A 57377-nucleotide genomic window follows, 5' to 3' on the forward strand; every position below is an offset into this window, starting at 1 on the left:
GTTTGATCAGCGCTTCGCGGTGTGCCTTGCGCTCGTCCGGCTGGCCCAGGCTGTTGATTTCCAGGCGCACATCGCGCACGCCCAGCAGCTGCCACAGGCTGTGTGCCAGCAGGATCAGTTCGGCATCGACATGGGCGCCGGAAAAGCCCAGCGCCTCGGCGCCCACCTGGTGGAACTGGCGATAGCGGCCACGCTGAGGACGCTCGTGGCGGAACATCGGGCCCATGTAGTAGAGGCGCTTGCCGCCTTCGTACAGCAGGTTGTGCTCGGCTACGGCGCGCACCACGCCGGCGGTATTTTCCGGGCGCAGTGTCAGCGCCTCGCCATTCAGGCGGTCTTCAAAGGAATACATTTCCTTCTCGACCACATCGGTCACTTCGCCCAGGCTGCGCACGAACAGGCCGGTCGGCTCGACGATGGGGGTGCGGATATTGCGATAGGCAAAGCGCGCCATGACCTCGCGCACCTGGCTCTCCAGCCATTCCCAGTGCGCGGAATGCGGCGGCAGGATGTCGTTCATGCCCTTGATCGCGGTAATTTTCTGTGCCATGAAATTGTTGTCGGATACTTGAAACACAAGGCCCGCCAGGCGGGCCAGGAAAGGCGTCAGGCAGGGTTGCCGTAACGCCGTTCGATATAGGAAGTCACCAGTTGCTGGAACTCGGTGGCGATGCCTTCGCCACGCAGCGTGAGGGCTTTTTCGCCATCGATGAATACCGGAGCGGCCGGCGCCTCACCAGTACCGGGCAGGCTGATGCCGATATCGGCATGTTTGCTTTCGCCCGGGCCGTTGACGATGCAGCCCATCACGGCCACTTTCATCGTTTCCACGCCGGGATACTGCTCACGCCAGACCGGCATCTGCGCACGCAGGAAGTCATCGATCTGCTTGGCCAGCTCCTGGAAGGTGCTGCTGGTGGTGCGGCCACAACCCGGACAGGCGGTGACGCTGGGCACAAAGGTGCGCAAGCCAAGCGACTGCAGGATCTCGGAAGCGATCACCACCTCCTGCGTACGCGGCTCGCCCGGCTGCGGGGTCAGCGACACGCGGATGGTGTCGCCAATGCCTTCCTGCAGCAGGATGGACAGCGCCGTGGCCGAGGCCACCGTGCCCTTCACGCCCATGCCGGCCTCGGTCAGGCCGAGGTGCAGCGGGTAGTCGCAACGCTGGCTCAGCGCGCGGTAGACGGCAATCAGGTCCTGCACGCCGCTGACCTTGCAGGACAGCAGGATCTGCGAACGCGCCATGCCCATTTCGGCGGCACGTTCGGCCGAGTTGATGGCCGAGGCCATCAGCGCCTCGTACATGACCTGCTGGCCACTCCAGGGCTCGGCACGCTGGCTGTTGAGGTCCATCATGTCGGCCAGCAGTTCCTGATCCAGGCTGCCCCAGTTGACGCCGATACGCACCGGCTTGTCCCAGCGCATGGCGGCCTCGATCATCTGGCCGAACTGGCGATCCTTCTTGTCGCCCTTGCCGACGTTGCCCGGGTTGATGCGGTACTTGGACAACGCCTGGGCGCAGTCCGGAAACTCGGTCAGCAGGCGGTGGCCGTTGTAGTGGAAGTCGCCGATCAACGGCACGTTCACCCCCATGCGGTCCAGCTGTTCACGCACGTAGGGCACGGCCTGGGCTGCCTCCGGGGTGTTGACGGTGATGCGCACGAGTTCGGAGCCAGCCTGCGCGAGCTCCTTGACCTGGATCGCGGTGCCGACGGCATCGACGGTATCGGTATTCGTCATCGACTGCACGCGCACTGGCGCGTCGCCGCCAATCGTCACCACATGGTCGCCATGGCGCACCTGCGCCTGCAGCGTGCGGGCACGCTGCGGTACGGATACCGGAACGGGAGTGGTCTGGGATTCCATCTGCGGACTCCTTACTGAATCTGGAAGCGCGCCACGCCGGTACGCGCCACACCGGCCAGATCAAATGTCTGGCCACGGTCCAGCAGCTGCTGGATGTTTTCGGCACGGCCGATCGTCACGCGGATCGGGTAGGTATCGACCGGTACGGTCTGCTCTTCACCGGCAGCCAGCGTGCGCTCGAATACGGTACGGTTGTTCTGGTTGCGGACCTGCACCCAGGTTTCACCGCTGGCGCGGAACACCAGGCCGGTGCTGCTGCTGACAACCGGAGCCGATGCCGCAGCGCTGGCCGGCGTCAGGGTGGTGCCAACGGCGGCGGCCGGCTGCAGAGTCGTGGCAGCCGGTGCTGCGGCAGATGCCGGAGCCAGCGTCGGAGCCGGCGCCAGAGTGGTGGCTGCTGCCGGAGCCGGAGCCAATTGGCCGACGGCTGCCGGAGCAGCTTCGGCCGCACTGGCCGGGGCGCTGGCCGCTTCGACACTGGTGCCCTCCCATTTGGCCGAGAAAGTCGGCAGCAGGAACAGCAGCACGGCACCAATCGCCAGCGCTGCCACGGCGGCTATCGCCCACAGCGGCAGGCCCATGCCCGCGCGCATGCCCGCGCCAAAGCGGGAATTGCTGATCGGGGCATTGATCGATTCGTCATCGGTGTGGATATGCGGCTTGTCGGACGGCATGCGTGCCAGTACCGGTTGCGCCTCCACGCCCAGGAATCGACAGATATTGGCCGCCAGCCCGCGCGCAAAGAACACACCCGGCATGTTGGACAGGTCATCGTTTTCCAGTTCCAGGATACGCTGCGGCGGCACCTTCATGGTCGTGGCCAGCACCTCCACTTCCACGCCGGCCTGTTCACGCGCGCTGCGCAGCATCTTGCCGGGGCTGAGGGTCTCATCCAGTCGGATCCGGGGCTTGTCTTCGGATCCGGTTGCAATGGACTCATTCTGTACGTCAGTCATTCCTGGGCTCTTGGGAGTTGGAGGTGGATGGGGTGGCTGCGCAATGCGCAAGTGCCTGTCGGGTACGGGCTTGCGCGCTTGGTGGCTGCAAGGCCAGGGCCGAGGCGAACAGGCGTCCGGCTTCGGCGCCCTGCTGCCGCTCGCACAGCAGCACGGCCAGGTTGTGCATGATGCCGGCATCCTGCGGCGCCAGCTGCAAGGCGTGGCGCAGGCTGCGCTCGGCCAGTTCGCCCTGGCCTTGCTGTTGCAGCGCCAAGCCCTGCAGGTGCCAGGCCTGCGGCTGGGCCGGATCGGCCTGCAGCACGGTATCGATTTCCTGGCGGGCAATATCGGGCTGGCCCTGTTCCAGATAGGCCGCAGCCAGCTGCAGATGCGCCTGCAGGCGCTGCGCCGGCGTGGCGGCAGCTTCCTGGAACATGGACGGCGGCGTGCTGCTACAGGCTGCCAGCAGCAGCGTCAGCATCAGGCCTGCCAGTGTCCTGAACAGGCCGGTTTCAGTCATCCTGAGCCCCCGGTGCCGGTGCCGCCTGGATATCGGCCATGCGCTGCAGCACGATGCGACGCTCCACGCGCGTGCGGTCCTGCACATCGCCGGCGAGCTGGCCGCAGGCGGCATCGATATCGTCACCGCGCGTCTTGCGCACCGTGGTGACAATGCCGGCGTCGTTCAGCATGCGGCCAAACTCCAGCACCACCGATTGCGGCGAGCGCTTCAGGCCAGATTCGGGGAAGGGATTGAATGGAATCAGGTTGAACTTGCACCAGGCACCCTTGCCCGATTTCCGTACCAGATCGATCAGCTGGCGCGCATGCTCGGGTTGGTCGTTGACGCCATCGAGCATGCAGTACTCAAAGGTGATGAAGTCGCGCGGGGCGAACTCCAGATAGTGCTGGCAGGACTGCATCAGCTCGGCCAGCGGGTATTTGCGGTTGAGCGGCACCAGGTGGTCGCGCAGCGCATCATTGGGCGCGTGCAGCGATACGGCCAGCGCCACTGGGCAATCCTGCGACAGGCGGTCCATCATGGACACCACGCCCGAGGTGGACACGGTGACGCGGCGGCGCGACAAGCCATAGCCGTGGTCATCGAGCATGGTGCGCAGCGCCGGCACCAGCGCCGAGTAGTTCTGCAGCGGCTCGCCCATGCCCATCATCACCACGTTGGAGATGACGCGCTCGTCGGTGTTCAGGTGCTTGCGCAGGAAATGTTCGGCAAACCACAGCTGTGCCGTGATTTCGCCGGTAGTGAGGTTGCGGCTGAATCCCTGGTGACCGGTGGAGCAGAAACGGCAGCCTACGGCACAGCCGGCCTGCGAGGAGATGCACAGCGTGCCACGATCGGTTTCGGGGATGAAGACGGTCTCGACGGCATTGCCGCCGCCAACGTCGAACAGCCACTTGATGGTGCCGTCCGCAGACATCTGCTGCGTCAGCACCTGCAAGGGGGTGATGGTGGCCTGTCCTGCCAGCTTTTCACGCAAGCTCTTGGCCAGGTCACTCATCAGGGAAAAGTCGGAGACACCCTTCTGGTGAATCCAGCGGAACAGCTGGGTTGCGCGGAAGCGCTTCTCGCCCAGCTGGCCGCACCACGCCACCAGGCCTTCCAGATCGAAGTCGAGCAGATTGGTGGTGGTCATGGCGATGTCCTCTCTCCGTGGATTAACGGGAGTAGACGTTCATGCCCGGGAAGAAGAAAGCCACTTCCACGGCAGCCGTTTCAGCAGCGTCAGAGCCGTGCACGGCGTTGGCGTCGATGCTGTCAGCGAAGTCGGCGCGGATGGTGCCCTTGTCGGCCTTCTTCGGGTCGGTAGCGCCCATCAGGTCACGGTTCTTCAGGATGGCGCCTTCGCCTTCCAGGCACTGCACCATCACGGGGCCGGAGATCATGAAATCGACCAGGTCCTTGAAGAAGGGACGCTCCTTGTGCACGGCGTAGAAAGCCTCGGCTTCGTTACGGGACAGGTGCATCATGCGGGCAGCGATGACCTTCAGGCCGGCAGCCTCGAAGCGGGCGTAGATCTGGCCGATCACGTTCTTGGCAACTGCGTCGGGCTTGATGATGGAGAGGGTGCGTTCGATAGCCATGTGTATTCCTGATAGTAGGGAGAATGAAATCCGGGGCGGCCGGGTTGGCCGGCAGGATGGATTGCGCAGTCAGCCCATGCGGCCAGCTGCACAACCCCGGGATTTTACCTGCTTGCCATGGCATTCGCGGGAACAGGCCATGGCAGCAGCGTCTTACTTGCGCCGGCGCGGCTTGCCGGACGGGCCATTGCCCTGCCCCATCCAGTTGGCCGGGGCACTGCGGCCACCGCCACCGGTCGGGCGCTTGGCGCGGGTTTCCGGCTTGCGACCATCCAGATAACCGAACGAGGTCTGCATCGGATCGGGCTGGCTGGAGGCGCGCGGCGCGGCACGACCCGGGCCGGACTTGGCGCGCTTGCTGGCGGCGGCACCCGGGCGGTCCGGGTTGCGGCGACGCACGCCCTGCTCCTGGCGGCGCAGCTGCTCCAGGTCCACGCTTTCCTTCAGGCCGACTTCGGCCATCAGGTTCTTCACCTCGCGCTCGGGCAGTTCCATCCAGACGCCACGGCGCAGGAAGCGCGGCAGGCTCATCATGCCGTAGCGGATGCGGATCAGGCGGCTGACAGCGTGGCCGACCGCCTCGAACATGCGGCGCACCTCGCGGTTGCGGCCTTCGGAAATCGTCACGCGGTACCAGCAGTTGGCACCTTCGCCACCGCCCTCCTCGATACTGCCGAACTGGGCCGGACCGTCATCAAGTTGCACACCGTCGAGCAGGCGCTGCTTTTCCTCGTCGGACAGGGCACCGAGCACGCGCACCGCGTACTCGCGCTGCAGGCCGAAGCGCGGGTGCATCAGCTGGTTGGCCAGCGCGCCGGAGTTGGTGATCAGCAACAAGCCTTCGGTGTTCAGGTCCAGACGGCCGACCGACTGCCACTTGCCCTGCGGCAGGCGCGGCAGCTTGCGGAACACGGTCGGGCGGTTCTGCGGGTCATCATGCGTGACCAGCTCGCCGACCGGCTTGTGGTAGGCGATCACGCGCGTCGGCGGCGGTGCAATGCGCAGGCGTACCGGCTTGCCGTTGATCTTGACCACGTCGCCAAACTGGATGCGTTGGCCGACGTGGGCCGGCTCGTTGTTCACCGAAATGCGGCCCTCGGTGATCATCTGCTCCATTTCCAGGCGTGATCCCAGGCCAGCCTGGGCCAGTACCTTGTGCAGCTTGGGTGCATCAGGCTGCGGCAGGAGCACGCGCTTGGCGGGCACCTCGGCGGCGTCAGCCGGCTCATCGCCGTCAAACTCGCCTGCGACTACCGCGGCAAACAGGTCCTCGTCCGGCACGATGGTGTCGTCTTCGACAGCCGGCGCCGGCTGGCGCGGGCGGCGTGGTGCCTCCGTCGCCGGCTTGCGTGGCGCGCGGCTGCGCGGCTGGCTGGCGGGCTTGCGGCTGCGCGGACGCGGCGTGCTGCTGCCTTCGTCAGACGGCTGCTGGTCGGAATCGTGATCAGGATGGGATGACATAGGAGTACCTGCAAGGTAGCCGGCGGCTGCGCCGGCAGGAAAACGTGTGAGCCGGCAGCGTGCCGGATCAGGAATGCGATGGGGTATCGTCGGTATCGGAAGTGTCAGCAGCGCCGGATGCCTCTCCCGAGGTGTCCGCAACCGCTGGTGCCGTGTTGGCAACACCCGTATTGTCCGCTTCTGTGGCCGCGGAATCAAGCGCCGGCTGCGGCGCGATGTCGAGTTCCGGCTGATCAGTGTCTGGCGCGCCCTCGTGCGCAGGTGGCGATTCCAGGCTGGCGAGCTGCTCCAGCAAGGCGTCCTGGTCAGCATCTTCAAGTACCGGCAGCTGATCCAGCGCCGACAGGCCGAGATCATCTAGGAACTGGCGCGTGGTCGCCAGCAACGCCGGACGGCCGATGGTGTCGCGATAGCCAATGGTCTCGATCCAGCCGCGGTCTTCCAGCTGCTTGATCAGCTGCGAGTTGACCGTGACGCCGCGGATGTCCTCGATATCGCCACGCGTAACCGGCTGGCGGTAAGCGATGATGGCCAGCGTTTCCAGCGTGGCGCGGGTGTAGCGCGGCGGTTTTTCCGGATGCAGCCGATCCAGGTAGTCACGCATCTCCGGCCGACTCTGGAAGCGCCAGCCGGTGGACACGCAGCACAGCTCCATGCCGCCCTGCTCCCAGCTCTGGCCAATCTCGTGCAGCAGCTGTCGAATCGTATCGGGCGCAATCGCATCGTCAAACAGCTGGCGCATGTCGCGCAGCGTCAGCGGCTGCTGGGCACACAGCAGCGCTGTTTCAAGAATGCGACGGGCCTGGAAAGCGTTCATGCCAACACACAAGGAATGGAAAAAATCATGCCAGCGCCTGCAATACCTGCTGCAGGTCCGCCGGCAAGGGCGCCTCGCATTGTATCGGTTGCTGCGTCAGCGGGTGCTGCAGCGACAGGCGGAAGGCGTGCAAGGCCTGACGCTGCAGCCCGGCAACCGGCTTGCCGCCATAGATGGCATCGGCCAGTAGCGGATGGCCCAGATGCTGCATGTGTACGCGGATCTGGTGCGTGCGGCCGGTATGCAGCGTAGCCTGCACATGGCAGACCGGCTGGCCATCCAGCGTACCCTGGCGCAACAGGCGGAAATCGGTACGCGCCGGCTTGCCAGCCTGATGCGCCAGATCCACCACCGCCATGCGCAGACGGTTGCGCGCATCGCGCCCGATGGCGGCATCGACCTCGGTCACGCCGCTGGTCGCCTCGCGCCAGACGCCGTGCGCCAGTGCCTGGTACTCGCGGTGCACCTCGCGTGCCGCAATCTGGCGCACCAGCCCGTCCATGGCGGCACGATCACGCGCCACCACCATCAGGCCGCTGGTATCCTTGTCCAGTCGATGCACGATGCCGGCGCGCGGCAGCATGCGCGATTCCGGGTAATGGTGCAGCAGCGCGTTCAGCAGCGTGCCGCTCCAGTTGCCAGCCGCCGGATGCACCACCAGTCCGGCCGGCTTGTGCACGATGGCCAAGTGCGCGTCTTCGTAGACGATGTCGAGCGGAATATCCTGCGGCACGAAGGCCTGCGATTGCGCTGTAGGACGCAGCTCCAGCTCCAGCCGGTCGCCCACACGCAATTTGGTCGCCGCCTTGGTGCAGGGCTGGCCGAGGCGCCGCAGCAGGCCCTGCTCGATCAGCTGCTGCAGGTAGCTGCGCGAAAACTCCGGCACCTGCTCGGCCAGATAGCGATCCAGCCGCATGCCGTTGCCGGCGATCTCCACCTGCAGCACACGCAGTTCGGCTTCGGCCTCGGTATCGGCCTGCGCTTCGTCTGCGCCTGGCTGCTCATCATCGTCTGTGGCTTGCACTTGCATTTCCTCACTGGTGGCCAAAGTCTGCTGGCTATAATCTTTGGCAATCTGACCCGACCGAAGAGTAGTCATCCATGCCTCAGCCGAATCGCAGCATTCTAATCTCCCGTTACCTCCGTCCCGTCCTGCTGGGCCTTGGCACGGCCACGCTGCTGGCTGCCTGCAAGACCCCGCCCACGGTGCAGGAGAAAACCGCCGACTGGAGCCCCAACCGCATCTACAGCGAAGCGCGTGACGAACGCCTGTCCGGTGGCTACGACCAGGCCATCCCGCTGTACGACGTACTGGAAGCACGTGCCCAGGGCACCCCGCTGGCTCAACAGGCCCAGCTGGAAAAAGCCTATGCCCAATACCAGAACGAAGACTACGTGGATGCCAACCTCACGCTGGACCGCTTCATCCAGATGCACCCGACCAGCCCGGCACTGGACTACGCCTATTACCTGAAGGGCCTGGTCAACTTCAACGAGCAATCCGGCTGGCTGGACTTCCTGAACGCGAATGACCTGTCCGAGCGCGACATGGCGGCCGCACGCGAATCGTTTGCCGCCTTCAAGGAGTTGACGACGCGCTTCCCCAACTCGCGCTACACGCCCGATGCCCGCGCGCGCATGACCTATATCGTCAACGCCATGGCCTCGTCCGAAGTCGCCATCGCCAACTACTACTTCAGCCGCGAAGCCTATGTGGCCGCCATCAACCGCGCCCAGTCCACGCTGACCAACTACCCTGGCACACCAGCCCAGGAACAGGCGCTCGGCATCATGGCGCAGTCCTACCATGCCATGGGCATGGAACAACCGCGTGACGATGCCCTGCGCGTGCTGAAGGAAAACTTCCCGCAGAGCCGTTATCTGGATGTGAACCACAAGGTCAAGGAAAAGCGCTCCTGGTTCCGCCTCTGGTAATCCAGCTGCACCTCACATCCCCATCAGGCCTGAATCATCAGGCCTGATGTGTTTTTGCCAGCTGCTGCAGCGCCTCGTCCAGCGCCGCCTCGTCCGGCAAGCGGCGCACATCGCCCAGCACGCGCAGCAGACGACTGCCGTAATTCTTCTGCAGCAGGCGCGAATCGCCGATGATCAGCACGCCCTGATCGGATTCGCTGCGGATCAGCCGGCCAGCACCCTGCTTCAGCATCACCGCTGTTTCGGGCAGGAAATACTCGCGGAAGGCATTGCCGCCCTCACGCTCCAGCCGTTGCGTACGCGCTTCCACCAGCGGATCCTGCGGCGGCGGGAACGGCAGCTTGTCGATCACCACGAGCTCCAGCGCATCACCTGGCACATCCACGCCTTCCCAGAACGAAGCCGATGCCACCAGGATGCAGCCCTGGCCGCGCTCGCCCTGACGGCCCTCGCGAAAGCGCGCAATCAGCCGCGCCTTGCTCGCCTCGCCCTGCATCAGCACCAGCAGGTCGCTCTCGTGTTGAAGCTGTTCGCGCAGGCGTTCAGCAATCGCACGCAGTCCGCGCAGCGTCGTCGTCAACACCAGCGTACGCCCGCCCAGCACGCGCGCCGATCGCGCCGCCAGATCCGCTACCGCATGCAGATGATCGATACCACCCGGCGGCGGGAAACTGCGCGGCACATAGACAGCGGCCTGTCGCGCGTAATCGAAAGGGCTCTCGACACGCAAGGTCGGCACCTCGTCCAACCCGCAAGGCCGGGTAAACCATTCGAGCCGGTCGTTTTCTCCCAGCGTCGCCGAGGTGAAAATCCATGAGCGTTTCGCTGGCGGCAGCGGTGATCCGACCACGCCCCACTCCGGCTCTGGCAAATCGTCCTCCCAGGGCATCTCGTCTTCGTCTTCCGGTGTCCAGTCCTGCGCTGCTGGCGCTGCCTGGGCCGGCGCCTGCTGCAGCAATTTTTCGCGTACCACCTTGGCGATATCCAGCGGCGATTCCACCAGCCGCAGCATGCCGGAAGCATCCACCCAGCGCACATGGCCTGCGCTGCACGAACGGCGGAACAGCTGCACCTTGTCCAGCAATTCGGTAGCACGCTGGCGCAGGCGGACAAAATCCGGTCCCAGCTCGGACATCATCTCCAGCGCTTCCGAGGCCTGTTGCAGGCGCTCCTGCAGCCCGCGCATCGTTCCCAGCCAGGCGTCCGGATCCAGGCCTTCGGGAATCTCGCCGGTCCAGCGCAGCCGCGTGCCGCTCGCATGGCGTCCACCGGCCAGCCGCCATTCGCGCACCGCCTGTTCCAGATCGCGTGACAGATCCTGCCAGGGTGCCAGTCCGCGCGCCAGCTGCATGCCAGTCGCCAGCATGTCGCGGTTGAAATCCAGCACATGGCTGGTCGACAGTTGCTGGCCCAGAAACTGCGTGCCAATATCGTTGAGTTGGTGCGCCTCGTCAAAAATCACCGTGTGCACGGTCGGCAGCAGTTCGGCCACGCCCGATTCACGCACCGCCATATCGGCAAAGAACAGGTGGTGGTTCACCACCACCACATCCGCCGCCATCGCCTCGCGCCGCGCCAGGTTGACGTGACAGTTCTTGCTGTGCGGGCACTGCTGGCCCAGGCAGTTGTCGCGCGTCGAGGTCACCAGCGGCAGCAGCTGCGAGCGCTCATCCACGCCTTCCAGCTCGCTCATGTCGCCGCTCAGCGTACGGCGCGCAAACTGTTCGATCCGGTGCATATCGGCCTGCAGTTCACGCAGGTGCACCACGGGATCCTGGCGCGCCAGTTCCAGCCGGTACAGGCAGAGATAGCTGCTGCGCCCCTTGAGCAAGGCCTTGCGCAGCGGCAAGCCGAGCAAACCGGTCAGATACGGCAGGTCACGCGTATAGAGCTGGTCCTGCAGGTTCTTGGTCGCGGTCGATACCAGTACGCGGTCACCGCTGAGCAGTGCCGGAATCAGGTAGGCGAAGGTCTTGCCGACCCCGGTACCCGCTTCCACCACCAGTGCCTCGCTGCGTGCAATCGCATCAGCCACGGCACAGGCCATTTCCAGTTGGCCGTCACGCTGGCGATAGGACGGGTTGTCGCGTGCCAGCGGCCCATAGGCCGACAGCATATGGGTGACCTGCTCGGCCAACTCGCTATGCAGCGGCTGGACGGCATCGGCATCAATCGGGGTACTGCGCATGAAGCCTACTGTACGTGAAAGTGTCAGCTGGCCTTGCCTGGCCATCGGCAAGCCCTATGGCTGCCTCAGGGACTGGGCGTGGCAGGCTTCGGGATCACGCTGACCGGCTGCTGCGGCGCATCGGCGGCCCAGGAAGGCAGACCGGGTCGGGCAGCCTGCGGTGCCGGGGCCGACTGCGCCGCTGCTTCACGCGCCTTGTCGGCCAGACGCAGCTGGCGGTCGATTTCCTTCAGGCGCCGGTCCTGGCGGTTCAGCTCGACCTCCTGCTTCTGCAGCACCAGATCCTGTGCCAGGAAGGCGCGACGCTCCTGCTTCAGGCAGGCATCGACCCAGAAGCGCTGGTAGCAGGCACGCTGGTCGCTTTCCCAGCCCTGGCGCAGCGTGGCACGCTGGCCTTCGACCTGCTGGCGCAGACGCGTGATGTCCTGCTGTGTCAGCTGCTGCCCCAGGAACGGCACCTCTTCTTTCGTAGGAGCCGGGTCAGGGATCTTCGGTGCCGTACAGGCGGCCAGCACGCTGGCGGCTGCAGCCAGCAGCACCAGACCAACCTGGCGACCGGAGGGAAGGACATGGTGGTGCAACTGCATCAGCTCGATCTCAGGTAATCGTGATGTCGACGCTACGGTGTTCCAGCGCCAGGTATTCAGCCGACTGCATTTCCTCGAGTCGCGAGGCAGTACGCACAAACTCGTGCGCCAGTGCGCCCTTGGTATACAGGCGCGCGGGTTCTACCGCCGCCGACACCATCAGCTTGACGCGACGGTCATACAGCACGTCGATCAGCAGCGTGAAACGACGCGCACTGGTGGACATGCTGGCGTCCATCTCGGGCACATTGGACAGCAGCACGGTATGGCACTGCGTGGCAATTTCCAGATAGTCGTTCTGCGAGCTGGCGGTACCGCACAGGTCCCGGAAATCGAACCAGATCACCGGACCGCGGCGGCGGCGCGCCTTGATCTTGCGCGATTTCAGCTCGAACACCGGCTCTTCGTCGTTGCCGGCACTCAGCTCGTCGAAAGCCTGGTGCATTTCGGCATCGGTATCGGGCGTGATCGGCGTCAGGTACAGGCGCAGCTTTTCCAGCGTTCGCTGGCGGTAATCGGTACCGTTGTCCACGCTCATCACTTCCAGACGCTCGTTCAGCAGCGCAATCGCCGGCAGAATGCGGTCGCGGTGCAGGCCGTTGGGGTACAGCTGGTCCGGACGGAAGTTGGAGGTGGTGACAAAGCCGACCTGGTTGTCGAACAGCGACTGCAGCATGCGGTGCAGCAGCATGGCGTCCGCCACGTCGTTGACGTGGAACTCGTCGAAACAGATCAGCTTGAAGCGCTTGGCCATGCGTTCGCCAAGCACATCAATCGGGTTTTCCGTGCCCTGCAGATTGGCCAGTTCACGGTGCACCTCGCGCATGAATTCGTGGAAGTGCAGGCGCGTCTTGCGCTTGATCGGCACGGCATCAAAAAAGCAGTCCATCAGGAAGCTCTTGCCGCGGCCAACCCCGCCGTACATGTAGACCCCTTTCGGGACCGGCAGGCGGTTGATGAATTTCTTCAGCGAACTGGAACGCTTGCGCTTGTAGTGTGACCACTCGACAGCGCAACGGTCCAGCTCCTGAATGGCCCGCAACTGGGCCGGGTCGCTCCGGAAACCCTTTTCTGCCAGTCGCTGCTGGTAGATCCGGGTCACCGGACCGGGAGTACTCGCCGATTCTGACATCAGAAGTTCAGGGTACGCTTGTCAACAGCCAGGGCGGCTTCCTTGGTGGATTCGCTCAGGCTCGGGTGCGCATGGCAGATACGCGCGATGTCTTCGCTGCTGGCGCGGAAGGCCATGGCCACGCAGGCTTCGGCGATCAGTTCGGAAGCCAGCGGGCCGACAATGTGCACGCCCAGGATTTCATCGGTCGTGGCATCGGCCAGGAACTTCACCATGCCGGTGGTGTCACCCAGCGCGCGTGCACGGCCGTTGGCCATGAACGGGAAGGTGCCAGCCTTGTAGGCCACACCCTGCTCCTTCAGCTGCTCTTCGGTACGACCGACCCAGGCGATTTCCGGGCTGGTGTAGATGACCCAGGGCACCAGTGCGAAGTCGACATGGCCATGCTGACCAGCGATGCGCTCGGCCACGGCCACGCCCTCTTCTTCAGCCTTGTGCGCCAGCATCGGGCCACGCACCACGTCACCCACCGCCCAGACGTTGGGCAGGTTGGTCTTGCAGTTGTCGTCCACGACGATACAGCCACGCTCATCCAGCTGCAGGCCCACCGCTTCGGCATTCAGGCCGTCGGTGTTCGGCACGCGGCCGATGGAGACGATCAGCTTGTCGGCATCCAGCTTCTGCTCTTCACCCTTGGCGTTGGTGTAGGCAATGCTCACGCCCTTCTTGCTGGTCTTGATGTCGCCGACCTTGACGCCGAGCTCGATCTTCAGGCCCTGCTTGTCAAACGCCTTCTTGGTTTCCTTGGCAATCTGCTGGTCCACCGCGCCCAGGAACGTGGGCAGGCCTTCCAGGATGGTGACATCGGCACCCAGACGGCGCCAGACAGAACCCATTTCCAGGCCGATCACGCCGGAGCCGATCACGGCCAGCTTCTTCGGCACGCCACCGATACGCAGTGCACCGTCGTTGGACAGCACGGTTTCTTCGTCAAACGCCACTTGCGGCAGCGCACGGGCGTTGGAACCGGTCGCCACGACCACGTGCTGGCCGGTGATGCTTTCAGTCTTGTCGCCGTTGGCCACCTGGATTTCGTAGCTGCCATCAGCGGCCTTGACGAAGGAGCCACGGCCATGGAAGAAGCTGACCTTGTTCTTCTTGAACAGGTACAGGATGCCATCGTTGTTCTGCTTCACGATGTCGTCCTTGCGGCCGATCATCTTGGCCACGTCCATCTTCACGTCCTTGGCGCTGATGCCGTGGTCGGCAAAGTGCAGGTTGGCGTGCTCGAAGTGCTCGGAGCTCTGCAGCAGTGCCTTGGAGGGAATGCAACCGACGTTGGTGCAGGTACCACCCGGTGCCGGGCCGCCCTTGCCGTTGGTCCAGGCATCGATACAGGCAACCTTCTTGCCCAGTTGTGCTGCACGGATGGCAGCGATATAGCCGCCGGGACCGGCGCCGATGACGATAACATCGAATTGAGTGCTCATGTTGATCTCCGTTTCACACTGCAGGCTCAGTGTGCAAGCTTGAGGGTGATGACGCCGCCGACAATCAGGGCTACGCCCACGAATCGCACCAGCGAGGCCGGATCGCCAAAAAACATCACCCCGATCAGAAAGGTGCCAGCGCCACCGATTCCGGTCCATACCGCATAGGCGGTACCGATCGGAATCTCGCGCTGTGCCATCCAGAGCAGGACACCGCTCAGTGCCATCGAAATAATGGCGCCGACGATGCCGCTGATCCGGTATTCGGCTTGTTGCGACAGCTTGAATCCGAGTGGCCAGCCGATCTCGAAGACACCGGCCAGCAGCAGGTAGACCCAGGCCATCGCAGACTATCTATCAGATGTCGAACAGCAGGCGGGCCGGATCTTCCAGCGCTTCCTTCATGGCGACCAGGCCCAGCACGGCTTCGCGGCCATCGATGATGCGGTGGTCGTAGGACATGGCCAGATAGTTCATCGGGCGCACCACGACCTGGCCGTTCTCGACCACGGCGCGATCCTTGGTGGCGTGCACGCCCAGGATGGCAGACTGCGGCGGGTTGATGATCGGGGTAGACATCATGGAGCCAAACACGCCACCGTTGGAGATGGAGAAGGTACCGCCGGTCAGCTCTTCAATGCCCAGCTTGCCGTCCTTGGCCTTGGCGCCGAATTCGGCGATCTTCTTCTCGATATCGGCAAAGTTCATCTGGTCCACGTCACGCAGGATCGGCACCACCAGACCACGCGGGCTGCTGACAGCGATACCGATGTCGAAGTAGCCGTGGTAGATGATGTCGTTGCCATCGACGCTGGCGTTCAGCACCGGGTACTTCTTCAGGGCATGCACGGCAGCCTTGACGAAGAAGCTCATGAAGCCCAGGCGGCAGCCATGCTCTTTCTCGAACTTTTCCTGGAAACGCTTGCGCATGTCCATCACCGGTGCCATGTTCACTTCGTTGAACGTGGTCAGGATGGCGTTGGTCTGCTGGGACTGCAGCAGGCGCTCGGCCACGCGGGCACGCAGGCGCGTCATCGGGACGCGCTGCTCGGGACGGGCGCCTTGCGGCACGGCAGCCACCGGTGCAGCCGGCTTGGCGGCAGTAGCGCCGGAAGCCACGGCACCCAGCACATCACCCTTGGTCACGCGGCCATCCTTGCCGGTACCAGCCACGGAGCCGGCAGCCAGGTTGTTGTCAGCCATCAGCTTGGCAGCAGCCGGCATGGCCACGCCAGCCATGCTGGCGCTAGCCGGAGCTGCGGCGGCGGCAGCAGGCGCTGCAGCGGCCGGGGCGGCTTCCGCAGCCGGAGCAGCGGCAGGTGCAGCAGCGCCAGCCACGGCTTCGGAATCGATGCGGGCGATCAGCTGCTCGGCAGTCACGGTAGCACCGTCCTGCTCAAGGATCTCGGTCAGCACGCCTGCAGAAGGAGCCGGCACTTCCAGCACCACCTTGTCGGTCTCGACTTCGATCAGGATTTCGTCCACGGCCACGGCTTCACCGGGCTTTTTCTTCCATTGCAGCAGGGTTGCCTCGGCAACGGATTCGGACAGTTGGGGGACTTTGACGTCTACGATTGCCATGATGTTCTTCTCTCAGTGTCTTGTCAGGGGGTAAAAAATACTTGTGACGGCCGATCAGCGCGTCAGCACGAAACCTTTCAGGCGGGTGAAGGCACCTTCGACCAGCGCCTTCTGCTGGTCCTGGTGCAGGTGTGCGTAACCCACCGCCGGAGAGGCAGAGGCGGCGCGACCGGAATAGCCCAGTTTCTGGCCCTGGGACATGTTCTCGAAGATCTGGTGCTGCACGAAGAACCAGGCGCCCTGGTTCTGCGGCTCGTCCTGGCACCACACCACATCGGAGACGTTCGGGTACTTCTTGAATTCGGCAGCCAGCGCCTTGTGCGGGAACGGGTACAGCTGCTCGATACGCATGATGACGACGTCGTCATCGCCACGCTCTTCGCGCTTCTTGACCAGGTCATAGTAGACCTTGCCGGAACACAGCACGATGCGCTTGACCTTCTCGGCCTTCTTGATCACGTCGGCGTTCTGCTCGGGGATCACGGTCTGGAAGCTGCCCTTGGTGAACTCGGACAGCGGCGAGGTGGCGTCCTTGTTGCGCAGCAGCGACTTGGGCGTCATGATGATCAGCGGCTTGCGCAGGTTGCGCACCATCTGGCGACGCAGCACGTGGAAGATCTGGCTGGCCGTGGTCGGCTGCACGATCTGCATGTTGACGTCGGCAGCCAGCTGCATGAAGCGCTCCAGACGCGCCGAGCTGTGCTCGGGGCCCTGGCCTTCGTAGCCGTGCGGCAGCATCAGGGTCAGGCCGTTCAGGCGGCCCCACTTCACTTCACCGGAGGCGATGAACTGGTCGATCACCACCTGGGCGCCGTTGGCGAAGTCGCCGAACTGGGCTTCCCAGATCACCAGGGAGTGCGGATCGTTGGAGGCGTAGCCATATTCGAAGCCCAGCACTGCCTCTTCGGACAGGATGGAGTCGATCACGACAAACGGTGCCTGCTTGTCAGAGATGTTCTGCAGCGGGATGTAGGTGCCTTCGTCGTACTTTTCGCGACGCTGGTCGTGCAGCACGGCGTGGCGGTGGGTAAAGGTACCACGGCCGCAGTCCTCACCGGACAGGCGCACCGGGAAACCGCTGGCCACCAGGGAACCAAACGCCATGTGCTCGCCCATGCCCCAGTCCACCGGGATGTCGCCACGGCCCATGGCAGCGCGGTCGTCCAGCACCTTCTTGACCAGGCTGTGCACGTTGAAGCCTTCGGGCACGGTGGTGATGCGCTCGGCAATGCGCTTCCACTCGGTCAGCGGGATGGCGGTGTCACCGGAGTCGGTCCACTTCTGGTTCAGGTAGGGAGACCAGTCGACGGCAAACTTGCTCTTGAAGTTGCTCAGCACCGGATCGACCGTGTGGCGGCCTTCGTCCATGGCGGCGCGGTAGGCCTTGACCATGTCGTCGCCCAGCGTGTCGCCCAGGCCCTGCGCCGCCAGCTTGTCGGCATACAGCTTGCGGGTGCCGGGGTGCTTGCTGATCTTGGTGTACATCAGCGGCTGGGTCAGCATGGGGGTGTCCTGCTCGTTGTGGCCCAGCTTGCGGAAGCAGACGATATCGATCACCACGTCCTTGTGGAATTCCTGGCGGTATTCCATGGCCCACTGCGTGCACAGTGCCACGGCTTCCGGATCGTCACCGTTCACGTGCAGCACCGGGGTAGCCATCATCTTGACGACGTCGGTACAGTACAGCGTGGAGCGGCTGTCACGTGGGTCGGAGGTGGTGAAACCGATCTGGTTGTTGATCACGATGTGCACGGTACCACCGGTATGGTAGCCACGCGTCTCGGCCAGCGCCAGGGTTTCCATGACCACGCCCTGACCGGCAAAGGCCGCGTCACCGTGCACCAGCACCGGCAGCACCTGCTGGCCATGCGGGTCATCGCGACGGTCCATGCGCGAACGCACGGAGCCTTCGACCACGGGGTTGACGATTTCCAGGTGGGACGGGTTGAACGCCAGGCTCAGGTGCACCGGACCACCTTCGGTGGAGATGTCGGAGCTGAAGCCCTGGTGGTATTTCACGTCACCGCTCGGCAGGTCTTCCGGAGCGGTGTGCTCGAATTCGGCGAACAGGTCACGCGGCATCTTGCCCAGCGTGTTGACCAGCACGTTCAGACGGCCGCGGTGGGCCATGCCGATGACGATTTCCTGGACGCCGATGGCACCCGCCTGGCGCACCACTTCATCCATGGAAACGATGAAGCTCTCGCCGCCTTCCAGCGAGAAACGCTTCTGGCCAACGTACTTGGTGTGCAGGAAACGCTCCAGGCCTTCGGCAGCCGTCAGGCGTTCGAGGATGCGCTTTTTCTGGTCGGCGTTGAACACCGGCTTGGCACGGGTGGCCTCGAGTTTCTGCTGCCACCACCGCTTCTCGGCGAATTCGTTGGTGTGCATGAATTCGACACCGATGGTGCTGCAGTAGGTTTCGCGCAGCGCATTCAGCAGCTCACGCAGCGGCATGCGCTCCTTGCCGAAGAAGGTGTTGCTGGTGTTGAAGACCGTCTCGAGGTCGGAGTCGGTGAAATCGTAGAACGCCAGATCCAGTTCGGGAATGTCGGGGCGTTCGCTGCGCTTGAGCGGATCCAGGTCGGCCCATCGGGCACCAGAGTTGCGGTAGGCGGCAATCAGCTGCTGGGCTGCAGTGCGCTTGCGACCGGTTTCGACGTCGGGATTGGCATACACCACCTGGGTGCCGCCCTGCTTCGCGCGTTCGGCGAAAGCAGCGATCACCGGCTGGTGCGGCACGTCACGTGCGTCGCTGCCATCGGCTGCAGGCTGGTGCTGCAGGTTGTCGAAATACTGGCGCCAGTCATCCGGCACGCTGCCGGGATTGGCCAGGTAGTTTTCGTACATCTCTTCGACATAGGGCACATCGCCGCCGAACAGATGGGTATTAGAGCTGTAGCTCTGGAAAATCGATGAATCGCTCATTTTTGCGCTTACCTCCACGCCCCTGCAGGGCGCATTAGCTGGTTAATTCAACCTTCCACGGTACGGCTGAACCGGATGGTGGACGCGGCCAGAAAACATGCGGACATGACAATGCCATGAAAGCTTTTTCTTTCCAGCCGGTATTGTGCCACCATTTGCCCGAAGAGTGTCTGCAACGTGTATTGGATACAGAGGTGAAAACGGCTTTCTGCCGGTTGACAGAAAGCCGTTTTGGATTGTTACTTGCCGGCGTCCACCATGCCCTTGATGTTGAGCAGGGAAGACGGATCGTCGATCGTGGTCAGGTCGCCAGGATCGCGGCCTTCGGCTACTGCCTGCAGCGCACGACGCAGCAGCTTGCCGCTACGCGTCTTGGGCAGCGCGGTCACGATCATGACGCGGGACGGACGGGCCACGGCTCCCAGGTCGCTGTCGACCTGGCGCATGATCTCCTGTTCCATCTTCTTCAGGCCTTCGGGGGTATCGAGGCCTTCGGAAGACTTGGTCGTGACGAAAGCCAGGGCGACCTGGCCCTTGACGTCATCGGCCACACCGACCACGGCGGTTTCGGCCACGTTCGGGTGGGCAGAAATGCTTTCCTCGATCTCGCGTGTGCCCAGGCGGTGGCCGGCCACGTTGATCACGTCGTCGGTACGACCCAGGATGAAGTAGTAGCCATCGGCATCGCGGCGCGCCCAGTCGTAGGTGCTGTAGACCCAGCGGCCTTCTCCGCTCGCGTCTTCCATCTTGTTCCAGTAGGTGCTGACGAAACGCTTGTCATCGCCCCAGACTGTCTGCAGGCAGCCCGGAGGCAGCGGACCTTCGGCCACCAGCACGCCCTTGGCATCACCACCTTCTACCGCCAGGCCGGTGCTTTCATCGACCAGACGCACGTTGTAGCCGTACATCGGGAAGCCGGGGCTGCCGAAGCGCGGCTGGTTCTTTTCCACGCCGTCAATGCCGTTGGCAATACCCAGGATCGGCCAGCCGGTTTCGGTCTGCCAGTAGTTGTCGATGATCGGCTTGCCATTGAGGCCATCGGAAATCCACTTGGCGGTGGGCTCGTCGAGCGGCTCGCCAGCCAGGAACAGCGCCTTCAGGCTGGACAGGTCATGCGCCGTCAGGTGCGCCGGATCCTGCTTCTTGAGCACGCGGATCGCGGTGGGCGCGCTGAACATGACGGTCACCTTGTACTTGGCGACCAGACGCCACCAGATGCCGCCATCCGGCTGGTGGTCAAAGCCCTGCGTCGGCAGGCCTTCGTACATGATGGTGGCCATGCCGCCGATCAGCGGGCCGTAGATGATGTAGCTGTGACCCACTACCCAGCCAATGTCTGAGGTGGAGAAGAAGGTTTCGCCGGGCGCACCGCCGTAGATGAAGGGAATGCTGGTGGCCAGCGCCACGGCGTAGCCACCGGTATCGCGCTGCACGCCCTTGGGCTTGCCGGTGGTGCCGCTAGTGTACAGGGTGTAGCTGGGGGTGGTGGCATCCAGCCAGACACAGGGCACCTGGGCATCCATGTGGCGTGCGCGCAGGTCGCCCCACAGCACGTCACGGCCTTCGACCAGGTTCATCGGCGTCAGGCCGCGATCGACCAGCAGCACGGCTGCCGGCTTGTGTGTGGCCAGGTGGATCGCCTCGTCGAGCAGCGGCTTGTAGGGCACCGGCTTGGCACCGCGCGAACCGCCATCGGCACTGATGATGACCTTGGGCTGGGCATCATCGATACGGGTGGACAGGGAGCCGGAAGCGAAGCCGCCGAACACCACCGAGTGGATGGCACCGATGCGGGTACAGGCCAGCATCGCGAAGCAGGCTTCGGCAATCATCGGCATGTAGATCAGCACGCGATCGCCCTGCTCCACGCCCAGTTCGAGCAGGCTGGCCGCCATGCGCTCGACTTCGCGCTGCAGCTCGGCAAAGCTGTAGGTTTTCTCGGTGTTGGTCTCGGTGGAGACCGCGATCAGGGCCGCATCATCCGGACGCTCCAGCGCATGGCGGTCCACGGCGTTGTAGCAGATGTTGGTGCGGCCACCAACGAACCAGCGGGCAAAAGGAGGATTGCTGTAATCGCAGATCTGCTGGGGAGGGGTTTCCCAGTGAATGCGCTTGGCCTGCTCCGCCCAGAAGGCATCGCGGTCCGTCAGGGACTGCTGATGAAACTCCGCATAGCTCTGCATGTGTGCTCCTTGTGTCTGTTATGTTTCCTGCCGCGGCAACGCGGCCAGTCCATAATTATCTGCCAAGAATCTGAGCAGAAATTTACATTTCCATAGGGATTGACACCAATCAGGCCGCCATCACTTGACCAGCGACAGGACCTCGCGGAAGGCCGGATTCTCGGCCGTACGCAGCCATTCGAAGGCGACCATTTCGGTGGTGACCAGTTCGGCGCCAGCGGTAGCCAGACGGTCAAAGCCGGCATCGCGGTTGCGTTCGGTGCGCGAGCTGCAGGCATCGGTCACGACCCAGACGTCAAAATCGTTTTCGAGCAGGCCGAGCGCCGTCTGCATCAGGCAGACATGGGCTTCACAGCCGGCGATCACGATGCTGTTGCGTTCAGGTGCAGAGGATGCCGCAATCGCCTTCTGCAGGTGCTTGGGCAGGCTGCGTGCATTGCCGGAAGGCTGGCGTGCCGGCGGACGCAATGCATCGGCCAGGCCATCATCACAGGCATTGAAGTACATCTTGGACAGGGTCTTGTCGCACAGCTCGCGCACCGCGGGGTGGTTGGGGCCGAGCTTGGCCGGATTCTCTTCGGTGCCCCAGGTCGGCACCTGCAGGATGCGGGCCACCTTGCCCAGCAGCACGGCATTGGCCAGTGCCTTGTCCGCTTCGTGGATAAAAGGCATGAGTTTTTCCTGGTAATCCACAAGTACCAGTTGGGATTCTTCTGCATTCATCAGCATGGGGTCGTGCTCCATTCATTTCTATATGGGGGATACCGCATTATGGAGCCGATTCCCCTGCCATCGGCACAGGGTTGGCCCCTGACACGGTCTGTCACGCGATCTGTCGTTATCGCAGCCCAAAACCCCGTTTTCTGACGTCAAACTTGCAAAAACAAGGGCTTGTCAGCTTTGCTTCAGGTTTCTTCCGAGTTTGGTAACAAAAAACATGCTGAAAATCGCAGTTACTCCTACAGACACGTCGGACATGGACTACAACTGGGCTAAACTCGCTACCCATGAAGAAATTGGCAATCACTTTCCTCCTGGGCCTCGGCAGCGTCGCTGCACAGGCAGCTCCGCAAGCGAGCGACATCGACACCTTCCTGAACGACCGCGCCAACATGGTGAACCAGTTCGGCCAGAACGTCCGCAATTCGGCCTCTGATCTGGTAACGACTGCCATGGGCTTTATCGGCGTGCCTTACCGTTACGGCGGCAATTCGGCTGAAACCGGTTTTGATTGCAGCGGTCTGGTGCGTGCCACCTACGAAAAGACTTTCGGCAAGGTGCTGCCGCGTCGTGCTGCCGACCAGGCTGCCGCCACGCAGGTCATCGCCAAGTCCGAGTTGCGTCCGGGCGACCTGGTGTTCTTCAACACCATGAAGCGCGCCTTCAGCCACGTCGGCATCTATGTCGGTGACGGCAAGTTCATCCACGCTCCGCGCTCCGGTGCACGCGTGCGTGTCGAAAACATGGACATCAACTACTGGAGCAGCCGCTTCAACGGTGCACGCCGCGTAGTGGACAGCAACGGTGCCAGCTTTGATGCCCAGGCAGCCATCCGGGTGGCGGAGAGCCTCAACTGATTCCCTCAGTACCCATGCAAAAAGCGACTTGATGCCAAGTCGCTTTTTTCTTGCCCGTTGTGCGAACAGGCTGCGGAACCCCTGACGGGATTCCGCGCCGGGCCTTACTTGCGCTTTTGAGGCGGCAAGTCGGTACAGCTGCCGTGGGCAGCCTCGGCAGCCATGCCGATGCTTTCGCCCAGCGTCGGGTGCGGGTGGATGGTCTTGCCGATATCCACGCTGTCGGCACCCATTTCGATCGCCAGCGCGATCTCGCCGATCATGTCACCGGCATGCGTGCCGACGATGCCACCACCCACGATGCGATGCGTTTCGGCATCGAACAGCAGCTTGGTGAAACCTTCGTCACGACCGTTGGCAATGGCGCGACCCGACGCTGACCAGGGGAACATGCCCTTGGTGACCTTGATGCCCTGCTCTTTCGCCTGGTCTTCGGTGAGGCCAACCCAGGCCACTTCGGGATCGGTATAGGCCACGCTCGGGATAACGCGGGCATCGAAAGCGGCCGCAGCCAGTTCCTTGTTGCCCTGCATTTCGCCAGCGATGACTTCGGCTGCCACATGCGCCTCGTGCACCGCCTTGTGTGCCAGCATGGGCTGGCCGACGACGTCGCCAATCGCGAAGATGTGCGGCACGTTGGTGCGCATCTGCACATCGACCGGGATAAAGCCGCGCTCGGTAACGCTGACGCCGGCCTTGTCGGCACCAATCTTGTTGCCGTTGGGTGAGCGGCCGACGGCCTGCAGCACCAGATCGTAGGTTTGCGGTGCCGGAGCGCCCTCGCCTTCGAACGTGACCTCGATGCCGGCTTCGGTCGCCCTGGCGCCGACGGTCTTGGTCTTGAGCATGATGTTGTCGAAACGCGGTGCGTTCATCTTCTGCCAGACCTTGACCAGATCACGGTCTGCGCCCTGCATCAGGCCATCCATCATCTCGACCACATCCAGGCGTGCGCCCAGCGTGCTGTAGACGGTACCCATTTCCAGGCCGATGATGCCACCACCCAGGATCAGCATGCGCTTGGGCACGTCCTTAAGCGCCAGCGCGCCGGTGCTGTCCACCACGCGCGGGTCATCCGGCATGAAGGGCAGGCGCACGGCCTGGCTGCCGGCGGCAATGATGCAGTGGCGGAAGGCAATCGTGCTGCGGTTGCCGGTCTTTTCCTGGCCAGTGCCGGAGGTTTCCTCGACCTGGATATGGTTGGCACTGACAAAGCTGCCGTAGCCGCGCAGCATGGTGACCTTGCGCATCTTGGCCATGGCGGCCAGGCCACCGGTCAGCTTGCCGATCACTTTTTCCTTGTGGCCACGCAGCTGATCGATATTCACCACCGGCTTGCCAAAGCTGATGCCGGCAGCCTCCAGGTGGCTGACTTCGTCCATCACGGCGGCGACGTGCAGCAGCGCCTTGGACGGGATGCAGCCTACGTTCAGGCAGACGCCGCCCAGCGTGGCGTAGCGCTCGACCACGGCCACTTTCAGGCCGAGGTCGGCGGCGCGGAAGGCAGCGCTGTAACCGCCCGGGCCACCGCCCAGCACCACCAGATCAAACTCCTGGTCAACCTGGCCGCTGTAACTGCTGGCGATCGGGGCCGGTGCTGCGGCCGCTGCCGGTGCGGCAGCGACTGGAGCCGCTGCTGCCGCAGGCGCTGCGGGCGTTTGGGCAGCCGGAGCCGCGGCAGAAGCATCGGCTTCCAGTGTCAGGATGACGGAGCCTTCGCTGACCTTGTCGCCCAGGTTGATGGCCAGGGACTTGACCACACCAGCATGGCTGGACGGGATTTCCATGGAGGCCTTGTCGCTTTCCACGGTGATCAGGCTCTGCTCTACCTTGACGGTATCGCCGGGCTTGACCAGCAGCTCGATCACGGCCACATCGCTGAAGTCGCCGATATCGGGAACCTTGACTTGGATTTCGCTCATCGTGCTGCCCTCTTACAGTGCCACGCGGCGGAAATCAGCCAGCAGCTGCGCCAGGTAGACGTTGAAACGGGTCGCCAGTGCGCCGTCGATCACGCGGTGGTCGGCGGTCAGCGACATCGGCAGCGTCAGGCGCGGCACGAACTGCTGGCCGTCCCAGACCGGCTTGAGGGTGCTCTTGTTCACACCCAGGATGGCCACTTCGGGCGCGTTCACGATCGGTGCGAAGTAGGTACCGCCGATGCCGCCCAGGCTGGAGATGGTGAAGCAGGCGCCCTGCATGTCAGCCGGGCCGAGCTTGCCGTCACGTGCCTTCTTCGCCAGTTCACCCGATTCCTGGGCGATCTCGAATACGGACTTCTTGTCGGCATTCTTGATGACCGGAACCACCAGGCCATTCGGCGTGTCGGCAGCAAAGGCGATGTTGAAGTACTTCTTCAGCACCAGGTTGTCGCCGTCCAGCGAGCTGTTGAACTCGGGGAACTTCTGCAGCGCCTTGACGCTGGCCTTGATCAGGAAGGCGAGCATGGTGACCTTGATGCCGGCCTTCTCGTTTTCCTTGTTGAGCTGGACGCGGAAGGCTTCCAGATCGGTGATGTCGGCATCTTCGTGGTAGGTGACCGCGGGGATCATCACCCAGTTGCGCGACAGGTTCTGGGCGGAAATCTTCTTGATGCGCGACAGCGGCTTGGTCTCGATCTCGCCGAACTTGGCGAAATCGACCTTGGGCCAGGGCAGCAGGTTGAGCTCGCCACCACCGGTGACGCCACCGCCAGCCGGCGCCTTGGCAGCCTGGGCCTGGGTGCGCAGGTCGCCAGCCATGACCGACTTGGTGAAGGCCTGCACGTCGGACTGCTGGATGCGGCCCTTGGGACCGGTGCCCTTCACTTCGGCCAGCGGCACGCCCAGCTCACGGGCAAACTTGCGCACCGAGGGCGAGGCATGCGGCAGCTTGCTGCTAACCGGTGCCGAAGCCGGATCGTGGCTGGCAGCCGGTGCGACAGCGGCCACGGGAGCCACGGCCGCCGGAGCTGCTGCTTGCGGCGCAGCAGCGGGGGCGGCAGCAGCAGCCGGTGCAGCAGCGGCAGCCCCTGCGTCGACGGCGCCTTCCAGCACCACCAGCAGATCGCCCTGGTTGACCTTGTCACCCAGTTGCACCTTGACTTCCTTGATCACGCCAGCGTGGCTGGACGGGATTTCCATGGAGGCCTTGTCGCTCTCCACGGTGATCAGCGACTGCTCGACCTTGACCGTATCGCCGACCTTGGCGAACAGCTCGATCACGGCGACATCGGAAAAATCGCCGATATCGGGCACGCGCACTTCGATGCTGCCGACGGCAGCAGGCTGAGCTGCCTGTTGTGCGGCACCAGCGCCGGCGGTATCGGCAGCACGGGCTGCGGCAGAAGCTTCGCTCGCGCCCGGAACCACTTCACTACCGCCAACCGGCGCTTCGGCATTGGCCGGCGATGGCTCGACGCCTGCACCAGCGGCGGCATCTGCGGTTTCCAGCAGCAGCACGACCGAGCCTTCGCTCACCTTGTCGCCCAGCTGGACTTTCATTTCCTTGACCACGCCAGCGTGGCTGGAGGGAATTTCCATGGAGGCCTTGTCGCTCTCCACGGTCAGCAGGGACTGCTCGACCTTGACGGTATCACCCGCCTTGACCAGGACCTCGATCACCGCCACATCGGAAAAATCGCCGATGTCCGGAACCTTGACTTCAATGCTTGCCATGTGTCTGTCTCCTCGTTCGGCCATCAGGCGTACAGCGGGTTGATCTTGTCGGCCTGGATGCCGTACTTGGCGATGGCTTCAGCCGCCTTGCTAGCCGGGATCTTGCCTTCGTCGGCCAGCGCCTTGAGCGCGGACAGCACGATGTAGTGGCGATCGATCTCGAAATGCTCGCGCAGGCGATTGCGGAAATCGCTGCGGCCAAAGCCGTCGGTGCCCAGCACGCGGTAGCTGCGGCCAGCCGGCACGAACGGACGGATCTGCTCGGCGTAGTTCTTCATGTAGTCGGTGGAGGCGATCACCGGGCCGCTGCTGCTTTCCAGCTGCTGCTGCACAAAGGACTTGCGCGGCGTTTCGGTCGGGTGCAGCAGGTTCCAGCGATCGGCGTCCTGGCCATCACGTGCCAGCTCATTGAAGCTCGGGCAGCTCCAGACGTCAGCAGCAATGCCCCAATCCTGGGCCAACAGTGCCTGGGCGGCAATGCTTTCGCGCAGGATGGTGCCGGAGCCGAGCAGCTGCACGCGCTGCGGCAGGCCTTCGGCGCCGGGCTTGCACAGGTACATGCCCTTGATGATCTGCTCTTCGGTGCCGGGCTGCAGGCCGGGCATGGCGTAGTTCTCGTTCAGCAGCGTCAGGTAGTAGAAGACGTTTTCCTGTTTCTCGACCATGCGCTTCAGGCCGTGCTGCATGATGACGCCGACTTCGTGCGCGAAGGTCGGGTCGTAGCTGACGCAGTTCGGGATCGTGCCGGCCAAGATATGGCTGTGACCGTCTTCGTGCTGCAAGCCTTCGCCGTTCAGCGTGGTACGGCCGGAAGTGCCACCCAGCAGGAAGCCGCGTGCCTGCATGTCACCCGCGGCCCAGGCCAGATCGCCGACGCGCTGGAAACCGAACATCGAGTAGTACACGTAGAACGGGATCATGATCCGGTTGTTGGTGCTGTAGCTGGTGGCGGCAGCGATCCAGCTGGCCATGCCGCCGGCTTCGTTGATGCCTTCCTGCAGGATCTGGCCGTCGGTCTGCTCCTTGTAGTACATCACCTGATCGCGGTCGACCGGGGTGTAGTTCTGGCCTGCCGGGTTGTAGATACCGATCTGGCGGAACAGGCCTTCCATGCCGAAGGTGCGTGCCTCGTCGACCAGGATCGGCACCACGCGCGGGCCCAGGGCCTGGTCGCGCAGCAGCTGCGTCAGGAAACGCACGAAGGCTTGCGTCGTGCTGATCTCGCGGCCTTCGGCGGTGGGCTCGAGCACGGCCTTGAAGGTATCGAGCGACGGCACGGTGAAGTTTTCTTCGGCCTCGGCACGGCGCTTGGGCAGGTAGCCACCCAGCGCCTGGCGGCGCGCATGCAGGTACTGCATTTCCGGCGTGTCATCGGCCGGCTTGTAGTACGGGATGTTGGCCAGTTCGCTGTCGGGCACCGGGATGTTGAAACGGTCGCGCATGTAGCGCACATCGTCATCGGTCAGCTTCTTGGTCTGGTGCACGGTGTTCTTGCCTTCACCGGCCTTGCCCATGCCGTAGCCCTTGACGGTCTTGACCAGCAGCACGGTCGGCTGGCCCTTGTGGTTGTGCGCCGCATGGAAGGCAGCGTAAACCTTTTGCGGATCATGGCCGCCGCGACGCAGCGCCCAGATCTCGGCATCGGTCATGTGCTCGACCAGCTTGGCGGTTTCGGGATAACGGCCGAAGAAGTGCTTGCGCACGTAGGCGCCATCGTTGGCCTTGTAGGCCTGGTAATCACCGTCGACGACTTCCATCATCAGCTGGCGCAGCTTGCCGCTCTTGTCACGGGCCAGCAGCGGATCCCAGCTGCTGCCCCAGAGCAGCTTGATGACGTTCCAGCCGGAACCGCGGAATTCGCCTTCCAGCTCCTGCACGATCTTGCCGTTGCCGCGCACCGGGCCATCCAGGCGCTGCAAGTTGCAGTTGATGACGAAGATCAGGTTGTCCAGCTTCTCGCGCGATGCCATGCTGATGGCGCCCAGACTTTCCACCTCGTCCATTTCGCCGTCGCCCAGGAACACCCAGACCTTGCGGTTTTCAGTATTGGCAATGCCGCGCGCATGCAGGTACTTCAGGAAGCGTGCCTGGTAGATCGCCATCAGCGGGCCCAGGCCCATGGAGACGGTCGGGAACTGCCAGAAGTTGGGCATCAGCTTGGGGTGCGGGTAGCTGGACAGGCCATTGCCATCCACTTCCTGGCGGAAGTTGTCGAGCTGCTCTTCGGTCAGGCGGCCTTCCAGGTAGGCGCGCGCGTAGATGCCGGGGGAGCTGTGGCCCTGGATGTAGAGCAGGTCACCACCGTGCTCGCCGTTGTCGGCGTGCCAGAAGTGGTTGAAGCCGGCACCCAGCATGCTGGCCAGCGAGGCAAACGAGCCGATGTGGCCACCCAGGTCACCGCCGTCAGACGGGTTCAGGCGGTTGGCACGCACCACCATGGCCATGGCGTTCCAGCGCATGAAGGCGCGCAGGCGCTTTTCCAGCGCGATATTGCCCGGGCAGAAGGCTTCCTGGTCGGGTTCGATGGTGTTGACGTAACCGGTGCTGGCCGAGAACGGCAGATCAATGCTGTGCTGGCGGGCATGCTCCAGCAGGCCCTCCAGCAGAAAGTGGGCACGCTCCTTGCCCTCGCTTTCAATGACGGCGGACAGGGCGTCCAGCCATTCGCGTGTTTCTTGGGAATCAGTATCGTGGGGCAACTGGCCGCCAGCTTGCTGCGCGTCGGACATGCGGGTCTCCTTGTGGGTTGTTTCTGCGTATGGCTTTACACATTGTGTGCGCACACTTCGGGGAGTATGGCACAAGAAAACCCTTATTTTCAATATGTGGATATTGATTTCTTAATGTGAAATATGAATCGGTGAAATCCCGCATGGACTTCAGGCAAAGCCTGTATGCTTCTGCTTTTATCTCCTGTTGCCGCCCGTCCGGGCCATGCCTGCATGTCCAATCTCGTCCTTTCCTGGCTGTCCCTGCAGCCGCTGCGCCGCTGGTGGAGCGAGATGCCACAGCACCGCCAGGATCGCCTGGCCAGCCTGATTCCTCTGGTCGCCGTGATCCTGTTCGTGGTGGCCGTGGTCACGGCCATTACCTATCTGCGCATGGAAGAGCGCCAGAGCCAGCGCCAGTCGGTCCAGCATGCGGGCGAATACACGCGCCAGCAGATCCACGGCCGTCTGGCCGATCGGCTGGAACAGATCCGCGGCTTTGCCCAATACGTGATGACACAGCCTGACGGCGCCACGATTTCCAACGAGCAGGTCAGCAAGCTGCTGTCGGTCGCCCCGGAGATCCGCAGCATGACCCTGGTCGATGTCAAGGGCCGTGTGCACGACAACTTCACCGCCGGATCGCCCCACCATTCGGATGCGCTGCCGCTGGACACCACCTTGCCACAACCCGCGGAGCATGCCCTGCTGCAACAGGTGATGCGCACCCATCTGCCGGTCTACCGCGTCATTGCTACCGGCAGCCACAACGACACCTGGCTGGGCCTGATGCTGCCACTGACGCGAGGCGACAGCGTGGTCGGTGCGCTCTATGTGCGCTACAGCCTGTCCGCCTTGGCCTACCAGGCGATTCCGTCCGAGATCTTCGTCAAGTACGCGCTCGCCCTGCTGGACAACGAGGGGCGCGTGCTGCTTGGCAATCCGGATTCGCGCCAGCAGGACCGCACCTGGCTGGATCGCCACTTTGACTGGATCAGCAACAGCCTGTCCCCTCAGGTCTACACGACACCGCTGTCCCGCACCGACAACTCGCTGGTGCTGCGGGTGCAGCCCTACGATTCCGGCAGCGCCATGGCGGACAACGCGCTGTTCCTGATGGTGCTGGGCCTGAGCCTGCTGACCGGCCTGACGCTGTTCATGAACTGGAAGTACCTGCGCGGTCGCCAGCGTTCGCAGCGCGCCCTCGAAACCGAGACCAACTTCCGCCGCGCGATGGAAAACTCCATGCTGATCGGCATGCGCGCGCTGGATCTGGAGGGCCGCATCACCTATATCAATACCGCCTTCTGCAGCATGACCGGCTGGAGCGAGGATGAGCTGATTGGCCAGTTGCCGCCCTACCCGTTCTGGCATCCCGAAGACTACGCACGCCACGAGAAGACCCTGCAGGAGACGATGCAGGACAATATTCCGCGCGGCGGCTACGAGATGCGCGTGCTGCGCAAGAACGGCTCCACCTTTGAGGCGCGCATGTACATGTCGCCGCTGGTCGGCCTGGATGGCATCCAGACCGGCTGGATGACCTCGATGACGGACATCACCGAATCGAACCGTTTCAAGCGCCAGCTGACCGCCGCCTACGAGCGCTTCACGCGCGTGCTGGATGCGCTGGAGGTGACGGTCTCTGTCGCACCGCTGGGCGGCCACGAACTGCTGTTTGCCAACCGCGCCTACCGCCAGGTATTTGGCGAAGACCAGGGTACCAGCGCCCACCTGCAACTGCTGACGCTGGCCGGCAAGCCGGTCACCCAGGCGCCACAGGACGGGGCTCTGCAGCACGAACCCAGCAACAACACCGAAGTCTTTGTGCCGGGACTGAACCGCTGGTTCGAGGTGCGCACACGCTATCTGGAATGGGTCGATGGCCGGCTGGCGCAGCTGGTCACGGCCAACGACATCACGGCACGCCGCCAGGCCGAGGACACCAGCGCCCAGCACGAGGCGCGCGCGCAGGCAGCAGCGCGGCTGGTGACCATGGGCGAGATGGCGTCCAGCGTGGCGCACGAACTGAACCAGCCGCTGACCGCCATCAACAACTACTGCAATGGCATCGTCAGCCGACTGGAGCGCGGCCAGATGGACGAGGACAGCCTGAAGATCGCGATCCGCAAGACCGCGCAGCAGGCGACCCGCGCCGGCCAGGTGATCCAGCGCATCCGCAACTTCGTCAAGCGCAGCATGCCCAATTACTCGCCGACCCGGGTCGAGGAAATCGTCACCGATGCGGTGGAGCTGGTGGATATCGAGATGCGACGACGCCAGGTGCGGCTGGCGCAACAGATGGCACCAGACCTGCCCGAGCTGGTGATGGACCGCATCCTGATCGAGCAGGTGCTGATCAACCTGCTGAAGAACGCAGCCGAATCGATTGACCTGGGCCAGCTGCCGCCGGAACGCCGTGAAGTCAGGCTGCAGGTACAGCGCGCCGTGCGCGAGGGCCGACCGGTGGTGGAGTTCGTGATCGAGGACAAGGGCACCGGCATGTCGGATGAAACGCTGCAGCACGTGTTCGAGGCCTTCTACTCCACCAAGGCGGAGGGCATGGGCATCGGCCTGAACCTGTGTCGTAGCATCGTAGAGTCCCACCACGGGCGTTTGCACGCGCAGAACATTTACAATGAATCAGAGACGGAGGTTGTGGGTTGCCGGTTTACTTTCTGGATTCCGGTGCCAGCCAACCCCGAGCAGTAAATAGCACAACTACAGACACAAGAGAGACCATGAGCTTGATTCCGGAAAAAGGCACTATTTACGTTGTAGATGATGATGAAGGCGTGCGCGACTCCCTGCAGTGGCTACTGGAGGGCAAGGGTTACCGCGTGCGCTGCTTCGACTCTGCCGAAAGCTTCCTGACCCGCTACGATCCGCGCGAGGTGGCCTGCCTGTTCGCCGATATCCGCATGGGCGGCATGAGCGGCCTGGAGCTGCAGGATCGCCTGCTGGAGCGCAAGTCGCCGCTTCCCATCGTCTTCATCACCGGCCATGGTGATGTACCGATGGCGGTCGAAACCATGAAGAAAGGCGCACTCGACTTCATCCAGAAGCCCTTCCGCGAGGAAGAGCTCGAGGCCCTGGTCGAGAAGATGCTCAAGTCCGCGCAAAGCAGCTTTGCGGAACACCAGATGGCCAGCACGCGTGAATCGCTGCTGGGCAAGCTGACCAACCGCGAAGCCCAGGTGCTGGAACGCATCGTCGCCGGCCGCCTGAACAAGCAGATTGCCGATGACCTGAACATCAGCATCAAGACGGTGGAAGCGCACCGCGCCAACATCATGGAAAAGCTCAACGCCAATACCGTGGCCGACCTGCTCAAGGTGGCCCTGGGGTCCAGCGCCAACAAGGCCTGATCCCGTACCCTCCCCCCGCAGTCCGCTGCGGGTTTTTCTTTTTTTCTACTACCAATTCCGCACATGACAGCACAGATCATCGATGGCAACGCCCTTTCCCGACAGCTCCGCACCGAAGTGGCCGAACGTGCCGCCGCGCTCAAGGCGCGTGGCGTGACGCCGGGCCTGGCCGTGATCCTGGTGGGTGACAACCCGGCCAGCCAGGTCTATGTGCGCAACAAGGTCAAGGCCTGCGAAGACAACGGCCTGCATTCCGTGCTCGAAAAATACGAGGCCACGATGAGCGAAGCCGAGCTGCTGGCGCGCGTCGAGGCACTGAACAACGATCCGTCCATCCACGGCATCCTGGTGCAGCTGCCGCTGCCGGCGCATATTGATGCGCAAAAGGTGATCGAGGCGATCAGCCCGGCCAAGGACGTGGACGGCTTCCATATCGCCAGCGCCGGCGCGCTGATGACCGGCATGCCCGGCTTCCAGCCCTGCACGCCCTACGGCTGCATGAAGATGCTGGACAGCATCGGCTACGACCTGCGCGGCAAGCACGCGGTGGTGATCGGCCGCAGCAATATCGTCGGCAAGCCGATGGCGCTGATGCTGCTGTCGCGCAGCGCCACCGTCACCATCTGCCACAGCGCCACCACTGACCTGAAGGCGCAGACGCTGCAGGCCGACGTGATCGTTGCTGCCGTGGGCAAGCGCAACGTGCTGACCGCCGACATGGTGAAGTCGGGCGCAGTGGTGATCGACGTGGGCATGAACCGCAACGACGAAGGCAAGCTGTGCGGCGACGTTGATTTTGACGGCGTGAAGGAAGTGGCGGGCTACATCACGCCAGTGCCGGGCGGCGTCGGCCCGATGACCATCACCATGCTGCTGGTCAACACCATCGAATCGGCCGAACGCGCAGCCGCATAAGCCAGCCAGTGGGCAGGGTTGCGGGCATGACCGGCTTGAAGCGCCGGATTTTGCCCCTACACTGCCCTACATGACGACCACCAACTCCGCTTCCAACCCCCTCCTCCAGTTCGATGGCCTGCCCCTGTTTGACCAGGTGCAGCCCGAACACGTGCAACCCGCCATCGAGCAGCTGCTGGCGGCGGCCGACCAGGCGCTGAGCACGGTCACGGCCGATGATTTTCCGGCCGATTGGCTGCAGCTCTCCGCCACCTTGGACGTGGCCACCGAACGCCTGGGTCGCGCCTGGGGCACGGTCGGCCACCTCAAGAGCGTATGTGACACGCCCGAGCTGCGCGCCGCCTACAACGCCATGCTGCCGGCGATTTCCGACTACTGGACCCGTCTGGGTGCCGACGAACGCCTGTATGCCAAGTACAAGGCGATCGATGCCGCCACGCTGACGGCGGAACAGCAGCAGGCGCTGAAGAATGCGCTGCGCGGCTTCGTGCTCAGCGGTGCCGAACTGCAGGGCGCCGACAAGCAGCGTTACGCCGAGATCCAGGAGCGCATGGCGACGCTGGTGCAGAAGTTCAGCGAAAATGCGCTGGACGCCACCGACAGCTGGGCGCTGTACGTCAACGCCGACGAGCTGGACGGCGTGCCGCAGGACGTGATCGATGCCACCCGCGCTGCCGCCGAGGCCGAAGGCCGCGATGGCCACAAGCTGACACTGAAGCTGCCGGTCTATCTGCCGCTGATGCAGTTTGCCCACAGCAGCGCGCTGCGCGAAAAACTCTACCGCGCCTACACCACGCGTGCCTCGGACCAGGCCGAAGGAGATGGCCAGCAGTTTGACAACTCGGCGATCATGGCCGAGATCCTGGCGCTGCGCCAGGAAGAATCGCGGCTGCTGGGCTACCGCAACTTTGCCGAAGTCTCGCTGGTACCCAAGATGGCTGACACGCCAGACCAGGTGATTGCCTTCTTGCGCGACCTGGCCGCCAAGGCACGTCCGCATGCCGAACGCGATGTGGCCGACCTGCGCCAATTTGCGCGCGAGCAGCTCGGCCTGGACGATCCGCAGCCCTGGGACTGGACCTATATCAGCGAAAAGCTCAGGGAGGCGCGCTATGCCTTCAGCGAGCAGGAGGTGAAACAGTATTTCACCGCGCCCAAGGTGATGGCCGGCCTGTTCCGCATCGTCGAGACGCTGTTCGACCTGAAGATCACGCGCGACCAGGCACCGGTCTGGCATGACAGCGTCGAGTTCTACCGGCTCGAACGCGACGGCCAGCTGGTGGGCCAGTTCTACCTGGATCCGCCGGCGCGCAACGGCAAGCGTGGCGGTGCCTGGATGGACGGCGTGCGCGACCGCTGGCAGCGCCCGGACAGCCCACAGCTGCAGACACCGATTGCGCATCTGGTGTGCAACTTTGCCGCCGGCGTCAACGGCAAGCCGCCGCTGCTCACGCACGATGACGTGATCACGCTGTTCCACGAAGCCGGCCACGGCCTGCACCACATGCTCACGCGCATCAACGAGCACGATGTCTCCGGCATCAACGGCGTGGAGTGGGATGCGGTAGAGCTGCCGAGCCAGTTCATGGAAAACTTCTGCTGGGAATGGCATGTGCTGCAGAACATGACGGCACACGTCGATAGTGGCGAGCCGCTGCCGCGCGAGCTGTTCGAGCGCATGCTGGCGGCCAAGAACTTCCAGAGCGGCATGCAGACGCTGCGCCAGGTGGAATTTGCCCTGTTCGACATGCTGCTGCACAGCCAGGCAACAGCGCCGGAGGACGTGATGCCGCTGCTGCGCCAGGTGCGCGAGGAAGTGGCCGTGCTGCCGACACCGCCCTACAACCGTATGTCGCACACCTTCAGCCACATCTTTGCCGGTGGCTACGCAGCCGGCTACTACAGCTACAAGTGGGCCGAGGTGCTGAGTGCCGATGCCTATGCCGCCTTCGAGGAAACCGCGGCTGCCGACGGCAGCCCGGACCCGGCCACGGCACGCCGCTACCGCGAGCAGATCCTGGAAATGGGCGGCAGCCGCCCGGCCATGGAGTCGTTCAAGGCCTTCCGGGGTCGCGAACCCTCAGTGGACGCCTTGCTGCGCCACCAGGGCATGGCAGACACGGCAGTCGCAGCCTGAACGCCATGGGCACCGCGAACCTGCGGGAAAACGGTGCCCGATTTTTCTTGCATTGCAACGTTTCATGGCCGACAGGGATGCCTATAATTACGGATGTATCCTTACCAGGTCATACACACCTCACAAGGGCTCCCTGACGCCGGCCGGATGTAACTGCCGGCTTTTTTGTCCCTACACATTTTCGATTGACGACCATGGCACAGATTGCATCCCTAGACGATTTCCTGATCAAGCTCCGCAAGCGCGACCCCCAGCAGCCGGAATTCCTGCAAGCCGTCCACGAAGTGCTGGGCAGCCTGTGGCCGTTTATCGAAAAGAACCCGCGCTATGGCCAGCAAGGCCTGCTGGAGCGCCTGTGCGAACCCGAGCGCGTGATCCAGTTCCGCGTGACCTGGATGGACGACCAGGGCCAGGTGCAGGTCAACCGTGCCTTCCGCATCCAGCACAACAACGCCATCGGCCCGTACAAGGGCGGCATGCGTTTCCACCCGTCCGTCAACCTGTCGATCCTGAAGTTCCTGGCGTTTGAGCAGACCTTCAAGAACGCGCTGACCACGCTGCCCATGGGCGGCGGCAAGGGCGGCTCCGACTTCGACCCCAAGGGCCGTAGCGACGCCGAAGTGATGCGTTTCTGCCATGCGCTGATTTCCGAGTTGTACCGCCACATCGGCCCCGATACCGACGTGCCGGCTGGCGACATCGGCGTGGGCGCGCGTGAAGTCGGCTACATGAACGGCATGATGAAGAAGCTGACCAATATCAACGGCACCGTCTTTACCGGCCGCGGCTTGTCCTTTGGTGGCAGCCTGATCCGCCCGGAAGCCACCGGCTATGGCCTGGTCTACTTCGTCGAGGCCATGCTGAACCACGCCGGCAAGTCCATGGAAGGCATGACGGTGTCGGTCTCCGGCTCCGGCAACGTGGCGCAGTACGCCATCGAGAAGTCCATGCACCACGGTGCCAAGGTCGTGACCTGCTCCGACTCTGACGGCACGGTCTACGATGCCGACGGCTTCAACCCGGAAAAACTGCAGGCCCTGATGGAGCTGAAGAACGTCAAGCGTGGCCGCCTGACCGAGTTTGCCGATGCCTTTGGCCTGGAATACCACGCCGGCAAGAAGCCCTGGCATATCCCGGTCGATATCGCCCTGCCCTGCGCCACCCAGAACGAACTGGGCGGTGACGACGCGCGCGAGCTGGTGAAGAACGGCGTGAGCTGCGTGGCCGAAGGTGCCAACATGCCGAGCACGCTGGACGCGATCGACGTGTTCCTGGAGTCCGGCGTGCTGTATGCGCCGGGCAAGGCCAGCAACGCCGGTGGCGTGGCCGTCTCCGGCCTGGAAATGGCCCAGGGCGCGCAGCGCCTGTACTGGGGCGCGCCGGAAGTGGATGCCCGCCTGCAGGAAATCATGAAGGATATCCATATCAGCTGCGTGCAGCACGGCGCGGAAAACGGCAACACGGCACCGCGCAGCCGCGTCAACTACGTGAACGGCGCCAACATCGCCGGCTTCGTGAAAGTGGCTGACGCCATGCTGGGCCAAGGCGTGATCTGATCTCGTTCAGCGCCTGAACCCATCCCGTCCGTGGAGTTGATCCCGGACGGGATTTTTTTCGTCCATACTCAGTATTGCAGCGTTTCCACACCCTGTTCGGTGCCGAGCAAGCAGACCGTCGCCTTCTGGTGCGCAAACACACCGACGGTGATCACGCCAGGCCACTGGTTGACTTCGCTCTCGAAAGCCAGCGGGTCACGGATCTGCAGGCCATGCACGTCCAGAATGTGCTGGCCGTTGTCGGTGACCAGCGGTGCACCGTCCTTTTCGCGCACCGTGGCCTGGCCACCCAGGGCGGCAAAGCGTTCGACCAGTCGGCCAGTGGCCATCGGGATGATCTCGACCGGCAACGGAAACTGGCCCAGCACCGCGACGCGCTTGCTGGCATCGGCAATGCAGATGAAACGGCGGCTTTGCGCGGCGACGATTTTTTCGCGCGTCAGGGCCGCGCCGCCGCCCTTGATCATGTAGCCCTGGCCATCGATCTCGTCGGCACCATCGATATAGACATCGAGTTCGCCGGCTTCGCTGGCCGAAAACACCGGAATGCCGAGCGCTTCCAGGCGCTGTGTCGAGGCCAGAGAACTGCTGACCGCGCCCTTGATCTGGTCCTTCATGCCAGCCAGGGCATCGATGAACTTGTTGACGGTGGAGCCGGTACCGACGCCGACAATCGTGCCGGGTGTGACGTAGGCCAGCGCCGCCTGGCCAACCAGGGTCTTGAGTTCATCTTGTGTCATGTGGGTTTCCTGCCGTGGATTTGGGACAATAGGGAGATGCGATCACGCTGATCGCACAACTGCACATTATCGTTCTTCCATGGCACTGATTCCCTACTCCCTGTCGCGCGCGGCCCTGTTCAGCATGGACGCTGAAGCGGCCCATGAATTCACCATCAGCTCCCTGTCGCGCCTGCAGCACACGCCGCTGCGCTGCACCTTCTCCCAGCCCTTTGTCAATGATCCGGTGACGCTGTGTGGCCTGCGTTTTCCGAACCGCGTCGGCCTGGCTGCTGGCCTGGACAAGAACGCCGAGTGCATTGCCGCCTGGGAAGCCATGGGCTTCGGCTTTGTCGAAGTCGGCACGGTGACACCCAAGGGCCAGCCGGGCAACCCCAAGCCGCGCATGTTCCGCCTGCCGCAATCGGAGGCGCTAATCAACCGCATGGGCTTCAACAACCATGGCCTGGAGGCCTTTATCCGCAATGTGCAGCGCACCCGTCCGGCCGGCAGCAAGCGCCTGCTTGGCCTGAACATTGGCAAGAATGCCAGCACGCCGATCGAGCAGGCAGCGGACGACTATCTGGCCGGCCTGGAAGGCGTCTACCCCTGGGCCGATTACGTCACCGTCAACATCAGCAGCCCGAACACGCAGAACCTGCGCGCGCTGCAGAGTGACGAGGCGCTGGATGCGCTGCTCGACACGCTGATGGAGCGCCGCGAACAACTGGCGCAGCAACATGGCAAGCACAAGCCGCTGTTCATCAAGATCGCACCGGATCTGGAACAGGAACAGATTGCGCTGATTGCCAGCACGCTGCGCCGTTACGGCATGACCGCCGATGGCCGCCATGGTGGTCGTCTGGGCGTGATTGCCACCAATACCACCATCAGCCGCGAAGCCGTGCAGGGCCAGCCGCATGCCGATGAGGCCGGTGGCCTGAGCGGTCGTCCGGTGTTCGAGAAGAGCAACCATGTGGTCCGCGAGCTGCGCACGGCACTGGGCCCGGATTTTCCGATCATCGGTGCCGGCGGCATCATGAGCGGCGCCGATGCGCGTGCCAAGCGCGCTGCCGGCGCCGACGTGGTGCAGGTATTTACCGGCCTGATCTATCGCGGTTCAGCGCTGGTGCGCGAAGTGGCCGAGGCGCTGCACCAGGCTTGAAGCCTGGCGGACCGGAATCAGTCGTCCTGGCGCAGCCGCAAGCGATACCGCTCGCCCATGGCCGTGCCGTCGGCATCGATCTGCTGCAACTGGCCGGCCTGATAGGCAAAGCGGCGGTACTCGCCATCACGGTCCAGCTGCAGCATGGAGCGATCGGCGCTCCAGCTGGCCTGGCCGCGCTGGATCACCGGCAGCGCACTGACGGTTTCGCGCTTCATGCTCAGGATATAGCTGCCGTCCTCGTACAGTGACAGCAGCGTGCGGATGCCGGGACAATCGGTACACGGCAGGCTGCCAGAATAATGTCCCACCCAGCTGATGTCGTTGGCAGCGGGCTGGGGTGCAGCGGGCGATATCGGCTCCACGCGGATATCCTGTACCGGCGTGACCACCACCTCGGCGTCTGGCGTGCGCGGCGCAGGCGGCACCTGCGGCGTACTCTGGTTGAGGACTGGCGCAGGGCCACTGCCGCCACGCAAGGGCGGCCAGTCCGGGTTATCCAGCGATACCGTGGTACATCCTGCCAGCCAGAGCGAACCCAGGGCCAGCATCCATCCCGTGCGCAGCGTGCGTTTGGCATGGCTCATGGTGCAATCTCCTTTACGACTTTGACAGCTGTTGTCTTGCTGCCATTGTGACATCTGGCGGGCAGCGTGGCCGCCCATTCATGCGATCGGCGTGAGCTTGGCCACGGCCAGAGCCAGCCACTTGACCCCGTGGCGCGGAAAATTGATCTTGGTCTTGGCATCGCTGCCACTGCCTTCAATCAGCAGCACATCGCCTTCGCCAAACTTGGTGTGGAACACGCGCATGCCCTTGCGCAGGCCATGTCCATCTTCCTGCTTGCGCGGGATCTCGGCTGCCGGCAGGCCGACCGACTGGCGCACCTCCTGGTTCCACTGCTCGTCGCCGTCCTGGCGCCAGCGGCCCGGCATGGCATCGGCAAAACCGCTGCGTTGCGGCGTGATCCATTTCAGGCACTCCTCGGGCAGTTCGTCGAGGAAGCGGCTGCGGATGTGATAGCGCGTCTGGCCGTGCAGCATGCGCGTTTGCGCATGGCTCAGGTAGAGGCGCTGGCGCGCCCGCGTGATGGCCACATACATCAGGCGGCGTTCCTCTTCCAGGCCGTCGAAATCGTTCATGGCGTTTTCATGTGGGAACAAGCCTTCTTCCAGGCCGCTGATGAACACCACGTCAAACTCCAGGCCCTTGGCGGCGTGCACCGTCATCAGCTGCACCGCGTCCTGGGCTGCCTGAGCCTGGTTGTCGCCGGCCTCGAGTGCGGCGTGGGTCAGGAAGGCGGCCAGCGGCGACAGGGTTTCACCATCGGGCAGCACGGCCTCCTCCCCTTCGACCACGGTGGCATCGACCGGGCGCATGTCCATCGGCTGCAGGCCGGCGCTTTCGCGGCCAAAGCCCTCGATGCTGACGAAGCTCTCGGCGGCGTTGACCAGTTCCTGCAGGTTCTCGATGCGGTCGGCGCCATCGCGCTCGTTGCCATAATGTTCCAGCAAGCCACTGTGCTCCAGCACCAGCTCGACGATCTGCTTCAGGCTCAGATCGGCCGACTGTTCGCGCATGGCGTCGATCTTGGCGACAAAGGACGCCAGATTGGCACCAGCCTTGCCAGGCACCAGCGCTATCGCATCGGTCAAGGCACTTTGCTGGCCACGTGCCGCATCCTGCAGTTGCTCCAGCGTGCGCGCGCCAATGCCGCGCGCCGGGAAGTTGACCACGCGCATGAAGCTGGTGTCGTCGCGCGGGTTGTCCAGCAGGCGCAGATAGGCCAGCGCGTGCTTGATCTCGGCGCGCTCGAAAAAGCGCAGGCCGCCGTAGACGCGGTACGGCATGCTGGCATTGAACAGCGTGGATTCGATCACGCGGCTCTGCGCGTTGCTACGGTAGAGAATCGCGATTTCCTTGCGCGAACGGCCGTCGGCCACCAGCTGGCGGATTTCATCGACGATCCAGCGCGCTTCGGACAGGTCACTCGCCTGCTCCATCACGCGCACCGGCTCGCCTGCGCCCTGGTCGGTACGCAGGTTCTTGCCGAGGCGGCGCTTGTTGTGGCTGATCAGCACGTTGGCGCTGTCCAGGATGTTGCTGTAGCTGCGGTAGTTCTGCTCCAGCTTGATCTGGTGCTGCACCTTGAGCTCGGTAACGAAATCGTTCATGTTGCCAACGCGCGCACCGCGGAAGGCGTATATGCTCTGGTCGTCATCGCCCACGGCCAGCACGGCATTGGCCGGCACGCCTTCCTTGCCGTCCGATACCAGCTGCTTGAGCCAGAGATATTGCAGGCGGTTGGTGTCCTGGAATTCGTCCACCAGGATATGGCGGAAGCGGCGCTGGTAGTGCTGGCGCACCAGCGGATAGTCGCGCAGGATCTCGTAGCTGCGCAGCATCAACTCTCCAAAGTCGACCACGCCTTCGCGCTGACACTGTTCCTCGTAGAGCTGGTAGATCTCGGCCTTGCGGCGGCTTTCGCCATCGTGCACCGGAACATCGCCGGGGCGCATGCCCTCTTCCTTGCAGCCGCTGATAAACCACTGCATCTGCTTGGCAGGAAACTGGTCATCCGATACGCCATGCTGCTTGTAGAGGCGCTTGATGGCGGAGAGCTGGTCTTGCGTATCGAGGATCTGGAAACCCTGCGGCAGGCCGGCGACCTGGTAGTGCGCGCGCAGAAAGCGGTTGCACAGGCCGTGGAAAGTGCCGATCCACATGCCGCGCACGTTCAGCGGCAGCATCGCCGACAGGCGCGCGTTCATCTCCTTGGCCGCCTTGTTGGTAAAGGTCACCGCCATCAAGCCGCCGGGCGAAACGCGCTGCTGTTGCAGCAGCCAGGCGATACGCGTGGTCAGCACGCGCGTCTTGCCGGAGCCAGCGCCGGCCAGGATCAGGGCGTGTTCATCGGGCAAGGTGACGGCACGGCGCTGCTCGGGATTGAGTCCGTGCAGCAACTTGTCGTCAGTGGGTGGCGGGGCAAAGGAGGAGAGATCGTCGAACAGGGAAGACATCCCGCTATTGTAGGTACAAAGCGTTCGTCATGCGGCCCTGGCAGCTGCTGTCCATGCAGATGGCAGCGACATCGCTGCCCTGCCCTGCAGGCGCAAAAAAAGCCGGTCACCTTGCAGTGACCGGCTCTTGTCAGATCGGGATCAGGCTATCCGTTGACGGCCTGTTGGCAGCAGATCAGTAGCGGTTGCCGCCACCGTTGCCGCGACGCGGGCCACCGGCCGGCTTGCGCCATTCGCCGTGGGCCGGACGGCCTTCACGCGTGGCGGTATCACCACCGCGACGGCCACCGGCGTGACCAGCGGTTGCCGGACGCGGCTTGCGTGCCGGTGCATCACCGAAGCCGCCGCCAAAACCACGCTCCTGACCCTGGCCGAAGCCACGCTCGCGCTGCTGGAAACCGCGATCACCTCGATCCTGCTGGAAGCCACGGTCATTGCCAAAGCCGCGATCACGCTGCTGGAAACCACGTTCCTGACGGTCCTGGGCAAACTCGCGCTCGCCACCGAAACCGCCACGCTCCTGGCGGAAGCCACCACGATCGCCGCCGCCGAAACGGTTGTCCTGGCCAAAGCCGCCACGTTCGCGACCACCACCAAAGGAGCGCTTGCCGCCGCGGCCGCCATGGCCCGGGCCACCGGCGCGACCCTTGCCCTTGGGCGGGTGACGCGTGGGCGCGCGCTGCTCGGGCTCCATGCCCGGGATCACGGCCGTCATCAGCGGCTGCTGGGTGAATTCCTCGATGTCCCAGATGCGGAAACGGTCGCGGAATTCGGCAAAGCTGACAGCGATACCGCTGCGGCCGGCACGGCCGGTACGGCCAATGCGGTGCGTATAGTCCTCGGCCTTCATCGGCAGGCCGAAGTTGAACACGTGGGTGATGCTGGGCACGTCGATACCGCGTGCGGCCACGTCAGTTGCCACCAGGAACTGGATCTTGCCCTGGCGCAGCGCCTGCAGGCGGCGGTTGCGCAGGCCCTGGCTCAGGGCGCCGTGCAGTGCAACAGCAGCGAAACCAGCCTGTTGCAGGTCTTCGGCCAGGCCGTCACATTCGATCTGGGTGCTGGCAAACACGATCGCCTGCTCGATGGCGGGATCACGCAGCCAATGGTCCAGCATGGCACGCTTGTGCGCGAAGTTGTCAGCCCAGTAGAGCTTCTGCTCGATCTGGCTGTGCTTCTGCTGCGGCGTGTCGATCTGGATCTTCTGCGGCTCGCGCATGACGCGGGTAGCCAGCTGCTGGATGCGCGGCGCAAACGTGGCGCTGAACATCATGGTCTGGCGGCGCTCGGCGGTCAGGGCGTGGATTTCGGCCAGGTCTTCGGCAAAGCCCAGGTCCAGCATGCGGTCGGCTTCGTCCACCACCAGGAACTGCACTTTTTCCAGCTTGATCTGCATGCTGCGCTGCAGGTCCAGCAGGCGGCCCGGGGTGGCTACCACCAGGTCCGCGTTCTGCAGGCGGGCGATCTGGATCGCGTAAGGCATGCCACCCACCACGTGGGCAATGCGCAGGCCCTTGCAATGCTTGACCAGGTCAATCGCGTCATGGGCGACCTGTTGCGCCAGTTCGCGCGTCGGGCACAGCACCAGTGCGCCGGGCTCGGCGGCCTTGAAATGGCGACGGTCGGTCGGGTTCTTGCGGCGCGGACGCTTGGGGGTCGGCTCGCCGTTGGCGGCAGCTTCGTCGAGCTTGCGCTGCCATTCGATGCGTTCTTCCTCTTCGGCGGCTTCACGCTGCTCCAGCAGCGTATGCAGCACCGGCAGCAGGAAGGCGGCGGTCTTGCCGCTACCGGTCTGGCTGGACACCATCAGGTCGATGAAGGAGCTGGAACCTTCGTTCAGCGCCAGCGGAATCGCCTGGGACTGCACTACGGTCGGCTGGGTGTAGCCCAGGTCGAGGCAAGCCTGCACTAGCGGCTCGGCCAGCTTCAGTTCGACAAAACCGTTGGGCTGGTCGTCTTCAACCGGCAGCAGCGCGTCGGCTTGCAGTTCGGCATGCAGATGGGGATCGGGAATCGGGTTGCCCGGCAGTTGTAGTTCGGCAACGGAGGATTGCGGCTGCGCAGCTGCGCCAGCCAGGGAGGCTTCTTGATGCATTGAATATCTCACACGTGCGCCAGCCCGCAGGGCTGCGCATCGTCAGGGTAGGACATGTGCATCCACCGTCTGACGATCATTCACCGCATGACAGAAACACGCGGGAGGGACATGCAAGTGCATGCCGGGTGTGAGATGGGAGATGTACGCGATTGGGGGCCCATTTGCAATCCGTTGCCTGTCTGCTGGCAACCATCGCCCCCTCGGGATCACGCTATTGTCAGACAAATCCGGGTTTTTACCAAGCGATATGTTGTTTCAGCGCACATCCGGCTGGCCAGCACCATGTGCAGGCCAGCACTGGGCACCGCCCTCGCCCTCGCGGCGCAGCTGCAGCGGCGTGGCACCAAACCAGCGCATGCAGAAGCGGTGAAAGCTGCTCAGCTCGCGAAAGCCGAGCCGGAACGCCACTTCCTTGATCGGGTAACCGGTGTGGCACAGCAGCAATCTGGCCATTTCCTGGCGCGCATCCGAAAGCAACTGGCGGTACTGGTAACCCTCGGTCTGCAGGGCACGCTGCAGGCTGCGCGGCGTCATGTGCAGCGCTTCGGCAATTTCCTCGATGGTGGGCGCACGCTGTTCCAGCCGTTCGATGATCAACTGGCGCACGCGCAGATAGACCGGGTAGTTGGCGCGCAGCTCTTCCAGCTGGTAGTCGGCCAGACGCTGGTGCACCCTGGCCAGCATCGGCGATACCGGCAGGCGTTCTTCTTCCAGCTGCGCAGCATCCAGCAGCAGCGAGATCCCGCCAGCACCATGCAGCAGGCGGATCTGCCGTTCCTTGAGCCAGCGCAGCAATTCCTCGCCCGGATCAGGGTAAGGCAAGCTGACTTCATGCACCAGCAGCGGCCTGCCATTGCGCAACTGGGCCAGAAAGTTCAGCAGCGTCATCGTTTCGGCATCCATGATGATGCGCGGCAACAGGCTGTTGTCGCGAGCGCTCATGGACAGGCGATAGCCCTGGGCTTCGCGCCGCAATTCCACCTCCAGGCTTTCATCGAGCAAGGGCGCGTAATGCTGCAGCTGTTGCAGGGCCTGCAGCATGCTGTTGCTGCTCAACATCAGGTGGCCGACGATTTGCAGCGTGCCCGGATGGATGTTCTGGTAGGTCAGCAGGGCCAGTTCCTCGTCGCCCAACTGCTCGGCAATATGTGCCGCCAGCCGCATGAAGGCAGCTTTCGGGATCCGCTTGTCCGGATGTTCCAGATCCTCGCGGCGCATGTCGGCGAGCTGGCAAAGCTGGTCCAGATTCCGGGCTTCGACCGGCAGCATGTCGATCAGCAGATAAGCCAGGGATGCCGCGACGGTGAAGTTTTGCATGGGTGAGATGGGTGAATGGAACGGGGAAGCCTGGCCGCCGGGAACAGCGCAAGGCGCTCGGCATCCACACGCTTTCTGTCGGTACAGAAAACACAAGTCTGACAGATTAGGACAAATCCGGGTTTCTTGTAGTCCCGATGCGCCAGCTTGTCGCAACAGGACACTGGCCTGTCGCAAAGTCGCCAGATACTGGCCGCACGGCTCATCGCACTTGTCTTGCCGTAGAGATCCCGGTCCGTGTCTTGCCAGCAATCTGCCGGCCTCTGCAAATGGCCGCCAAGACAACCCCATGTCACGCCCGTGAAATAGTTGTGCACGCATCATGCAGGGACTATCAATGCCAAGATGGCAGCTAGATTTTTCTCTTCATTCTGTATTTGCCATGCCTGTTTTCCATGCACTCCGCTCCTCCCTGTCCACCCTGCCCCGCATCGGTCTTGCCACCCTGCTGCTGGCCAGCAGCGGCCAGTTGCTGGCGAAAGATTGGGGCGTGACTGCCGGCTACGGCACGGACAGCACCAACAAGGTTGGCATCATCGCCGGCTGGGATCGCGAGCAGCCGTTGTGGCAAGGCGAAAAATGGCATCTGGGCCTGCGTCATGAAGTCGAGCTGGGCTTCTGGGATGCTAAGTACGGCAACGATATCGTCGAGTTCGGCTACTCGCCGGTGCTGCGCATGATCCGCCCGCTGGGTGACCATGGCAAGCGCCTGTTTGTCGAAGGCTCGATCGGCGTGCGCCTGATTTCCGACACCAGCCTGTCGCCCGATACGAATATGTCGACCGCTTTCCAGTTCTCCGACATGCTGGGCGTGGGCTACCAGTGGGGTCCGAAGCAGCTGAACACCGTCGGCCTGCGTGGCGTGCATATCTCCAACGCCGGCATCAAGAAACCGAATGACGGCGTGGAGTTTGGCCTGCTGTACTACCAGCGCAAGTTCTGACCGGCTCCCCCCATCCCGAGTTTTCAGACAAGGCAGTGTCGCAGTGCGGCACTGCCTTGTTGTCTTATGGCTGACAAGCGGCAAGTTCAGCGCCGATAATGGGACTTTCTTCACACCTGTCCGTCGGCATGCCACGACGGGCAAGCTCCCTGTACAGGAAATCCTTCATGGTGCCTGCCACCCTGTTTCAACGCGCCGGCCTGGCGCTGCTGCCGCTGACCTTGCTGGGCGCTTGTGCCGTTCCTGGCGGCCAGCAGCAGCCCGCCAGCGACATCTTGCCCGCCCGTTATGAACGTGCCACTGACAGCCCGCCAGCCAGCATGGGCAACGATAGCGGCTGGCGCGACTACTTTAGCCATCCGGAACTGCAGGCGCTGATTGCCCAGGCGCTGGCCAACAACCGCGACCTGCGCACCGCCGCGCTGCGCGTGCAGGAAGCGCAGGCTCTGTACGGCATCCAGCGTTCCGGACTGATGCCCAGCGTGGGCGTGATGGCCGATGGCCAGCGTGGCCGTACCCCGGCCAGCTTGTCGCCCTCCCGGCAATCCATGGTCAGTAGCAGCTACAGCGTGGGCCTCGGTCTGGCCAGCTGGGAAATCGACTTCTGGGGCCGTATCCGCCACTTGAGCGATGCCGCCCTGCAAAACTACCTGGCCACCGATGCCGCCCAACGCGCCCTGCGCATCAGCCTGGTGGCCGAAGTAGCGAACACCTGGCTGCTGCAGCGCGAGTATGACCAGCGTATCGAGATTGCACGGCAATCGGTCAGCACGCGCCAGGAATCGAACCGCATCTATACGCGCCGCTATGAGGTCGGAGCCAGTTCGCTGCTGGAGCTGACCCAGGTGCGCACGCTGCTGACACAGGCGCAGGCGCTGCTGGAGCAGCTGGAGCAGGCGCGTGAGCGCAACGGTCATGCGCTGGCCTTGCTGGCCGGTGGTCCAGTGGACCTGACACCGCGCACCGGCCTGCTGGATCGCCAACTGAAATTGCGCCCAGTGACCGCAGGCCTGCCCTCCGCCCTGCTGACACAGCGCCCGGACATCATCGCCGCCGAGCACCAGCTGGCGGCTGCTCGGGCGCAGATTGGCGCGGCGCGCGCGGCCTTCTTCCCCAGCATCTCCTTGACAGGCATGTTGGGCACGGCCAGTCATGAGCTGGATGGCCTGTTCCAGGGCGGCAACCGGACCTGGAGCTTCATGCCCAGCATCTCGCTGCCGATCTTTACCGCTGGCCGGCTGCGCAACAACCTGAACCTGGCCGAAGCACGCGCCGACATGGCGGTGGCCAACTACGAGAAGACCGTGCAGTCTGCCTTCCGCGATGTGTCTGACGCGTTGAGTGCGCGCCACTGGCTGCAACGCCAACTGGCCACGCACACACAAGGCCTGCAGGCGCAACGCCAGCGTGCGCGCCTGGTGCGCATGCGCTACGACAGCGGTGCCGTGAGCTACCTGGAAGTGCTCGATGCCGAACGCAGCCTGCTGCAGGCCGAGCAGGACCATGTGGTGACGCAGCGCCAGCTGCTGGCCGCACAGATCCAGCTGTTTGCCGCCCTTGGAGGCGGCTCCCTGGGCAGCACGCCCCAGCCTTGACCCTACCCCGCCCAAATTGAGCTCCACGACATGACACTGCAAGCCAAGCACAAGAAGACCCTGATCATGGCCGGCCTGGCGCTGGCCGCCGCCGCAGCCGCCTACTACCTCTGGCATTCCAGCCAGCCGCAAGGCCCCGGCGACGGTTTTGTCAGCGGCAACGGCCGCATCGAGGCTACCGAACTCAACGCCACCAGCAAGCTGCCGGGCCGCGTCACCGAAGTGCTGGTGAACGAAGGCGATTTCGTCAAGGCCGGCCAGCCGCTGGTGCGCATGGATATCGCCTCGCTCAACGCCCAGCTGGACGAAGCGCGTGCCTACCACCAGCAGGCGGTGACCGGCGTCAGCAATGCCCAGGCCATGTCCTCGCAGCGCAGCAGTGACGAAGCCGCTGCCCGTGCTGCCGTGGTCAGCGCCGACAGCGATCTCGATGCCGCCCGGCGCAAGCTGCGCCGTACCGAAGTGCTGGCGCGTGAGGGTGCCTCTTCGATGCAGGAGCTGGACGATGACCGTGCCCGCGTGAAGGCGGCGCAAGCCCAGGTCAACGCTGCCAGGGCGCGCCAGGTAGCGGCACAGGCAGCTACCGTGGCCTCGCGCACGCAGATCGACAGCGCCAAATCGGCCGTCGATGCTGCCGCCGCCACCATCAAGCGCATCGAGACCGAAGTGGCTGACAGCGTGCTGGTCGCCCCGCGCGATGCCCGCGTGCAATACCGCATCGTGCAGCCGAACGAGGTGCTGGGAGCTGGCTCGCCCGCACTCAACATGATCGACCTGAACGATGTCTACATGACCTTCTTCATTCCGGAGCAAGTCGCAGGCCGCGTGGCCATTGGCAGCGAAGCGCGCATCGTGCTGGACACGGCTCCCGATTACCCGATCCCGGCAAAAATCAGCTTTGTCGCCAGCTCGGCCCAGTTCACGCCCAAGACGGTAGAAACCGCAAGCGAGCGCCAGAAGCTGATGTTCCGTGTCAAGGCGCAGATTTCGCCTGAACTGCTGCAACAGTACCCGGAACAGGTCAAGATCGGCCTGCCGGGCGTCGCCTGGATCAAGCTGGATCCGAATGCCGCCTGGCCGGCTTCTCTCGCGCCCAAGACCCGGCCATGAGCGGACCGGATCGTTCCGTCATCACGCTGACGCAGGTCAGCCTGCGCTACAAGGACACGCTGGCGCTGGATGACATCAGCCTGGCGTTTCCCGCCGGCCGCATGATTGGTCTGATCGGGCCAGACGGCGTGGGCAAGTCCAGTCTGCTGTCGCTGATCGCCGGTGCCCGTGCCATCCAGGGCGGCTCGGTGCTGGTGCTGGGCGGCGACATGGCCAGCCAGCGCCATCGCAACCAGGTCTGCCCGGACATCGCCTACATGCCGCAAGGCCTGGGCAAGAACCTGTACCCGACGCTGTCGGTAGAAGAAAACCTGCAGTTCTTTGGCCGCCTGTTCGGCCATGGCGAAGCCGAACGGCGCCGCCGCATCGACCAGCTGACGCAGGCCACCGGTCTCTATCCGTTCCTGCAGCGGCCAGCCGGCAAGCTGTCGGGCGGCATGAAGCAGAAGCTCGGCCTGTGCTGCGCGCTGATCCACGATCCGCGCCTGCTGATCCTGGACGAGCCGACGACCGGCGTGGACCCGCTGGCGCGCCGCCAGTTCTGGGACCTGATCGACACCATCCGCGCCGGTGGCCAGGACATGAGCGTGCTGGTGGCCACGGCCTATATGGATGAGGCCAGCCGCTTCGACTGGCTGGTGGCGATGGACGAAGGCCGCGTGCTGGCCACCGGCACGCCGCAAGAGCTGCTGCAGCGTACCGCCACGGACAACCTGGAAGCCGCCTTTATCCAGCTAATGCCGGAAGACAAGCGCGAGGGCCATCGCGAGGTGGTGATTCCGCCGCTGCCCGAGGACGGCCAGGACGAGATCGCGATTGAAGCGAAAGACCTGACCATGCGCTTTGGCGACTTCACCGCGGTCGATCACGTGAACTTCCGGATCCGGCGCGGCGAGATTTTCGGCTTTCTCGGCTCCAACGGCTGCGGCAAGACCACCACCATGAAGATGCTGACCGGCCTGCTCGATGCCACCGAAGGCCAGGCCTGGATTTTTGGCGATACGGTCGATGCGCGCGACCTGGCGATCCGCAGCCGCGTCGGCTATATGTCGCAATCGTTTTCACTCTATGGCGAGCTGACCGTGATGCAGAACATGGTGCTGCACGCGCGCCTGTTCCAGGTACCGGAAGACGAGATTCCGGCGCGCGTGCAGGAAAAACTGGCACGCTTCCAGCTGCTCGATGTCGTGGACGCCCTGCCCGACAGCCTGCCGATGGGCATGCGCCAGCGCCTGTCGCTGGCGGTGGCGCTGGTGCACAACCCGGAGCTGCTGATCCTGGACGAGCCGACCTCGGGCGTGGACCCGATTGCGCGCGACAACTTCTGGGAGCTGCTGGTCAGCCTGTCGCGCCAGGACCGCGTCACCATTTTCATCTCCACCCACTTCATGAACGAGGCCGAGCGCTGCGACCGCATGTCGATGATGCACGCTGGCAAGGTGCTGGACAGCGATACGCCGGCGCGGCTGGTGGAAAAGCGTGGTGCCGCCTCGCTCGAAGATGCCTTTATCGGCTACCTGCTTGAAGCCGGTGCCGACAGCGGCAGCACCGCTACGCCAGCGGCCGCAGTCCCGGCAGTGGAACCTGCAGCAGCTACCAGCCATCGCCCGCAGCGCGGCTTCAGCCTGCGCCGCCTGTTCAGCTACGCGCTGCGCGAATCGCTGGAACTGCAGCGCGATCCGGTGCGCGGCATCATGGCGCTGTTCGGCAGCCTGCTGCTGATGGTCATCATTGGCTACGGCATCACCATGGACGTGGAAGACTTGCGCTTTGCCGTGCTCGATCGGGATCAGACCGTGCTGAGCCAGAACTATGTCAACAACCTGTCCGGCTCGCGCTATTTTGAGGAAATGCCGCCGCTGCAGGATTACCGGCAACTGGACCAGGCGATGCGCGCCAACCAGATCACCATGGCGCTGGAGATTCCGCCCGGCTTCTCGCGCGACCTGCAGCGCGGCCAGCCGGTCAGCATCGCGGTCTGGATTGATGGCGCGATTCCGCAGCGCGCCGAAACCATCCAGGGCTATGTGCAAGGCATGCACCAGCAGTGGCTGACCCAGCTCAGCACCGAGCGCATGGGCCGCGCGCCGCAATCGACGATCCAGGTGGAAACGCGTTTCCGCTACAACCCGGACGTGAAAAGCCTGCCGGCCATGGTGCCAGCCGTGATGCCGCTGATGCTGCTGATGATCCCGGCCATGCTCGCGGCGCTCTCGGTCGTGCGCGAAAAGGAGATGGGCTCGATCATGAACCTGTACGTGACGCCGGTGACGCGCACCGAATTCCTGCTCGGCAAGCAGCTGCCCTATATCGTGATGGGCATGGTCAGTTTCCTGCTGATGACGCTGATGGCGGTAACGCTGTTTGACGTGCCAATCAAGGGCAGCTTCCTGACGCTGGCACTGGCCACCCTGCTGTTCGTGATCTTCTCGACCGGCCTGGGCCTGTTTGCCTCCATCTTCACACGCTCCCAGATTGCCGCGATTTTCATCACCATGCTGGTGACCATGCTGCCGGCCGTCAACTTCTCCGGACTGATGACCCCGGTCAGCTCGCTGGAAGGTGCTGGCCGCCTGATTGGCGAAAGCCATCCAGCCACCTATATGCTGCTGATCAGCCGAGGCGTATTCGGCAAGGCGCTGGATTTCACCGACCTGACATCGTCCTTCTGGCCGCTCGTGATCTGGGCACCACTGATCCTGCTGGTGTCTATCCTGTTGCTGAAAAAGCAGGAGCACTGAGATGCAGCTCGGCCACATCTTCCGCCTCGGCATCAAGGAATTCTGGAGCCTGCTGCGTGACCCGATCATGCTGGTGCTGATCATCTACTCGTTCACGCTGGCGATTTATGCGGTATCGCGCTCGGCCCCGGAAACGCTGAGCAAGGTGCCGATCGCCATCGTCGACGAAGACCGCTCGCAGCTGTCCGGCCGCATCATCTCCGGCCTGCTGCCGCCCTACTTCCTGCCACCGCAATTGATCGAGATCCACGAAATGGATGCCGGCATGGATGCCGGCCGCTACACCTTCACGCTCAATATCCCGCCCAACTTCCAGCGTGATGTGCTGGCCGGACGGCAACCGGCGATCCAGCTCAACGTGGACGCCACGCGCATGAGCCAGGCCTTCAGCGGCAGCGGCTACGTGACGCAAATCGTGCACAGCGAGGTGGCCGAGTTCGTGCAGGGCCACCGCGGCAGCACGCCGCTGCCCGTGCAGATCGAGCAACGCATGCGCTTCAACCCGACGCTGACGCAGACCTGGACGCTGGGCGTGATGGAGATCATCAACATCATCACCATGCTGTCCATCATCCTGACCGGGGCGGCGCTGATCCGCGAACGCGAGCATGGCACCATCGAACACCTGCTGGTGATGCCGGTGCGGCCGGTAGAGATCATGCTGTCCAAGGTCTGGTCGATGGCGGTAGTGGTGCTGTTGGCGACCGCCATGTCGATGGTGTTCGTGGTCCAGGGCTGGCTGCGCATTCCGATCGAGGGCTCGGTCTGGCTGTTCCTGGCGGTGGCAGCGCTGCACCTGTTTTCCACCACCTCGCTCGGGATTTTCCTGGCCACGGTGGCCCGCACCATGCCGCAGTTTGGCCTGCTGATGCTGCTGATCATGATGCCGCTGCAAATGCTGTCCGGCGCCAGCACGCCGCGCGAGAGCATGCCGGAGTTCGTGCAAAACGTGATGATGGTCGCGCCGACCACGCACTTTGTCTCGGCCAGCCAGGCGATTCTCTATCGCGGGGCCGGCTTCGATATCGTCTGGCCGCAGATGCTGGCACTGCTGGTGATCGGCAGCGTGCTGTTCATGCTGTCGCTGGCGCGATTCCGCAAGATGCTGAGCCAGATGGGCTGAGGCCGGCGCAAAACCGGCCTTGGCAATCAGCGGCTGCGCTTGCCGCGCCCGGCCGGGCTGCCGCTCTTGCTGTCCAGCCGCGGCTTGTTGCCACCCAGCGCCGGCTTGCCGGCTCCCTGGCTGCGCGGCGGCAGTCCGGTATGCTGCGTCAGCAGGCTGCCCTTGCGCGGCTGCCGGCGCGCCGTGGGCGCGGCCTCGGCCGTCTTGCCGGCCGGCGTGGAATTCGTGCGGCGCGGGCTCTGGTAGCTGCCATCGCTCATCGGCTGCCAGGTCGGGATCAGGTGCTGCTTGCCATTGCCGATCAGGTCCTGCCGGCCCATTGCCTTGAGCGCCTCGCGGAGCAGCGGCCAGTTGTTCGGATCGTGATATCGCAAGAAGGCCTTGTGCAGGCGGCGGCGGCGATCGCCCTTGACCACGTCCACGCTTTCGGCACGATCCGCATTCGGGCCATCCGGACGGTGGATGCCCTTGAGCGGGTTCAGCCGCGTGTGGTACATGGTGGTGGCCGTCGCCATCGGGCTCGGGTAGAAGGTCTGCACCTGGTCAGCACGGAAACCGTTGCGCTTGAGCCAGACCGCCAGGTTCATCATGTCCTCGTCGCTGGTGCCCGGGTGCGCCGCAATGAAGTACGGGATCAGGAACTGCTTCTTGCCGGCTTCGGCGTTGTACTTCTCGAACAGCTGCTTGAAGCGGTCATAGGTACCAATACCCGGCTTCATCATCTTGGACAGCGGGCCCTGCTCGGTGTGCTCCGGCGCAATCTTCAGGTAGCCACCCACGTGGTGCTGCACCAGCTCCTTGATGTACTCGGGCGATTTCACCGCCAGGTCGTAGCGCAAGCCGGAACCGATCAGGACCTTCTTCACGCCCGGCAGCTTGCGCGCGCGCTTGTAGATGCTGATCAGCGGATCATGATCGGTATGCAGGTTCTGGCAGACGTCCGGGTAGACGCAGCTCGGCTTGCGGCAGGCGGCCTCGATCTCCTTGCTCTTGCAGCCGAGGCGATACATATTGGCGGTTGGGCCACCCAGGTCGCTCACCACGCCGGTAAAGCCCTGCACCTTGTCGCGCATGTCTTCCAGCTCGCGGATGATGGAATCTTCGCTGCGGCTCTGGATGATGCGGCCTTCGTGCTCGGTGATGCTGCAGAAGGTACAGCCGCCAAAGCAGCCGCGCATGATGTTGACCGAGAAGCGGATCATCTCCCAGGCCGGGATCTTGGTGGCGCCGTCGTGGCGGCCATTTTCGTCGGCGTAAGACGGGTGCGGGCTGCGCGCATACGGCAGGTCGAACACCCAGTCCATTTCCTCGGTCGTCAGCGGAATCGGGGGCGGCGTCAGCCAGACATCACGCGCAGTCGTGCCCTCGCCATGCGCCTGCACCAGCGCCCGCGCATTGCCGGGGTTGGTTTCCAGATGCAGCACACGGTTGGCGTGCGCGTACAGCACCGGATCGGCCTTGACCTGCTCGTAGCTCGGCAGGCGGATCACGGTACGTTCGCGCGGCGGACGCTGTACGGCTTTCGAGGCCTCGCGCACGATGCGGATCGGCTGCACGGCCGGCTCTGGCGACGGCGCGGCGGCATCACAGCTGGCACCCTGCCCCGCGGCCTGCTCGCCGGTAGTCTGGTACGGGTTGACGTGCTCCTCGATGCGGCCCGGCTGATCGACCTCGGTGGAATCGATCTCGAACCAGCCCTCGGGCGAGGAACGCATGACAAAGGCAGTGCCGCGCACATCGGTGATGCTGCTGACCGGCTCACGGCGCGCCAGGCGGTGCGCGACCTCGATCAGGGCACGCTCGGCATTGCCATAGAGCAGCAGGTCGCACTTGCTATCCACCACCATGCTGCGGCGCACCTTGTCGCTCCAGTAATCGTAATGGGCAATGCGGCGCAGGCTGCCTTCGATGCCGCCCAGCACAATAGGCACGTCCTTGTAGGCTTCACGGCAGCGCTGGCTGTAGACGATGGCGGCGCGATCGGGCCGCTTGCCGCCGATGTCGCCCGGCGTGTAGGCATCATCGCTGCGGATCTTGCGGTCCGCCGTGTAGCGGTTGATCATGCTGTCCATGTTGCCGCCAGTCACGCCCCAGAACAGGTTGGGCTTGCCCAGCACCTTGAACGGTTCGGCGCTCTGCCAGTCAGGCTGCGCGATGATGCCGACGCGGAAACCCTGCGCCTCCAGCACGCGGCCAATCACCGCCATGCCGAAGCTCGGGTGATCGACATAGGCGTCGCCGGTGACCAGGATGATGTCGCAGCTGTCCCAGCCGAGCTGCTCCATTTCGGCGCGGCTCATCGGCAGGAACGGGGCCGTGCCAAAGCGCCTGGCCCAGTACGGCTTGTAACTGGTCAAGGCTTGGGCAGAGGGAATACGGCTGGTGGGGGACGCCTCGCGGGCGCGGCTGGCATGCATGCCCGGGATTGTACCGGTGGGGGTATTTTCGCGCCAGCCATGCGTTGCCAGCCTTGCCGGATCTGTGGCTTAACGCGGATTCTCGAAGAACACCATGTTGCTGTAATCGCTGATCTCGAAGTAGACGCGTTTTTCATCGGCGTCAGCCACAAAGTTCAGGTTTTCATCCAGTACGCCGTAGCCGTAGCGGTAGTTGCGTGCATCGCCACTGCCGGTACCCAGCGCGGTGCTGATCTTGTCGACCTTGAGGAAGCGGCGCACCAGCTTGTCGCCAGCGTAGATTTCCAGCACGCCATTGGTACCGGTCCAGTTCTGCACCTCGCGGCCCAGCTTGTTCTGCTGTTCCTGGGTGCAGCCGGCCAGCAGTGCTGCGGCGACAGCCAGGGCCAGGGTGGCAGATCGCATCGTGATTTTCATGGGTGCTCCCCTGCCCTTACAGGCTGCGCTGGCGCAGGGCCTCGTACAGGCAGACACCGCTGGCAACCGAGACGTTCAGGCTCTCGACCGCGCCACGCATGGGCAGGTGCACCAGTTCGTCGCAGGTCTTGCGCGTGAGCTGGCGCATGCCGGGGCCTTCTGCGCCCAGCACCAGCGCCGTGGGCGTGCGCAAGTCCATCTGGTAGAGCGATTTGCCGGCATCGCCGCTGGTGCCAACGACCCAGATATTGCGTTCTTTCAGCTCGTTCAGCGTGCGCGCCAGATTCGTGACCATGTAGTACGGCACGGTATCGGCGGCACCGCTGGCGACCTTGGCCACGGTGGCGTTGATGCCGGCAGCGTGGTCCTTGGGCGCGATCACGGCGTGCACACCGGCACCATCGGCCACGCGCAGACAGGCACCCAGGTTGTGCGGATCGGTCACGCCGTCCAGCACCAGCAACAGCGGCGGCTCCTGCAGGGTGTCCAGCAGGTCATCCAGCGAGCGCTCCTGGCGGATCTCGCTGACACGCGCCACCACGCCCTGGTGGCCGTGGCTGCCGCACAGGCGCGACAGGCGCAGGCCATCGGCCTCGACCAGGGCGACTTTCGCCTCCTTGGCGCGCTCCAGAAACTGGCGCATGCGGGCATCGCGCCGGCTGGGATCAAAAAATACTTCTACCACCGATTGCGGCGCCATCTTGAGGCGCACGCCAACGGCATGGAAGCCAAAGACGATTTTGTGGGATGCGGACATGGGGAGATTATCGCCTGAAGGCAAGAAAAAACCGCATGGCTCCGGTAGCGGAAGCCATGCGGCGGATCAAGACATGCGTCCGGTCAGCACGTTGTTACTTCCACTTCCACGCGGCGGTTGGGCTGCAGGCAGTCCACCAGCGCCTGGCGGGCGGTGTTGGCACACTGCACCACCGGCTGGCTTTCGCCCATGCCGACGGCCGTGATGTTGGCTGCCGGAATGCCCTGGCTGATCAGGTAGCTGCGCACGGTCTCGGCACGGCGCTGCGACAGGCCCAGGTTGTAGCTGTCACTGCCCAGGCGGTCGGTGTGGCCCACCACGCGCATCTGCGCATCGGCACCGCGCGACTTGAGCGTCTCTGCCACGCGATCCAGCTCGGCACGGCCACCCAGGCGCCCAGAGCTTCGTTCCAGACTGGAGTTGACCCGGTTCCGTGGACACATCATTCTTTGTGTTCAAGGAGTCGCAGATGTCCAAAGTACGACCGCCGTACCCGGCGGAATTCCGTCGGCAGATGGTCGAGCTGGTTCGAGCCGGCCGCTCACCCACACAGCTCTCGCGTGAGTTCGGTGTCACTGCCCAGTCCATCACCAACTGGGTCGGTCAGGCCGCCATCGACGAGGGCAAGCCCTTACCTGGCAAAGAAGGCCTGACCACCGCCGAGCGAGAAGAATTGGTGCGGCTGCGCCGCCAGTTGCGTCAGGTCCAGATGGAGCGCGACATCCTGGCAAAGGCTACGGCCTGGTTCGCCGGTCGCAGCGATGCGACATCCACGAAGTCTTCGGACTCGTGATGGCGAACCAGGCCGACCTTCCTGTGCGCGCCATGTGCCGCGTGCTCGGTGTCTCCGCCAGCGGCTTCTATGCCTGGCGAGAGCGTGCTCCAT

Annotated in this window: 43 protein-coding genes and 1 pseudogene (1 of these 44 running past the window's edge); 14 read left to right on the top strand and 30 right to left on the bottom strand. The window is 63.8% G+C overall.

Going from position 1 to position 57377, the window contains the following annotated elements; translation table 11 throughout:
• The 9 genes from hisS to V1261_RS08010 all read right to left on the bottom strand — a co-directional run.
• Window positions 1-550 carry the start of a histidine--tRNA ligase gene (hisS, locus tag V1261_RS07970; protein ID WP_329771184.1) on the bottom strand. It extends 740 nt beyond the left edge of the window, so the window shows 550 of its 1290 coding nt (coding positions 1-550); the start codon lies at window positions 548-550; its stop codon lies off the left edge, out of view.
• Between the two features lie 56 nt (window positions 551-606).
• Complete coding sequence (ispG, locus tag V1261_RS07975) at window positions 607-1869, bottom strand: flavodoxin-dependent (E)-4-hydroxy-3-methylbut-2-enyl-diphosphate synthase (RefSeq protein WP_329771185.1); 1263 nt, start codon at window positions 1867-1869, stop codon at window positions 607-609.
• Between the two features lie 11 nt (window positions 1870-1880).
• Complete coding sequence (locus V1261_RS07980) at window positions 1881-2825, bottom strand: helix-turn-helix domain-containing protein (protein ID WP_329771186.1); 945 nt, start codon at window positions 2823-2825, stop codon at window positions 1881-1883.
• The gene (locus tag V1261_RS07985) at window positions 2818-3327 is read right to left on the bottom strand and encodes a tetratricopeptide repeat protein (RefSeq protein ID WP_329771188.1); all 510 of its coding nucleotides are present in this window, start codon (window positions 3325-3327) and stop codon (window positions 2818-2820) included. The genes V1261_RS07980 and V1261_RS07985 overlap by 8 nt, the downstream gene beginning before the upstream one ends.
• Window positions 3320-4462: a dual-specificity RNA methyltransferase RlmN gene (gene rlmN, locus V1261_RS07990; protein ID WP_329771190.1), complete on the bottom strand. Its 1143-nt coding sequence runs from the start codon at window positions 4460-4462 to the stop codon at window positions 3320-3322. The genes V1261_RS07985 and rlmN overlap by 8 nt, the downstream gene beginning before the upstream one ends.
• Window positions 4463-4484: 22 nt before the next feature.
• Entirely contained in the window at window positions 4485-4910 is a 426-nt protein-coding gene (gene ndk / locus V1261_RS07995) for a nucleoside-diphosphate kinase (RefSeq protein ID WP_018715505.1), read from the bottom strand.
• A gap of 153 nt (window positions 4911-5063) precedes the next feature.
• Window positions 5064-6371 (bottom strand): pseudouridine synthase, encoded by a 1308-nt coding sequence (locus tag V1261_RS08000; protein ID WP_329771192.1) that lies wholly within the window; start codon window positions 6369-6371, stop codon window positions 5064-5066.
• Between the two features lie 67 nt (window positions 6372-6438).
• Complete coding sequence (scpB, locus tag V1261_RS08005; RefSeq protein WP_329771194.1) at window positions 6439-7188, bottom strand: SMC-Scp complex subunit ScpB; 750 nt, start codon at window positions 7186-7188, stop codon at window positions 6439-6441.
• Window positions 7189-7213: 25 nt separating this feature from the next.
• Entirely contained in the window at window positions 7214-8218 is a 1005-nt protein-coding gene (locus tag V1261_RS08010) for an RluA family pseudouridine synthase (protein ID WP_329771195.1), read from the bottom strand.
• A gap of 71 nt (window positions 8219-8289) precedes the next feature.
• Here V1261_RS08010 and V1261_RS08015 point away from each other — a divergent pair, with 71 nt between their 5' ends.
• A complete protein-coding gene (locus tag V1261_RS08015) occupies window positions 8290-9123 on the top strand; it encodes an outer membrane protein assembly factor BamD (RefSeq protein ID WP_329771197.1) in 834 nt (277 codons plus the stop codon).
• A gap of 37 nt (window positions 9124-9160) precedes the next feature.
• On the opposite strand, the gene V1261_RS08020 is transcribed toward V1261_RS08015, so the two are convergent.
• The 9 genes from V1261_RS08020 to V1261_RS08060 form a co-directional block, all read right to left on the bottom strand.
• Window positions 9161-11239, bottom strand: coding sequence for an ATP-dependent DNA helicase (locus tag V1261_RS08020; protein ID WP_329771242.1), 2079 nt, complete (start codon window positions 11237-11239; stop codon window positions 9161-9163).
• Window positions 11240-11376: 137 nt separating this feature from the next.
• Entirely contained in the window at window positions 11377-11898 is a 522-nt protein-coding gene (locus tag V1261_RS08025) for a hypothetical protein (protein ID WP_329771198.1), read from the bottom strand.
• Window positions 11899-11908: 10 nt separating this feature from the next.
• Window positions 11909-13030, bottom strand: coding sequence for a cell division protein ZapE (gene zapE / locus V1261_RS08030; RefSeq protein ID WP_329771201.1), 1122 nt, complete (start codon window positions 13028-13030; stop codon window positions 11909-11911).
• On the bottom strand, window positions 13030-14460 hold the full coding sequence (gene lpdA / locus V1261_RS08035; RefSeq protein ID WP_329771202.1) for a dihydrolipoyl dehydrogenase: 1431 nt from the start codon (window positions 14458-14460) through the stop codon (window positions 13030-13032). The genes zapE and lpdA (V1261_RS08035) overlap by 1 nt, the downstream gene beginning before the upstream one ends.
• Window positions 14461-14486: 26 nt before the next feature.
• Complete coding sequence (locus V1261_RS08040; protein ID WP_329771203.1) at window positions 14487-14804, bottom strand: DMT family transporter; 318 nt, start codon at window positions 14802-14804, stop codon at window positions 14487-14489.
• A gap of 13 nt (window positions 14805-14817) precedes the next feature.
• Window positions 14818-16041 (bottom strand): 2-oxoglutarate dehydrogenase complex dihydrolipoyllysine-residue succinyltransferase, encoded by a 1224-nt coding sequence (gene odhB / locus V1261_RS08045; protein WP_329771204.1) that lies wholly within the window; start codon window positions 16039-16041, stop codon window positions 14818-14820.
• A gap of 54 nt (window positions 16042-16095) precedes the next feature.
• Entirely contained in the window at window positions 16096-18969 is a 2874-nt protein-coding gene (locus tag V1261_RS08050; protein WP_329771205.1) for a 2-oxoglutarate dehydrogenase E1 component, read from the bottom strand.
• A 239-nt stretch (window positions 18970-19208) separates the two neighbouring features.
• Complete coding sequence (locus V1261_RS08055; RefSeq protein WP_329771206.1) at window positions 19209-21152, bottom strand: propionate--CoA ligase; 1944 nt, start codon at window positions 21150-21152, stop codon at window positions 19209-19211.
• A gap of 120 nt (window positions 21153-21272) precedes the next feature.
• Window positions 21273-21881 (bottom strand): isochorismatase family protein, encoded by a 609-nt coding sequence (locus V1261_RS08060; protein WP_329771207.1) that lies wholly within the window; start codon window positions 21879-21881, stop codon window positions 21273-21275.
• A 278-nt stretch (window positions 21882-22159) separates the two neighbouring features.
• Here V1261_RS08060 and V1261_RS08065 point away from each other — a divergent pair, with 278 nt between their 5' ends.
• The gene (locus V1261_RS08065) at window positions 22160-22729 is read left to right on the top strand and encodes a C40 family peptidase (RefSeq protein WP_329771209.1); all 570 of its coding nucleotides are present in this window, start codon (window positions 22160-22162) and stop codon (window positions 22727-22729) included.
• A 104-nt stretch (window positions 22730-22833) separates the two neighbouring features.
• Here V1261_RS08065 and lpdA (V1261_RS08070) read toward each other — a convergent pair whose 3' ends face one another.
• Genes lpdA (V1261_RS08070) through aceE form a run of 3 tightly spaced genes read right to left on the bottom strand, consistent with a single transcriptional unit; the run spans window position 22834 to window position 29114 of the window.
• Complete coding sequence (gene lpdA, locus V1261_RS08070) at window positions 22834-24651, bottom strand: dihydrolipoyl dehydrogenase (protein ID WP_329771210.1); 1818 nt, start codon at window positions 24649-24651, stop codon at window positions 22834-22836.
• Window positions 24652-24663: 12 nt separating this feature from the next.
• Window positions 24664-26385 (bottom strand): dihydrolipoyllysine-residue acetyltransferase, encoded by a 1722-nt coding sequence (gene aceF / locus V1261_RS08075; protein ID WP_329771212.1) that lies wholly within the window; start codon window positions 26383-26385, stop codon window positions 24664-24666.
• Between the two features lie 23 nt (window positions 26386-26408).
• Window positions 26409-29114 carry a pyruvate dehydrogenase (acetyl-transferring), homodimeric type gene (gene aceE, locus V1261_RS08080; protein ID WP_329771213.1) on the bottom strand — a complete coding sequence of 902 codons (2706 nt, stop codon included), beginning with the start codon at window positions 29112-29114 and terminating at the stop codon, window positions 26409-26411.
• Window positions 29115-29327: 213 nt separating this feature from the next.
• On the opposite strand from aceE, the gene V1261_RS08085 reads away from it, so the two are divergent.
• The 5 genes from V1261_RS08085 to gdhA all read left to right on the top strand — a co-directional run bounded on the left by V1261_RS08085 (window position 29328) and on the right by gdhA (window position 37069).
• Entirely contained in the window at window positions 29328-31805 is a 2478-nt protein-coding gene (locus V1261_RS08085) for a PAS domain-containing sensor histidine kinase (RefSeq protein ID WP_329771215.1), read from the top strand.
• Window positions 31806-31834: 29 nt separating this feature from the next.
• Complete coding sequence (locus V1261_RS08090) at window positions 31835-32461, top strand: response regulator transcription factor (RefSeq protein WP_329771216.1); 627 nt, start codon at window positions 31835-31837, stop codon at window positions 32459-32461.
• A gap of 63 nt (window positions 32462-32524) precedes the next feature.
• Window positions 32525-33376, top strand: coding sequence for a bifunctional methylenetetrahydrofolate dehydrogenase/methenyltetrahydrofolate cyclohydrolase FolD (folD, locus tag V1261_RS08095; protein WP_329771217.1), 852 nt, complete (start codon window positions 32525-32527; stop codon window positions 33374-33376).
• Window positions 33377-33446: 70 nt separating this feature from the next.
• On the top strand, window positions 33447-35513 hold the full coding sequence (locus tag V1261_RS08100) for a M3 family metallopeptidase (RefSeq protein WP_329771219.1): 2067 nt from the start codon (window positions 33447-33449) through the stop codon (window positions 35511-35513).
• Between the two features lie 194 nt (window positions 35514-35707).
• The gene (gene gdhA, locus V1261_RS08105; protein WP_329771221.1) at window positions 35708-37069 is read left to right on the top strand and encodes an NADP-specific glutamate dehydrogenase; all 1362 of its coding nucleotides are present in this window, start codon (window positions 35708-35710) and stop codon (window positions 37067-37069) included.
• A gap of 68 nt (window positions 37070-37137) precedes the next feature.
• Here the strand turns inward: gdhA and rpiA are convergent, their stop codons facing one another.
• Entirely contained in the window at window positions 37138-37809 is a 672-nt protein-coding gene (gene rpiA / locus V1261_RS08110; protein ID WP_329771222.1) for a ribose-5-phosphate isomerase RpiA, read from the bottom strand.
• A 79-nt stretch (window positions 37810-37888) separates the two neighbouring features.
• On the opposite strand from rpiA, the gene V1261_RS08115 reads away from it, so the two are divergent.
• The gene (locus V1261_RS08115; RefSeq protein ID WP_329771223.1) at window positions 37889-38953 is read left to right on the top strand and encodes a quinone-dependent dihydroorotate dehydrogenase; all 1065 of its coding nucleotides are present in this window, start codon (window positions 37889-37891) and stop codon (window positions 38951-38953) included.
• Between the two features lie 17 nt (window positions 38954-38970).
• Here V1261_RS08115 and V1261_RS08120 read toward each other — a convergent pair whose 3' ends face one another.
• The 4 genes from V1261_RS08120 to V1261_RS08135 form a co-directional block, all read right to left on the bottom strand.
• Window positions 38971-39540, bottom strand: a complete 570-nt coding sequence (locus V1261_RS08120) for a copper resistance protein NlpE (RefSeq protein WP_329771224.1) — start codon at window positions 39538-39540, stop codon at window positions 38971-38973.
• Between the two features lie 78 nt (window positions 39541-39618).
• Window positions 39619-41973, bottom strand: coding sequence for a UvrD-helicase domain-containing protein (locus V1261_RS08125; protein ID WP_329771225.1), 2355 nt, complete (start codon window positions 41971-41973; stop codon window positions 39619-39621).
• 175 nt (window positions 41974-42148) lie between these two features.
• Entirely contained in the window at window positions 42149-44068 is a 1920-nt protein-coding gene (locus V1261_RS08130) for a DEAD/DEAH box helicase (protein WP_329771227.1), read from the bottom strand.
• 258 nt (window positions 44069-44326) lie between these two features.
• Window positions 44327-45388 carry a helix-turn-helix transcriptional regulator gene (locus tag V1261_RS08135; RefSeq protein WP_329771229.1) on the bottom strand — a complete coding sequence of 354 codons (1062 nt, stop codon included), beginning with the start codon at window positions 45386-45388 and terminating at the stop codon, window positions 44327-44329.
• Between the two features lie 382 nt (window positions 45389-45770).
• Here V1261_RS08135 and V1261_RS08140 point away from each other — a divergent pair, with 382 nt between their 5' ends.
• The 5 genes from V1261_RS08140 to V1261_RS08160 all read left to right on the top strand — a co-directional run bounded on the left by V1261_RS08140 (window position 45771) and on the right by V1261_RS08160 (window position 52900).
• Complete coding sequence (locus tag V1261_RS08140; RefSeq protein ID WP_329771231.1) at window positions 45771-46331, top strand: acyloxyacyl hydrolase; 561 nt, start codon at window positions 45771-45773, stop codon at window positions 46329-46331.
• Between the two features lie 167 nt (window positions 46332-46498).
• Window positions 46499-47926, top strand: coding sequence for an efflux transporter outer membrane subunit (locus V1261_RS08145; RefSeq protein ID WP_329771233.1), 1428 nt, complete (start codon window positions 46499-46501; stop codon window positions 47924-47926).
• Window positions 47927-47956: 30 nt separating this feature from the next.
• The gene (locus tag V1261_RS08150; RefSeq protein ID WP_329771234.1) at window positions 47957-49036 is read left to right on the top strand and encodes an HlyD family secretion protein; all 1080 of its coding nucleotides are present in this window, start codon (window positions 47957-47959) and stop codon (window positions 49034-49036) included.
• Window positions 49033-51777, top strand: a complete 2745-nt coding sequence (rbbA, locus tag V1261_RS08155) for a ribosome-associated ATPase/putative transporter RbbA (protein WP_329771236.1) — start codon at window positions 49033-49035, stop codon at window positions 51775-51777. Before V1261_RS08150 ends, rbbA begins: the two co-directional genes overlap by 4 nt.
• A gap of 1 nt (window position 51778) precedes the next feature.
• Window positions 51779-52900, top strand: a complete 1122-nt coding sequence (locus tag V1261_RS08160; RefSeq protein WP_329771237.1) for an ABC transporter permease — start codon at window positions 51779-51781, stop codon at window positions 52898-52900.
• A 26-nt stretch (window positions 52901-52926) separates the two neighbouring features.
• Here the strand turns inward: V1261_RS08160 and V1261_RS08165 are convergent, their stop codons facing one another.
• The 4 genes from V1261_RS08165 to V1261_RS08180 all read right to left on the bottom strand — a co-directional run bounded on the left by V1261_RS08165 (window position 52927) and on the right by V1261_RS08180 (window position 56937).
• Window positions 52927-55317, bottom strand: coding sequence for a YgiQ family radical SAM protein (locus V1261_RS08165; RefSeq protein ID WP_329771238.1), 2391 nt, complete (start codon window positions 55315-55317; stop codon window positions 52927-52929).
• Between the two features lie 69 nt (window positions 55318-55386).
• Complete coding sequence (locus tag V1261_RS08170) at window positions 55387-55722, bottom strand: hypothetical protein (RefSeq protein WP_329771239.1); 336 nt, start codon at window positions 55720-55722, stop codon at window positions 55387-55389.
• 28 nt (window positions 55723-55750) lie between these two features.
• Window positions 55751-56491, bottom strand: a complete 741-nt coding sequence (gene rlmB / locus V1261_RS08175) for a 23S rRNA (guanosine(2251)-2'-O)-methyltransferase RlmB (RefSeq protein ID WP_329771240.1) — start codon at window positions 56489-56491, stop codon at window positions 55751-55753.
• An 83-nt stretch (window positions 56492-56574) separates the two neighbouring features.
• Window positions 56575-56937, bottom strand: coding sequence for an OmpA family protein (locus V1261_RS08180; protein ID WP_329771241.1), 363 nt, complete (start codon window positions 56935-56937; stop codon window positions 56575-56577).
• A gap of 23 nt (window positions 56938-56960) precedes the next feature.
• Between V1261_RS08180 and V1261_RS08185 the strand changes: the two are divergent.
• Window positions 56961-57377 (top strand): annotated as a pseudogene (locus V1261_RS08185) (transposase); the annotation flags it as partial.

The organism is Brachymonas sp. J145, from assembly GCF_036312245.1.
Lineage (GTDB): Bacteria > Pseudomonadota > Gammaproteobacteria > Burkholderiales > Burkholderiaceae_C > Brachymonas > Brachymonas wangyanguii.

Coding starts and splice junctions, on each gene's coding strand:
- ispG (WP_329771185.1), bottom strand. CDS start 1,869: ATGGAATCCCAGACCACTCCCGTTCCGGTATCCGTACCGCAGCGTGCC.
- V1261_RS07980 (WP_329771186.1), bottom strand. CDS start 2,825: ATGACTGACGTACAGAATGAGTCCATTGCAACCGGATCCGAAGACAAG.
- V1261_RS07985 (WP_329771188.1), bottom strand. CDS start 3,327: ATGACTGAAACCGGCCTGTTCAGGACACTGGCAGGCCTGATGCTGACG.
- rlmN (WP_329771190.1), bottom strand. CDS start 4,462: ATGACCACCACCAATCTGCTCGACTTCGATCTGGAAGGCCTGGTGGCG.
- ndk (WP_018715505.1), bottom strand. CDS start 4,910: ATGGCTATCGAACGCACCCTCTCCATCATCAAGCCCGACGCAGTTGCC.
- V1261_RS08000 (WP_329771192.1), bottom strand. CDS start 6,371: ATGTCATCCCATCCTGATCACGATTCCGACCAGCAGCCGTCTGACGAA.
- scpB (WP_329771194.1), bottom strand. CDS start 7,188: ATGAACGCTTTCCAGGCCCGTCGCATTCTTGAAACAGCGCTGCTGTGT.
- V1261_RS08010 (WP_329771195.1), bottom strand. CDS start 8,218: ATGCAAGTGCAAGCCACAGACGATGATGAGCAGCCAGGCGCAGACGAA.
- V1261_RS08015 (WP_329771197.1), top strand. CDS start 8,290: ATGCCTCAGCCGAATCGCAGCATTCTAATCTCCCGTTACCTCCGTCCC.
- V1261_RS08020 (WP_329771242.1), bottom strand. CDS start 11,239: ATGCTGTCGGCCTATGGGCCGCTGGCACGCGACAACCCGTCCTATCGC.
- V1261_RS08025 (WP_329771198.1), bottom strand. CDS start 11,898: ATGCAGTTGCACCACCATGTCCTTCCCTCCGGTCGCCAGGTTGGTCTG.
- zapE (WP_329771201.1), bottom strand. CDS start 13,030: ATGTCAGAATCGGCGAGTACTCCCGGTCCGGTGACCCGGATCTACCAG.
- lpdA (WP_329771202.1), bottom strand. CDS start 14,460: ATGAGCACTCAATTCGATGTTATCGTCATCGGCGCCGGTCCCGGCGGC.
- V1261_RS08040 (WP_329771203.1), bottom strand. CDS start 14,804: ATGGCCTGGGTCTACCTGCTGCTGGCCGGTGTCTTCGAGATCGGCTGG.
- odhB (WP_329771204.1), bottom strand. CDS start 16,041: ATGGCAATCGTAGACGTCAAAGTCCCCCAACTGTCCGAATCCGTTGCC.
- V1261_RS08050 (WP_329771205.1), bottom strand. CDS start 18,969: ATGAGCGATTCATCGATTTTCCAGAGCTACAGCTCTAATACCCATCTG.
- V1261_RS08055 (WP_329771206.1), bottom strand. CDS start 21,152: ATGCAGAGCTATGCGGAGTTTCATCAGCAGTCCCTGACGGACCGCGAT.
- V1261_RS08060 (WP_329771207.1), bottom strand. CDS start 21,881: ATGCTGATGAATGCAGAAGAATCCCAACTGGTACTTGTGGATTACCAG.
- V1261_RS08065 (WP_329771209.1), top strand. CDS start 22,160: ATGAAGAAATTGGCAATCACTTTCCTCCTGGGCCTCGGCAGCGTCGCT.
- lpdA (WP_329771210.1), bottom strand. CDS start 24,651: ATGAGCGAAATCCAAGTCAAGGTTCCCGATATCGGCGACTTCAGCGAT.
- aceF (WP_329771212.1), bottom strand. CDS start 26,385: ATGGCAAGCATTGAAGTCAAGGTTCCGGACATCGGCGATTTTTCCGAT.
- aceE (WP_329771213.1), bottom strand. CDS start 29,114: ATGTCCGACGCGCAGCAAGCTGGCGGCCAGTTGCCCCACGATACTGAT.
- V1261_RS08085 (WP_329771215.1), top strand. CDS start 29,328: ATGTCCAATCTCGTCCTTTCCTGGCTGTCCCTGCAGCCGCTGCGCCGC.
- V1261_RS08090 (WP_329771216.1), top strand. CDS start 31,835: ATGAGCTTGATTCCGGAAAAAGGCACTATTTACGTTGTAGATGATGAT.
- folD (WP_329771217.1), top strand. CDS start 32,525: ATGACAGCACAGATCATCGATGGCAACGCCCTTTCCCGACAGCTCCGC.
- V1261_RS08100 (WP_329771219.1), top strand. CDS start 33,447: ATGACGACCACCAACTCCGCTTCCAACCCCCTCCTCCAGTTCGATGGC.
- gdhA (WP_329771221.1), top strand. CDS start 35,708: ATGGCACAGATTGCATCCCTAGACGATTTCCTGATCAAGCTCCGCAAG.
- rpiA (WP_329771222.1), bottom strand. CDS start 37,809: ATGACACAAGATGAACTCAAGACCCTGGTTGGCCAGGCGGCGCTGGCC.
- V1261_RS08115 (WP_329771223.1), top strand. CDS start 37,889: ATGGCACTGATTCCCTACTCCCTGTCGCGCGCGGCCCTGTTCAGCATG.
- V1261_RS08120 (WP_329771224.1), bottom strand. CDS start 39,540: ATGAGCCATGCCAAACGCACGCTGCGCACGGGATGGATGCTGGCCCTG.
- V1261_RS08125 (WP_329771225.1), bottom strand. CDS start 41,973: ATGTCTTCCCTGTTCGACGATCTCTCCTCCTTTGCCCCGCCACCCACT.
- V1261_RS08130 (WP_329771227.1), bottom strand. CDS start 44,068: ATGCATCAAGAAGCCTCCCTGGCTGGCGCAGCTGCGCAGCCGCAATCC.
- V1261_RS08135 (WP_329771229.1), bottom strand. CDS start 45,388: ATGCAAAACTTCACCGTCGCGGCATCCCTGGCTTATCTGCTGATCGAC.
- V1261_RS08140 (WP_329771231.1), top strand. CDS start 45,771: ATGCCTGTTTTCCATGCACTCCGCTCCTCCCTGTCCACCCTGCCCCGC.
- V1261_RS08145 (WP_329771233.1), top strand. CDS start 46,499: ATGGTGCCTGCCACCCTGTTTCAACGCGCCGGCCTGGCGCTGCTGCCG.
- V1261_RS08150 (WP_329771234.1), top strand. CDS start 47,957: ATGACACTGCAAGCCAAGCACAAGAAGACCCTGATCATGGCCGGCCTG.
- rbbA (WP_329771236.1), top strand. CDS start 49,033: ATGAGCGGACCGGATCGTTCCGTCATCACGCTGACGCAGGTCAGCCTG.
- V1261_RS08160 (WP_329771237.1), top strand. CDS start 51,779: ATGCAGCTCGGCCACATCTTCCGCCTCGGCATCAAGGAATTCTGGAGC.
- V1261_RS08165 (WP_329771238.1), bottom strand. CDS start 55,317: ATGCATGCCAGCCGCGCCCGCGAGGCGTCCCCCACCAGCCGTATTCCC.
- V1261_RS08170 (WP_329771239.1), bottom strand. CDS start 55,722: ATGCGATCTGCCACCCTGGCCCTGGCTGTCGCCGCAGCACTGCTGGCC.
- rlmB (WP_329771240.1), bottom strand. CDS start 56,491: ATGTCCGCATCCCACAAAATCGTCTTTGGCTTCCATGCCGTTGGCGTG.
- V1261_RS08180 (WP_329771241.1), bottom strand. CDS start 56,937: ATGATGTGTCCACGGAACCGGGTCAACTCCAGTCTGGAACGAAGCTCT.